Here is a 57671-nt window from a genome sequence, read left to right as displayed (position 1 = left end):
GTTTGAGAAAATATATTGGATTGAAAGTCAACAAGTAACTGGATATGTGGGGAACTATGATTATGCTAAGAAGAAGCTAGTTGAGAAGATGTTAAGCAGTCAAAACATTAAGAAGGAAGAGGGAGTCGAGAAGAAGAGGAGAAACGAACAATCGCCTCAAATTCCGCTGAAAAAAGAGCTCAATCAATCTCATCATTTGGAGAAAAAAATAGAAGAAATAGAAAACAAGATTTCTGAAGTAGAACAGCTGCTAGCAGAGAGTACAGAATTGGAAATGCTGCAAAAGTTATATAGCGAGAAAGAGGAGTTGGAGAAAAGGTGGGAGGAGATGTATCTGGAAATGAATGGTGGGTGAGTTGAAGCGATCATGACCGATATCAAAAACGACTAAACGGCCGTAGCTCTATGGAATATAGAGCTACGGCCGTTTAGGTCAATTTTATTATTTCCACTGTCTACTTGACAGGGTGCAGTTCAAAAAATGGGCGGTTATGATTCTAGTCTTTTTTATATCCTAAATCATTTAGTGTTATATCTTTATATGCTTCCCCAATGCGATACGAAGTGATTCTTTTGTTACCACTTGCTCCTTCGATGATACCTTTATCAAGCCAAGTTGTTGACCATTTAGTGATAGTGATTGGTTTTACTTGAAATAACTCTGCAATTTCTTTAGGTTTAGTGGGTCTATTTCGTTCAATCAGAAATCTTAAAAGAGTTTTTTCTTTTGGCTCTAAAGAAAGTATTCTAGGATCAGACGGAGTAGTGGCAAATTTAATTGAAAGATTAGCCACTTTTTCGTATGCCAACGCCATAATTCTTACAAAATATTCAATCCAAGGAGCTAAATCTTTCGGATTGTCACGTCCATTATAATAAAGCGCAGGTAGTCCCATTTGTATATGTTTATAGTATCCTTGTAAGTCTTCTGCATAGTATTCTTCCATTGAATGAAATCCTTTTACATCATAATCAGCTATTGAGAGGATGTATGAAGCCAAGCACGTGCTGTTCGACCATTACCATCTTCAAAGGGGTGAATAGTGAGTAGTTGATAAGTAGCAATAGCTGCTTTTATAGGAACAGGAATTTCTTTTTCTGTGTTAATCCATTTCACTAATGCTTTCATTAATGGTGGAACTTCAGTATGTTCAGGAGGAATATATTCTGGTTGTCTTGTTTGATTGTCATATACAGCAAATAGTACACCAGGTGGCATTGCACCTCGATAGTTGCTTTTGGACGATTTTCTACCAGCACCATGCTTCACAATAATAGAATGAAGTTGTTTAATAAAGTCTTCAGTTATAGGAGTTCGATTTTGTTTTTCTTGTGATAAATAAGAAAGAGCTTCCCAATAATTTCTTACTTCTTCTTCAACAGGAATTCTGAAATCATCTTGTTTTTGTTTAACAACTCGAGCAACTTGTTCTAAATCGAGTGTATTTCCCTCTATACGGGTAGAATAATGCGTCATTTTTAATTTTGCTTGTTCTTTTAGATCGCTTTCGATATGCGCTGGTATAGGCATTAATTCAACAATTGAACGGGAACGTTCTATTGACATCAAATCTTTTACAATTGATTGCGAGTAACTAAATTTAGGCTGGTACAAATCATTTCACCATCCTTAATATATTAACTATTAGTTCAATTATACGCTAATCATACGTTATTTAAAAATTTGAATACGTTAATTATACGCTATTAATACGCTATTAGTATGCTAATGCTACGCTATTAGTACGTTAACACTTAATAAATCACAATAAAAACCTTATTTAGATATATAAAGAATCATTTCGCATGGGTAAATTTGCTTTAAAAAAGGACAAATAGTTGGTAAGTTGTTTAGAAAAGGGTATGTAGAGGTAAACAACGGGGTAAATACTACTCATATTGGAGTAAGTACTGAAGTGAAAATTAAGGAATCATAGAAGACTTAGAAATAAACTTGTCCAAAATAGAACGAATCAAAGAATTTTTTAATCATGATGATTGGCGGGAGCAAATAGAGGAAGCAGATCTATTAAAAATGATGACACATCTTAGTGTATTTGTTCATGAGCAAGACAGTTTTCCTATTACTGAGCTGATGGAAATATCGAATAAATCAAGATATAAAATCAATCAATTAATGAGTCATTTAGACGAGCAGGGTTATGTTGAACTAGTCAGTCTAAGACCAAAAGAATATAAAGTATCAGATGAATTTTTGGAAAGAGTATTAACAATGTGAAATAATATCCAAGTCAAGTGGTAAGGTTTTTTATTTTTCCCAATATTTAATCATAAAAAACTATTAAATAATAGTAGATATTTATATGTCTAAATAATTATAATAGAGTATGTATGAATATAATTGGGACGGATAGGGTGTGTTCTGATGGTTCTTTGCCATTTATGACACCTAAGCAGAAGCGTCTACTCATGTTGCAAATATAGGGGATAAGGAAGATTATAATGAGTAACTTAAACAAAAAAACAGACATCATTTTAATTGGTGCTGGGGTCATGAGCGCGACTTTGGGTTCATTACTGCAAGAATTAGCACCTGAATGGGAAATTAAAGTGTTTGAGAAACTGGCGAACGCAGGCGAAGAAAGTTCTAATGAATGGAATAATGCAGGTACAGGGCATGCTGCATTATGTGAGCTTAACTATACAACCGAAAAAACAGACGGTTCTATAGATGTGAGCAAAGCGATAAGCATTAATGAACAGTTTCAGCTTTCAAGGCAGTTTTGGTCTTATCTTGTGAATAGCAGCTTAATTCGTAATCCGCAGGACTTTATCATGCCACTTCCTCATATGAGTTTTGTGGAAGGAGAAAAAAATGTAGATTTTTTAAAAAAGCGTTTTAAAGCGCTATCATGCAACCCTTTGTTTCAAGGAATGGAATTTTCTTCTGACCCTGAGACACTGAAGGAATGGATTCCGCTTATCATGGAAGGGCGTACCTTGAGTGAACCGATCGCAGCAACAAAAATAGACAATGGAACGGATGTTAACTTTGGTGCGTTAACACACATGTTGTTTGATTATTTAAAGAATAAAAACGTTGAGATCAACTATAAGCATAGTGTGGAGGATATTAAGCGTACCAGTGATGGATCTTGGGCAGTGAAAGTACATGATATCGAGAGAGGTAAAACCGAATATCATACAGCCAAATTCGTCTTTATCGGCGGTGGGGGAGGAAGTCTTCCTTTACTGCAAAAAACGGGTATTCCTGAATCAAAAAATATTGGAGGATTCCCAGTAAGTGGGCTATTTATGGTATGTAACAATCCAGAAGTGGTAGAGCAGCATCATGCGAAGGTATATGGTAAAGCTAAGGTCGGAGCTCCACCTATGTCTGTTCCGCATCTGGATACCAGATACATCGACAACAAAAAAATGTTGCTGTTTGGTCCTTTTGCCGGCTTCTCACCAAAGTTCTTAAAAAATGGTTCTAACTTGGATTTAATCGGTTCCGTAAAACCGAATAATCTGATCACAATGCTGGCGGCAGGTGTGAAAGAAATGGGATTGACAAAATACCTGATCCAGCAAGTGATGTTATCCAATGAAAAGCGTATGGAAGAGCTACGTGAATTTGTTCCGAATGCGAAAAGCGAGGATTGGGATATCGTTGTAGCGGGTCAACGTGTACAGGTGATCAAAGATACGGAGACCGGCGGTAAAGGGACACTTCAATTTGGTACGGAGGTTGTTAGTGCTGCTGATGGCTCGATAGCCGCATTGCTCGGTGCTTCTCCAGGTGCTTCTACAGCCGTCCATGTGATGCTTGAGGTACTAGAAAAATGCTTCCCACATCATATGAACGAGTGGGAACATAAGATCAAAGAAATGCTTCCTTCTTATGGTCTATCACTAGCAGAAAATCCAGATCTTTTTGATGAAATTCAACATTCAACAGCAGAAACGCTCGGTCTAAGAGAAAAAGAGCTGGTCCATAGTTAATCCTTTGTGAAGTAGAAAACAAAGAGATTAGATGAAAATTAAAGCATGAGCTTGAAGTGAGTGATACTTCAAGCTCATTTTTTCTATTGATAGACCATAAGAGCAAGTTTGAGGACGAAATGAATGTAGGTGACTTGATACAATAAGGGCAATATAGATCTATGAGGAATTTTACAACGTATACAAGTGGTAACTAGAAAGGAGGGAAATGAATGGTGGAAAAGAGTACGCTTTCTTTTGATGAGATGTGGGAGATTATCATTGCTTGTGACAGAACGTACGATGGATTATTTTTTACCGCAGTGAAAACTACAAAAATATATTGTCGTCCCTCCTGTAGATCAAGAAAACCGAAAAAAACCAATGTAGAATTCTACTTTGATATGAATGAAGTGGAGAAAGCGGGTTATCGAGCGTGTAAAAGATGTCAGCCGGAAGTGGAGCATTCCCCGCATATGGAGCTTGTCCAAAAAGTCATTGCTTACTTAGTCAATCATTATAAACAAAGGCTGACCTTGCAGGATATTGCGAATCATGTTGGTGTCAGTCCTTTTTATCTGGAAAGATTATTTAAGCAGGAAACTTCAGAAACTCCACGTACTTATTTAGAGAAAATTAGAATTGATAAGGCAGGACATCTACTTAGAAGCACAAATAGAACAAATCTTGAGATTTGCTATGAGGTGGGCTTCCAAAGTCCGTCTAATTTCTATAAAGCGTTTCGACGTATCACAAATTGTTCACCTAGCGAATTTCGTCATACTGGTAACAATGGTCGTGCATCAAGCACAAAGAATGAAGGGAGCTAGAAAATGAATGGAGTTGATCAGCCATCTTATCTAGAGATTTGTCCACCAGTCGAATTCGATGCTAAGGAGTGTTTAACGTTTCTAAGTAGGTCTGAATTGGAGATGTTGTATAAAATTAGCGATGGATATGTATATAAACTATTCAAAGTGAGAGATGAAATGATCTTATCTAAAATTGGCTTCACTCAAAAATCATTAAAAGTTGAATTTCCAGTCAATTCCCCATCAAAAGAGGCACGCGACACTGTTGCAGCATATATATGGGAATGGTTTGATATGGATAAGGATATAGGTCTTTTTTATAAAATGGCTAAAAAGGACGAGATACTGTCCCGTTTGGTCCATACATATCATGGATTGAGAATCATGTGTATTCCAGATTTATTCGAGGCGCTGACATGGGCCATTATAGGACAACAAATCAATTTAACTTTTGCCTATACACTAAAGCAGCGTTTTATTGAAGAGCATGGAGACTCCCTTGTTTTCGAAGGAGAAACGTATTGGTTATATCCAACCCATGAGAAAATTGCCGCTTTAGAAGTGGAAGATTTAAGAGAGCTTAAATTTTCGACTAGGAAAGCTGAATATGTTATTGGAGTAGCTAAAGCCATGGCAAATGGTGAACTAAAAAAGGAAGAGTTGCAAAAGCTACAGGATAGTCAAGACATTAGACAAGCATTAATGAATAGCAGAGGAATAGGGGCTTGGACGGCAGATTATGTAATAATGAAATGTTTTCGTCGACCTGATGCTTTCCCCATAGCTGATGTTGGGCTGCATAATGCTCTAAAACTTCAGTTAGGGCGTGAATGTAAGCCAACAATAGAAGAAATTAAAGAGTTAGGATCAAAGTGGGAAGGCTGGCAAGCCTATGCAACCTTTTATCTCTGGAGGTCTTTACTATGAATAATCTACATCAATTAGATTTAGAATCTCCCATTGGAGTGATAGAAATAGTAGGTACTGATCAAGCAATCTATTCCATTATGTTTTCTGAGCGTGAAGGATTGGAGCATCAAATACAAGACCAAACTCCAAAGGTATTGATGGAATGCGCTACCCAGCTTGAAGAATATTTTAGAGGAGAACGGAAAGGGTTTACATTTCCCTATCACTACGAGGGTACAGCATTCCAAAAGAACGTGTGGAAGGCATTATCAAGTATTCCTTATGCTAAAACAGTATCCTATAAAGCGATTGCTATGACCATAGGAAGTGAAAAATCCGTTAGAGCTGTAGGGAGTGCTAATGGGAAGAACAGATTAAGTATTGTCATTCCGTGTCATCGCATTATTGGCTCAAATGGGAATTTGACAGGCTATGCTGGTGGCTTATGGAGGAAGGAATGGTTACTTCAACATGAAAGGTTGTTTAGTATGAGTCTATAATCATTCGACAGATAATCATAACTTTTTGCATTCTTGAATATATTCTTATATAAGGCATGATAATTCATTCTCTCATTGCTAGGAAAGGTGTGATCATGCGCATGTCAACTTCCGATAATCAAAACGATCTCAGCTCTCCTTCTTTGAACTTGTCCTTTGATTTAAGAACCTCCCCCTACTTTGTGAAGGACGATCAAAATTTTATTCTTTATCAAACTGCCAAACAGTTGCCTGTTATACAAGGCTTAAGCTTGGTGGACTTATATTTAAGCAAAGGGCATGGCATAGAACCTCATTATCACCCAAACGCGAACGAGCTACTCTACTTGATACAGGGAGGGATTATCGAATACGTTCTAAATCCCTTTACCCTACAATTGCTTACTTACCGCATTGGACCCCATCAGTCGGTGTATATACCGATGGGATGGTGGCATTGGACAATTGCAGTAATGGATCACACCCGCCTCGTGGTCAGTTTTGACAATAAAGAATTTGATATTGTTTATGGATCCGATATCTTAAGGAAGACGCCTCCTGAGGTGTTCCAGATGATGTACGGCATAAATGCAACACAATGGGCTGAAGTAATCGAGCCGATCGATCAGACTGTGATCATAGGCCCTCCTTGATACACTCGAGAAATGGATAACGATTAGGTCACCTTAGGGTGGCTTTTTTACATAGGATTAGATGCATGAATCGCCTCGATGTATGGATATAATAGCTGATATATCCTAAAATTTCGTGTATGAGAGGGAGACGATGATGCCGAATATAGTCTGGTATTATGGATTAATTGTTTTTGGGGTGATAATGACCGCCTATACTGTGTATCGAAAAGGAAAGGCGGGGGACTTACTCACCTATTTTTTATTCACGACAGCTTGGGTATGGGTGGGTGAAGCCTTCGTACTTTTTGTCTTCGATGCATACGCCTATAAGCCCGGTCTTTATGCGGATCCTTTTAAAGAAAATATTCTCGGTCATATTATAGGAAATTCAGCTTATTGGGCTTCGACAGCGATTTTTGTCATGAGATTTCAAACTTCCTACCTGTGGATTGGGCTGATCTCTATCTGGTACATGCTAACCGAGGAAATCTTTCTTAAAGTAGGTGCCTATAGTCAGCATTGGTGGCCGACTTATTTGACTGGCATCCTTGCCGTTATATTTTTGATTATCTTGAGGAAATGGTATGTTTTTTTATATGAAACCAACAGTAGGTTTCCTCGAATCCTTGTTTTTTGGACAATTGCTTGGATCATTTTGCAGACTCCAACAAGCGTGCTGATGCTTTTTGACAAACTCTTTTTTCGGGTGCATTGGGTTGAGAACATTTATAGAGACAGTACATTGTTCAGTGGTTTTTTATACCATGTCATACTGGCTTTTATTGTCATCTTCTTTATCTACGTTCCCAAGAATAAATACTGGAAGATTGCCCCTTTTATTATCGTGATCATAACAGATGTTATCCTCCTGTTAATTGATATAATGGTTTTCCAACATGGCTGGAATTTGATATATTTAATCTGTATACGTGCAGGATCTCTGCTCTTCATTTACATCCTTGAAAAATTCACCTTAAATGAGGTGCGGGTTGTTCACTCGACTTAGGCTATAGAAAAGAGCGATAAAGCTTAAAAGTATAATTATATTGAAATTTTCCCTTTGTTAATAACTCTTATGAGTGCAATGATCCCTCTGCACAGTAAAAATTTTGACATAAGGCTTATGAATGAATGATACCAAGTCCAGCCCTTTTTCCAGGTGATGAGCTTGGTTTTTTTTGCTGCAATGGTTTCAATAATGGTTTGAGGAATAACGAAAGGCATAAGCTTGGCAAAAATTCCAATCGGTTTGCTGTTGAGTGTCCATTGATTATAGTAAAGTAACAATAAAGGGTAATGTATATAATCAAAAGGGAGGTGGATTTTATACTTTCGAAAAAGTTTGATTGGGTACTTTAGATACCCTTTGGATACTAAATATTTATCTGCAAAAAAATTACCAATGAAACTAACTAGGTAGACAATAACCCAATCTTTAAATGAACGCTTTACAATGGCGAACGGTAATAAAACCAATCCAATAATAGTAGTGAGGATTAAAAAGTAATATTGGCTACGATCTTTATTCAACGTGTACGCCTCCTTCCTCTTCTATTGTTGTTAGATTTAAAGTTTTTTATGCGAAAGAAGTCTTCACATATTTAATTTGCGGAAAAGGAGAACCGTTTCATGAAATTTAATAGAGTTCGTTGGGGGATTATTGGATGTGGTGCTGTGACTGAGGTGAAAAGTGGTCCTGCATTCCAAAAAGTTAAAAATTCAGAGTTGGTTGCCGTTATGCGCCGAACCGGTGAACTAGCGAAAGACTATGCCGAAAGACATCGAGTTCCAAAATGGTACGATGATGCCGATGACCTGATTAATGATCCAGATGTCGATGCTGTCTATATTGCCACACCACCGAATTCACATAAGGAATATACACTAAAGGCTGCCAAGGCAGGAAAGCCTGTCTATGTAGAGAAGCCCATGGCAATCACCTTTGCTGAATGTACAGAAATGATCGCTGCTTGTCAGGCTGCTCGTGTCCCTTTATATGTGGCTTATTACCGCAGAGCGTTGCCTCGGTTTGTTAAAATAAAAGAGCTCTTGGAAAATAAAGTGATTGGAGACCTTCGTTTCGTCATGACAACACAATATAAAAAAGCTTCAGAAGACGTGAAGGATCCACTAAATCTCCCGTGGAGGGTTCAACCCGAATTGTCTGGAGGAGGATTGTTTTTTGATTTAGCCAGTCATACGCTTGATTTATTAGATTTCTTGCTGGGCCCGATTAAGGAGGCTCAAGGCATTGCTTCCAATCAAGCAGGGTATTATCAGGCGGAAGATATCGTTACAGGAACTTATCGCTTTGAATCTGGAGTCCATGGTGTAGGAAGTTGGTGTTTTTCTGCTTATGAAGACGTCGATATCAATGAAATCATCGGTAGCAAGGGAAAAATAACTTTTTCTACTTTTGGAGATGAGCCCATTGTTTTAACAACCGCGAATGAAACAAAGCAATGGAATTTCGAAAGACCTCAGCACATTCATCAACCCCTTGTAGAAACGATTGTAGCTGAATTAACAACAAATAGTAACCAGTGCCCGAGTACGGGAGTGACAGGTGCGAGAACGAATTGGGTTATGGGAGAGCTAGCTAGGAGATAACAAACGAAAACACCATTCTATCAAACAGAATGGTGTTTTCGATCAATTCAATTTACTTACAACTTATTTTACACGATACACATTCTACTCACTTAAGATCCCTCCACAATATTCGCAAACGGCATCGTGTGTTTTGACCACGCTGTTTGCACCACAGCTTTTGCAGGTTACTGATCGTGGCTGGGGTGAAGCTTGCGCAGCTGCCTGTTGTGCTAACGATTTTGCCCAATCAGGCATTTCACCTGATGAAATAGTTTGGGTATGAACTGTTTTCGTTGTCGTATGAGTATTCCCACTGTTATGCTTCATAGATAGTGTTTGGTCAACCAATTTATTGATATCTTTGCCGAGATCCTGTGATGATTCTGGAGAACCTGAAAAAGCTTTGTCGAATACCTGGTTAAAGGCGGCGTTAAATTCGCCGTTAGGCTGTCCTTGTCCGGTATGACCTGTTCCTCTAGCGAGTTTTCCCCCGTATCTGTACAACAAAAAGCCTGGTAGACCGAAGATGATAGCAGTTAGGATGAGTCCGAATATGCTCGTCCCCATCGCTGCTTTTGATGTAAGGATATAAATGACAAAAACTAATGACATTAAAGAAAAGACACCAATCAACATAATTCCTATAAGTCGTACTATAAAACCAATAACTTTCATATTCCACCTCTATTCTCTATTCCCCCTACTTCCCATTCGAAGCTGAAGCTATTTATCCTGTTCTATTCTAACCATCAGGTAGAGTAAAAACGTAATCTGATGGAAGTCTACTTTATTCATAATACTCTTTACTTAAGTCCCGTATATGTATAGAGATTCTTTATTACAATCTAATTTATCAGCAGTTGGCAGTATATGAGGGTCGTTTTAAATTTAGTTTCTACTACCTTACTGAGAATGTCAATATGAAAAGGAAAGAGGCTTTACTACGCAAGCATAGTAAAACCTCTTACAGAATCCTAAAATATCGTTTCTTTTATCGCTTAATTTCGAATGAGGTAATCGAAGGCACCTAAGGCTGCTGTTGCTCCTGATCCCATGGAAATAATGATTTGCTTATAGGCACTATCAGTACAATCGCCTGCTGCAAATACTCCTGGGAGGTTTGTAGCACCGTGCTTATCGACCATGATTTCACCGAAACGGGTACGTTCGATCGCGTCACCTAACCAGTCGGTATTGGGTACAAGTCCGATCTGAACGAAGACACCCTGTAGTTCAACATGATGCTCCTCCCCTGTTTCACGATCGATGTAGGAAATCCCGTTTACTTTATCAGTACCTGTGATTTCTTTTGTTTGAACGTTCTTAAGGACGGTTACGTTAGGAAGGCTATGCAGGCGCTCTTGAAGAACCGCATCTGCTTTCAGCTCGGGCATGAACTCAAGAACAGTTACATGCTTGACAATACCTGCAAGGTCAATCGCCGCCTCAATACCAGAATTACCTCCGCCAATCACTGCCACATGCTTTCCTTCAAACAAGGGACCGTCACAATGGGGACAATAAGCGACCCCTTTGTTTTTGAACTCGGCTTCTCCTGGTACGCCAACATTGCGCCAGCGTGCGCCTGTTGAAAGGATGACGGTTTTACTCTTGAGTACGGCTCCATTTTCAAGTTCAACCTCGATTAGATCCTTCTTTTCTAGACGTTTTGCACGCTGTAGGTTCATGACATCTACACCGTACTCTTTGACATGCTCCTCCAAGCTCGCTACAAGCTTAGGACCTTCCGTATATTTCACACTGATAAAGTTCTCTATGCCCAAGGTGTCCATTACCTGACCGCCGAAGCGCTCGGCAACAATCCCTGTACGAATGCCTTTGCGTGCTGCATAGATGGCTGCACTTGAACCAGCGGGACCGCCACCAACAACAAGCACATCAAATGGGTCTTTCTCAGAAAGCTCAGCAGCATCTGGACCACTTCCCATCTTAGCGAGGATTTCCTCAAGTGTCATACGACCACTGCCGAAGGGTTCTCCATTAAGAAAAACAGTCGGTACAGCCATGATCTCTTTGCTTTCTACCTCTTCCTTGAAAGCAGCACCATCAATCATGGTATGAGTGATACCAGAGTTGAGAATGCTCATCAGGTTTAAGGCTTGCACTACGTCAGGGCAATTGTGACAGCTCAAGCTAATATAGGATTCAAAGCGATATTCACCACTCATATTTTTAATTTGGTCGATGACCTTCTGATCCACTTTTGGAGCTCTTCCGCTCGTTTGAAGCAGAGCTAAGACTAAGGAAGTAAACTCATGCCCTAGTGGAACACCGGCAAACGTTACTCCAGTGTCTTCGCCGATGCGATTCACACTAAAGCTCGGAGTTCTTTGTAAGGAAGTCTTTTCAACCTTAATGTTGGCTGACATAGTGGTCAGTTCATCTACCAGAGCAAGCATATCACGAGATACATCATCGGAGCCTGTGCTTACTTTAAGGAGCACATCGCCTTCCATCAGTTGAAGATATTGGGCTAATTGTGCTTTTATATCTGCATCCAGTATCATGATTGGGCTCCTTAAATTTTTCCTACAAGATCAAGGCTTGGCTTAAGTGTAGCAGCCCCTTCTTGCCATTTAGCCGGGCAGACTTCACCTGGGTTTTTGCGAACATATTGAGCTGCCTTAATCTTGCCAACAATGGTGCTTGCATCGCGGCCGATTCCGCCTGCATTAATTTCAACTGCTTGGATGATGCCGTCTGGATCAATGATGAAAGTACCGCGGTCAGCAAGACCTTCTTCCTCGTTAAGTACTTCGAAGTTGCGAGAAATCTTTTGAGAAGGGTCACCAACCATAATATATTCAATTTTGCTAATCGCTTCTGAGTGATCATGCCATGCTTTGTGAGTAAAGTGTGTATCTGTTGATACGGAGTACACTTCAACTCCAAGTTCTTTTAATGTTGCGTATTGGTTTTGCAGATCTTCTAGTTCTGTAGGGCATACAAATGTAAAATCTGCTGGATAAAAGCAAACAACACTCCACTTTCCTTTAAAATTTGCTTCTGTTACATCGATAAATTCACCGTTATGGTACGCTTTTGCTGCGAATGGTAGTACTTCTTTTCCAATTAGAGACATTTTACATCTTCCTCCTAAGTGTTATTTTTTAGAATAGTGAGTAGTCAGCCCAGAGTATAGGACAGCATCACCATCTAATTTATAATAATTATAATTCAATATTAATTATTATATAGTATTGTTTATTTTGTCAAGGGATATTCAATACTTTTTTCTTTTTTGTTGAAATATGTATATGTTTTCAGCTTTATTTGTACGATTCTTACTTCTATTGTAAAGGATTTATTTGTCTGTTTGACCATATAAAACTGAACATTTCATGGATGAAAAATATTAATGCTGGTATCTTTATCATTAAAAATTTTAAGGTTTATGTAAGATAGGGATTAAAACGGTGTAAGGTTCAAGGAGGTATAATTTCAATATCTTGAGTCAGGAGGATAATGAATGAAAACCATCTTATGTGCCAAAAGTGTTCACAAAGTTTATGGGACGAATGACCATTTATATAGAGCCTTGGAAGATATTAATCTAGAGATTAGCGAAGGGGAGTTTATAGGAATCATGGGACCTTCGGGGGCTGGAAAAACGACCTTGTTAAATATTTTTTCTACCATTGATACACCTTCGTCTGGAGAGATCATCATTGCTGATCAAAATATTATTGCAATGGAGGAAGAGCAGCTATCCGATTTTCGCCGCAATAAACTTGGTTTTATTTTTCAGGATTATAATCTGCTTGATACATTGACGGTGAAGGAAAATATTTTACTTCCCCTAGCTTTATCCAAGGTTCCGGCAAAAGAAATTGAAAAACGGGTGCAGGAAATGGCTGATACGTTTGGTATAAGGGAAATTCTTGATAAATATCCTTATCAGATCTCAGGTGGTCAGAAACAACGAACGGCAGCATCACGAGCTATTGTAACAAATCCGAGCCTCATATTGGCGGACGAACCAACAGGTGCGTTGGATTCAAAGTCTGCTACCAGCTTATTGGAAAACTTAGCTGCCCTGAATAAGCAGAATAAGTCGACGATTATGATGGTTACACATGATGCTTTTGCTGCTAGCTTCTGTCAAAGAATAGTATTGATCAAAGATGGGTGTGTTTTTTCTGAGCTTCATAAAAAGCAGCATTCTCGTGAGAGGTTTTTTCAAGAAATAATAGCTGCGCTCTCTTCATTTGGAGGTAGTGATTCATGATCTTATTTCGTCTTGCCAGAAAAAATATACAGAGAGGCTTTACAAACTATCTATTATATTTTGCTTCTATGATATTTAGTATTGTGATTTACTTTACGTTCGTCTCCTTAAAATATGATAAAACGATTCAAGCTATATCTGATTCGTCTGAAAAGATTAGTTCCATTTTTAATGTAGCCGCCGTTGTATTATTGATTTTTGTAGCTGTTTTTATCTGGTATTCTACTTCTTTTTTTATAAGGAAACGTAAAAAGGAAGTGGGTCTATATTCCTTGCTAGGTGTTCGCAAAAAACAAATAGGTCGGATGCTGTTTTATGAAAATTTTATCATGGGGACGCTCGCCATTATCATGGGCATCATTCTTGGTTCTAGTCTATCGAGGTTTTTTGTGTCGATTTTAATGAAGGTCATGGGGTATGAAATCATTCCAAGTTTATCGTTTTCACTTGAGGCGATTGTGAACACATCGATTGTCTTTACCCTAATTACCATTATTACTTCGATACATGGATACAGATTGATATACAGATTTACATTAATTGAATTATTTCAAGCGGATAAGCAAGGTGAAATAGAGCCAAAAGCTTCTTTGATTGTCGCCCTATGTTCCTTCCTATGTATTGGAATAGGATATGGGCTTGCTCTTCAAAATATCCTGGAATCGGAACTCTGGAGAAGCATCGGTTTCATGGTGACCCCTCTTGTTATTGTGGTAAGCGTTATTCTAGGTACGTATTTATTCTTTAGTGCATTAACCGTGTATGTACTGAAGGTGTCAAAAAAGAATAAACAGAACTTTTGGAGAGGAACGAGCTTCATAAGCATCTCCCAGCTCCTCTATCGTATCAAGGGAAATGCACGTACCCTAACCATAATTGCTGTCCTTAGCGCGACAACCTTAACAGCGGTTGGCACAGCATATAGCTTGTACTATAACGTCAGAAATAATGTAGATGCTCTAAATCCAAATAGCTTCATGTTGATCAATGTTGACCAGCACATAACAGAGCAAGTAAGGGAGCGGATCGAGCAGGATGAAAATCATGAGCTTCTCTATCATGAGAGTGTCCCCACAGTACAACTTCGTGCAGAGATGACGAATCTGAATAGTGCTATTTCAAGCGATGAAGTAGTCTATACAATCATTCCAAACAACATGTTCAACAAATTAGTAAGAGTTCAAGAGCGAAAGGAATCCCTTTCCTTAGAAGAAGACGAGGCCGTTGTATTAGACGCAGCCTATTACGAAGGATTATCCCCTAAATATGTCGGGGTCACAATCCCCTTGAAGGTCAATAACACACGAGAGAACATTACATTTAAGGAAGTGAAGGAATATAACGTTCTAAATCTATATACAGCTAATACAACTTTGGTGGTTAGTGATCAGCTATTTTCTAAACTTTCGAAAGCAACTGATATCGTACACATGGAAGCCTATGGAATGACCGCGGAGGATCAGGCAGATCAATTAACAAAGGAACTTCAATCCATTTTGCCAAATGAAGCTAAGCTTTCTAGCTTTTATTCGGATTATTCTGCGGGATTGGCATCCATGGGCTTATTGATTTTTATAGGTGGATTCTTAGGGTTAGTATTCCTTGGGGCGACGGGGAGCATTATTTATTTTAAACAGGTGACAGAAGCCCATGCAGACAAAGCTCGTTACGACATATTAGCCAAAATTGGGATGACAAAAAAGGAAATAAAGAAAGCAGTATCCCAGCAAATTCTTTTTGTTTTTGCCCTGCCGTTGTTCGCTGGTATTGCACATTCAGTCGTTGCCCTAACTGCTTTATCAAGATTCCTCCAATCTAGCTTAGTCCTGCCTGTCCTAGTCTGTATAGGTGTGTATGTATCGCTATATGCCGTCTATTATTTCTTAACCGTAAATTCCTATTACAAGATTGTCACGAAAACAAAATGAATAAAAAAGTCAGGAGAAATAGAAAATGAAAAAAATAATCATTGCTAGTGCTGTTATAGTCGCCATTGTTTTTGGAGCCCTAGTATTTTTGCAAAACGTAAATATAAATAGATTAGGTGCCGATGAATATTATACTCAGGTAGAAGGGCAGGGAGAGAGGCTAGAAGATATCCTTAGCAGTGGAGAGATTATGGTGAGGTATGAGTATACATTGCCAGCCTTTAATCAAGCCGGTCAACAAAAGCTGTTAACGTTTACGGCGCCAAAACAGCTTCAGGAGAAAGCGTACTTAGTCCTCTATGTAAAGAATGAAAAAGTCGTTACCTCTTATCAAGAGGTGAATGAACAGGAGATTCCTGAGAAGGCTGCTGAGAAGCTGCCATAACGGCTCTCTCAAGAAGTTGAGGCATAGCTAGGGCATGACTGGCAGCATATGAAACCCAAGGGATATTCATATACAATGAAGGATAACCTTAGGAGAGTGGAGGTAGCGATAGATGTCACTTTATAACCAAAAAGTGTTAATTATTGACGATGAAGAAGATATTTTAAGACTTATTAAGACAGTTTTAAACAAAGAAGGCATTGATCATGTAGTGACGGCTACGACTGCGAAAGAAGGATTAATTCAATTTCAACAAAAAGAACCTGCTCTTGTTTTGTTAGATATTATGCTGCCAGATGAAGAAGGCTATGATGTTTGCCGGCAAATAAGAGCCATATCGAAAGTACCTATTTTGTTTTTATCAGCCAAGACCGAAGAGGTAGATAAAATAGTTGGCTTTGCTCTAGGTGGGGACGATTATATTACAAAGCCCTTTAGTCCCAAAGAGCTGGCTTATCGAGTAAAGGCCCAGTTGCGCAGAGCAAGCTATATGCAAACAGATGATGTGAAGGATGTAATACTTGAAGCAGGACCTTTTGTCCTGAATGAACAAAAAGCAGAATTATCAAAGAATGGGAATAGTATAGACCTAAAACCAAAAGAATTAGGCTTAATGAAGTACTTTCTGCAAAATGTAAATAAAGTTATTAGTAAAGAAAAGCTTTATGACACCGTCTGGGGTGAGGACAGCATTGGTATTGATAACACAGTAATGGTTCATATAAGAAGATTAAGAGAAAAAATCGAAGAAAATCCGTCACATCCTCAATTTCTTATTACGATCAAAGGCTTGGGCTACAAGCTGACTGTTGAGGATGAATAGGGCATGAAATGGAAATTAACAGGAAGGTATATGCTGTCCATTGTGTTAGTCGTAACCTTTGTTATTTTTATCAACTTGTTTATCATGGTCGGCCTGTTAATCGCTCAATCTGCTTTTGATGCCCCTATATTTCAAAAAAACGAAACTTCTCCTGAACAATTTACAAGACAGTTCCATCATCATGTAAGCATCATGAGGGATGATGTGAGTATTACTGAACAAGGGAAGGAAGAATTACTTGAAAGGCAGGCATGGATACAGATTCTAAACGAGAATGGTCAGGAGGTATATCGCTTTCGAGCACCAGCCGAAGTACAAGAGAAATACATTCCATCGGAACTGATTCAGATGTACAAATATAAAGAAATAAATGCCCTTACCACTATTTTTGTTGGAGAAAAGAAGGGAACAGAAAGTACGTATAGCTACTTAATTGGAATAGAGGACCCCAATATTAACCGATACTTTATCACTTTCGATTATCGGTCCTTTGATTCATGGCTGAAGATAGGAGTTCTTATCTTTCTTACAGATATTTTCATAGCTTTACTGATTGGGTATTTTTTTAGCAAAAGGCTAACACAGCCACTGCATTCTTTAATTAATGGGATTAAGAAGCTGGCAAACAAAGACTATAATATAAACTATGAGCCAAAAGGGTTGTATAAAGACGTTTTTTATAATGTCAATTACTTATCGAACCAGCTGATCGCCTATGAAAAAGAAAGAAAGAAATTGAATCAAATGAGAGAAGAGTGGATTGGAAATATTTCGCACGATATTAAGACTCCTCTTGCTTCCATTCAAGGCTATGCTGAAATGATCAGGGACCCAGATTATGATTTTTCTTTGACAGAGGTAAGGGAATATGCAGAGATAATTGAGAAAAAATCAGTTTATATCAAAGAAGTGATTGAAGATTTAAATTTAACTACAAGGCTAAAGAATAAGGAATTTGTATTAAATAAAAAAACGGTCAATATTGTATCACTGCTACGCAGCATGACGATCGATATCCTGAATGATCCAAAATACGCTAAACAAAATATTGAATTCCAAGTAAGCCAAGAAAATATCCCTATCGAGGTCGATGCTGTTTTGATTCGAAGAGCGCTTACCAATCTCATTTATAATGCCATGATCCATAATGCCCCTCATGTAAAAATAGTGGTTGGTATTGAAAAGAAGGAACGTACTCTCATTACAATTAAAGATAATGGCAGAGGAATAAAGAAGGAGGAGCTGGATAAGATCTTTGAGCGCTATTATCGCGGAACCAACACAGGAGATGCACATAAAGGCTCTGGACTCGGAATGGCTATCGCTAAGGAGATTATTCAGGAGCATCATGGAGAAATTACTATTTACAGTGAGGTGGGTCAGGGAACAACAATTGAAGTTCAATTATAAATAGCCTTTTATTTCATCAGGATATAGGGAAGCCCGCTTTTTCCTTGAATGACACTTTCAAGGTTGATCAACAGCGGGCTTCCTTCATCTGTTAAAGTATAGAATTGCTTCCCGCTATTCTTGTATTCCAAAAGTAGTTGAACAAATGGGAGCCAATCCTCTTGAAGCATCGCTGGATTTAATTCAAAGACAACCGTTTTTAGCCTCCCGCTGGTGAGGAGCTTCCTCATTCCTTGAAATGCCTGAAACTCTCCTCCTTCGATATCCATTTTTAAGTAGTCAATCTGATCTATATCCTTAAAATCCTGATCCAAAACAGCCGTTGGGACGTTCATTTCTTCTATTTGGTCATGATAGTTTTTTTCGTAGGTAACATCATGCTGATAGATTGAACTATTTCCAATGAATTTTTTGCATTGAAAAAAGGGAATAGTGCCTATTTGGGAATGCACAGCCTGTTGAGATACAGTACTTCGTTCGTGTAAATAGTTGAGGGAGAGATTGTCTACGAGATAAGCATAGGCATAAGGGTTAGCCTCATAGGCAAATAGCTTTCCTGTGGGACCAATAAGGTGACCAAGGAGTACCGAGTAGTAGCCTACATTTGCGCCAACGTCAATCATGCGCTCGCCCGGCTTAACGGATTTAATAAAATAGTTGGTGAGAGGCGCCTCAATGGAACCACGCAACACGAGGTCAGGGGTCAAACTTAAATCCTCTGAGGGAACGATGAGTTTACTGCCCCAAGCTGTTAAGATCAGCATTTTTCCTTGCCCAATGTATGTTCCGTTCATAGCTTCACCCTTTTCTTAAGATTTTGGTAAAGTAACAGAGATCGAATCACACCGGATTGAGAATAGCTGGGCATTCCAATCCCTCTCGGTCGCCCTCTACTGTAGAGCAACTCTGGTAAAAGACCACAAAAAGAACTGTTCCTGTAATTATGGTGAAAGTACTTCCACGCTTCATTAAGCTCATTGTTCACTAAAAATGCCTCACCGAGCCAGAAGGTGGGTCCTGTCCACGGCTTTAAATCGCCTTCTTCTGTTGTCAAGCTTTCATGTCTCCAGATACCTCCAATGAAAGGATCTTCAAGCCGTTGCTGTATAGCTTTTAGTGTCGGTGCCAGCCACTCTTTTGGGAAGATCGGAAATTCAGAAAAGAAGAGAGTAACGGAGGCATCTAATAATTTGCTTTCCATAGAACGAACGACAACACCCTTATGAACATTATGTTTATGAATAGCTCGAATTAATTCTGTAGCTCCTTGTCTATACTGGTTCGCCTCTTCTTGTTTAGAGATAGCCTCTGCCATTTCAGCAGCTCTGAGTAACCCAAATGCTGAGATAGCCGATGTCCATGTCATGTGCTCAAATTCTTCCCCTAAATGTGGTCCAAATGTTTCCCAAATTCCAGCATCAGCAAAAATGAGTCCACTGGCATCGCGATTCTTCAAAATCCATTCGGTCGATTGGCGAATGATTGGCCATGTCTGATCGATGATCGTACGATCTCTAATTATGGACCAGACCTGCCATATCCCATATAAAATGAGTCCTGTCGTATCATTCTCGAAAGCATGTTCATTAGGTAAACGAGTGACAACATTATAGGCAAAATAATAGTTACCATCAGGTCGTTCGAGTAAATAACCAAGTGTGGCGTATAATGCTTGAACAGCCTCTTCTCTATGTCCTGCTAAGGCTAAAGTAGAGGCAATCCACAAACTATCACGAATCCACACATTGCCTTGATAGGGTCTAAATCCAATAATAATAGGCGTTCCATCTTGCTGTAGGCTCATTTTTAGTAGTGTGTTGCTAACTTTCCAAAAGTAGTCTAGGTGAGGTGGGAGGAGATCTAGTGTGATTGATTTCTTATGCCAGCCTTGCCAAAATTGATATGTTTCTTGTTCGCTCTGATTGATTTGAGCAAGGGAGCTTTTTAATTCGTAGAGGGCTTCTTCCTTGGAGGACCCAGCTGCAAACACCTGAAAGACCGGTTGGCTATACTCGAGACCAGGGATTTCTTGAGCAGGAATGCTAAAGACTAAGGGGGTAGGAAGCAAGCTGTGTTCAAAGATCGTAACCAGTCCTCCAGTGACTGCTTTGGAAATATTGCCTGCTACTCCTGGAGCGGAGGGGGAAACCATGGTTGCCAGCCATTGATTAACAGCCAACCGAGAAATAAAGATATTTTCGATTCGTTGCACAATATTTTTCATATGTACAACAGGGTAGATTCTAGCTGCGGAAGGGTTGCCGCGGAGAGTTTTTACTTCTATAGAGCGTATGATAGAGTTTCTATGTGGAGGAGCCCATGTTTTTGTTCTGACGACGGTGTTCCCTTTATGAGAAACCACTTCATATATTCCGTAGCCTTGGATATATCTCGTGCTATTAATTGATATAATCTCACCAATTTGACCTAGCTCCTCTTGAACGATTCCATATGGATCATACCACACTTTTTCATGCAGATCCTTCGCTAGTACATAGGAGCCTGGATGTTCCAAAAGTGAGCTAGACATGTCAAAATACCGAAAAAAAAGCTGGCTTATTTTATCTACTGGATGACATCCAGCATCATATTGCTGAAGCCAAGCTAAGACATTTCCATTTGAAAGAGGAGCATGATTATCTTGGTTTTTACCAATAAAGTAATTCATTTCGTCCCTCCTTTAAATAATTCTGCTTCTCTATCAGCGTATTAATGTCCTCCTATCTTTATTAATGTTTCATTTCCCCAATAAGCAAATGGACAAGGGAATTGCTCGATTAGAGCTTTATAAAAAATTAAAAATGTGTGTAGGTTTTTTTAGCAAACCGGTGTCTATTAGAGTGAGGGGATAAGAAAAGGGACGTCCACTTGGGTAAGATCTTACTACATCAGAAAGAGAGGAGAAAGAATGAATGACCAAGCGTTATTAAATGGCATCAAGCAAAAAAATGAAGATTGCTATGAACAATTAATCGATAAATATATGCGCTATGTGGCAGCAATTATTGCCAAAATAGCGGGAAAGCGCTTGAATAGCTACGATATCGAAGAAATAAGCTCTGATACGTTTATTAAGATATGGACAAAGGCAGACAGAATTGAACTGCAAGGGGATAGCTTAAAGGCTTATCTAGCCATGACAGCAAGAAACCTTACCTTGAATGTATTAAGACAACGAGGCAACCGGATTGAAGAGGAATTGAAGGAGCATGTGGCTACAGCTGATTCTACAGAAGAATACGTGTATCAGAAAGAAGAGCAGCAAGAAATTCAGAAACTGATTGGGCAGCTCCCCGAAGCGGAGCAGGAAATCATCGTCAGGCGTTATTTTTATCAGGAAAAAGTAAAAGACATTGCTCAAAAGCTAGGGATTAATGAAAAAGCCATGAGTGCGAGACTCGGAAGAAGCAAAAATAAAATGAAAATGCTAATAGGACAAAAAGATGGCACTATCAGAAAAGAATGAGAGCAAGGAGAGATGATCAGGTTCTACAGATACCAAGAAGAAAGGAGTTTTGATTGTGAAAAGAAGCATTTTCGAGGGAACAGAGATCAATGAACAGGAAATGCAGGAGCTAGATTTGACAGAAGAAGAAATCGAACAGCTTACACAGACCCTTAATTTTGACAATATAAAATCGAAGGCGCTGGAAGCCACTAGAGGGGAGAAAATGAATATGAGTATAAATACAAATGCTAAGAATAAAAAAGAGAAGGGGAAGATGAAAAAAGCACTGATCATTGCCGCCGCCGTGTTGACCATAGGAGGAACCGCTGTTGCCGCCAACTACCTAGACAACTTTAAGCTATTCTATGGTGAACAAGTCCATATTACAGAAGATGACAAAACGATGATCAATAAAGCACATATTGCTTCAGGCATTAAAATGACCGTACAAGAAGGGATTATTGGAGATAAGAGTGGGATCATTATGGTTGCCTTTGAAAAAGAGGATGGGACGCCTTTTCCTCAGGATGCAAGAATAAGTACCTTAGAAATCCATGGAGAGAAGGCACAAAGCTTCTCGTATATGGTGGACCAAAAAGTGACAGAGGATGGCATGAAGATCATTGGAAGCTTTGAAGTAGATACCGTAGATACATTAAACGGACAACTGGTGACAGTTCAAGCAGATGTGATTAACGATGATACAACACAGGAAATCATTGCCCAAGGACCGTGGAAAAGCTCGTTTCAAGTAGATGCTACAAATGGGGTACAGAATAAAGCGATCGACCTAAGAATTACACAGGGTAAGGAAGATTTAGCGCTGAAACAGCTTCATGTGTCTGCCCTTGGAGTTGAAATTCAAGGAGAGCGTCTCGATGGAAAGAGAGATCAGCTTCCAGAGTATACGCCCGTGGTCAAAGTAAGAGCTACTGATGGAAAAGTGATTGAACTTCGAGTGGGCACTACTAGTGAAATAGACCGTGGCTTTAAATGGCAATACCATCTGGATGAAAACAACCAGGTTGTCTTTCTTAATAATATAGAGGTAGAAAGTATTGAGATTGACGGAGAAATAATTAGAATCAAGGAGTAGAGAAAGAAAACCATCTAGCTGAAGAAAATCCAGTAGATGGTTTTTCTTTCTATGATTTTCTCCAATTTTTCCCTCATATACTTAAAACGATCAAATGGGGGAAATGGTGTATTCTCCCCTTCATTGCAGTGCAACCATTCATCAGATAGACCAGATAAAAGATGCTCTAATGTTTGCGGTGAATTTTTTTTAATTATTTCTTGTATATTTTGATTTACTCTTGATTTTTAACTGCTAAACTCAACTTAAATTATAAATAAGGAGAAGTGGACATGGAAAATGAATATATCTTACAAATTAAAAAGTTAACTAAGAAATATAAAAAAGATACGGTATTAAATGAACTGACTGTAAATGTGCGAAAGAACACGATCTACGGTTTATTGGGACCTAACGGAGCAGGAAAAACGACAGCTCTAAAAATTATTTCAGGTTTACTTAAGCCTACATCCGGAGAGGTTATTTTTAATGGTCATAAATGGAGTAGAACTGATTTATTTTACATTGGTTCTTTAATCGAACATGCGCCTCTGTATGGGAATTTAACAGCTGAAGAAAATTTAGACGTTATTACAACTATTTTAGGATTGCCTAAAAAACGGAACCTTGAGGTCTTAGAGGTGGTTGGACTTACTGATACAGGTAGTAAAAAAGTCATGAACTTTTCAATGGGGATGAAACAAAGATTAGGAATTGCACTAGCTATGATACATAACCCTAAGCTCCTTATTTTAGATGAGCCTACTAATGGATTAGACCCAATTGGGATACAAGAATTAAGACAACTTATCAGTTCATTCCCAAAACAAGGGATTACAGTGCTTTTATCTAGCCATATGTTAAGTGAAGTAGAGCATGTTGCTGATGATATAGGAATTATAAGTAATGGAGTATTGGGTTATGAAGGAAAAATTGATTCATCTCAAGATCTAGAAACACTATTTACTGAAATAGTAAAAAAAAATAGAAAACAATAGGAGGCGACATAAATGGAAGCTTATCTAAAATCAGAGATAATTAAGACGAAAAGAACAAATATAAGAAGAATGATATTAGCCATACCATTAATATGCTCTTTTTTAGCTCTTGAATTTAGTTTTCTTGGTGGGCCCGAAATAGTAAGACTTAGTATAGAAACAATAATTAATCATTGGGGAATCATTTGGCTTTCAGTGTTTATTGCAATAACAGCAGGACTTTTAAATAAACTTGAGAAACAATCAACTGGATTTAAAACAACTTTAGGTTTGCCAATCAATTTAGAGAAAAAGGAAATGAGTAGAGTAATATTCTTGGTTGGGTTGACATCCTTTGCCTCTATTATTCTAATATTACTTATGGTTGTTTCAAGTTTCCTCCTCCAGACAAGCCCATACCTTGTCCCATTGTCTGCTTGTATTTTAGCAGTATTCTTAACAATGATTACATCATTATGGCAAGTTCCATTTTGCTTATGGCTATCCCGAAAGACAAATCTATTTATTACCTTATTAGTAAATGCTATGCTAAATTTAAATTTAGGAACTTTTTTTGCTCCTACAGATAAATGGTGGATGGTTCCTTATAGCTGGCACTTAAGGGTACAAATGCCTATTACTAAACTTCACTCAAATGGAATTCCATTGCCGCAAGATAGTGAATTATTAAGCTACTCTATTATACCTATAGCAGTGATATTAAGTCTTTTAGTGTTTTGTCTTTTTACTTTTATTGCCGTTAGATCATTTGCGAAACAAGAGGTGAAGTAGATGAATCAAGCTATAAGATGCTTTAAGGCAGAATTTAAAAAGAGAAAACGGAGTTTATTTTTATATATACACCTCTTTGTGCCAATCACTTTATCTGGGGTTCTAGTAATGTATATATTAGCACGCAATGGTGGGATAAGTTTACAGTCAAGCTATACAATGTTTTTTGAGTTAATCGGAGTTGGAACGCCAGTGATCATCTCAATTATTTGTGGGATTGTAGCAGATACTGAGAATGAGGCAGGTAATTTCCAAAATATATTAGGGGTAATTCAAAATAAAACAATAGCGTTTTTAAGTCAAGTGAGCATGATGATTTTATCTTATTTCTTTGCTATACTTTTAACTATATTTACCTATATTATAGCTTTAAAGTATATAGTAGGCATAGGGGATGTTCAAATTTCCCTCTATTTATTAACTGGATTCATATTTGCAGTTAGTGTAAGTTTTCAATACTTCTTCTACTTAGTTATTGGTTACAATTACGGAATAGGAATGTGTAGTATCAGTGGCTTTGCTGGATTAATTATAGCCGCCTTATCTTTAACATCAATAGGAGATAAAGTTTGGGTGTATTTACCGTGGTCGTGGCCAAGTCGTTTTACAGAATTTTTTTTAGAGTCTTCGTCAATGATTCCTATAACTGATTATGATAAAGGATTGTTTAAATCGAGTATAATAGCATGTGTTATTACAATTATAGTAATCTTATTAAGTATTTATTGGTTTAATAATTGGTATGGTAGAAGGACAAATGATTAAATTATGATAGACGAAAGATTATATATTTGAAAGGTGTACAATATGGCTAAAATCTTAACGATTGATGAGATATAATGATCTTAAGATTACTAAAAAAATATTAGAAATAAAAAATCATGAAGTAACAACATTAGAAAGTATTAATGATATTACCCTCGAGGAGATAAATAAGTTTGATCTAATTATACTTGACGTAATGATGCCAGGAGAAGATGGGTTTGAAATATGTGAAAGATTAAGACCTTTAATACATACTCCCATCATATTTATGACAGCGAAGAGTGATGAGAATTCCATTATTAAAGGTTTATCTATAGGTGGAGATGATTATATTCCTAAACCATTTAGTATTCATGAAGTGAATGCTCGAATTGAGGCACATTTACGAAGGGAAAGTAGACCGAAAAAGGATCAAATTAGTCAATTTATTGATGGTGACATCTTATTTGATTTGGAAGCAAAAAGGATTGTAATCCAAGGAAAAGAAGTTAGTTTTACCAAGACACAGTATAGAATTTGTGAATTGTTAGCTCTAAACAAAGGTAAGGTTTTTTCTAAAGAATATATTTACGATTCAATCTATTCAGTAGATAGTGATTCTCAGATCTCTACAGTTATTGAGCATATTAGGGTGATAAGGAAGAAGTTTGTTAAATATAATTTAACTCCTATTAATACGGTTTGGGGAGTAGGATACATATGGGAATGAGAAATACCATATCCGTTTATTTTATTAAATGGATTTTGAAAGTCAGCTTTGCTGGTATAGTTATACTACTCTTAAACATAGTCATTATTACTTGGGGTTTACATAATAATATTTTTCTCCCAGCAAATGAGCCCATAAAAAGGGCGGAAAAAGTTAAAAATACAATTGAAGATTCTGATTATATTAATACGGAAATTCTTCCTCCACAGCTAGATTATATAATCTTTGATAAAAAAACCAAACAAATTGTTAGTAGTAACCTGAATCAGAGGGATATAGAAAGGGCAAAAAAGGTATATTTAGACACCAATAATGGAAAATCAAGTTCTTATTTAAGATACGATAGCAAATATGAAACAATATTAATTCAGTATACACTTAGAATTCAATTTGCAAGACAAGAATTAAGAAAGGTTATTCCAAGTCCTGGTGTAATACTATCAATTTTTTTCTTAGGGATCTATTGTTTTTATCTAGTTTATAATATAAGGGACTTTTCAAAAATTATTATTAAAGAGAACCAGAAACTAATCTATGTGACACGTAAAATAAAAGAAAGAGATCTAAACATTCAATTTCCAGCTGTTCATTTTAATGAGTATAAAGATGTAATGGGAGCAATGAAGAGTTTATCTGAAGCCTTAATGAAGTCCATTCAGAATGAAATAGAAAGCAATAGGTCGAAAGCAGAACAAATAAGTTATTTGGTACACGATATAAAGATACCGTTAACTGTAATAAAAGGTAATGTTGAACTTCTGCAAATGAGTATGAATAAGAATGAGAAAGAAAGTTATAGTGATATAATGAATGCAATTCAGCAAATAGAGCTTTACATTCAAGAAGTAATAGATATCAATTTAAATCAGAGGGAAATAACATTAAATAGAGAAGAAGTTTCTGTTATTGATGTCATAGGAAAGATTGAGGATAAATTAAGAAATTTTGGGAACCATCATATTATTATAGAAAATAAAGTAGACGAAGAGGCAACAATTTTTATAGATCTAAAGTTATTTATAAGAGGAATCATCAATATACTAATGAATGGAATTGAAAGAACCCCTCCTGAAGAAAAAGTGCGCTTATTAGTTAGGCAAGATAAAGAATTGATACATTTTATTATTATTGATAGAGGTCCTGGTTTTACAAAAGAAGCATTAGAAAGAGGAACTGAGCTATTCTTTACAGAGAACCATGGAAGAACCCATAATAGTCATTATGGATTAGGATTAACTTTTACAGAAAGGGTAATCAAGCAACATAATGGAAAAATTAAGCTAAGTAATAATGTATACAACTCGGGAGAAGTATTGGTAGAGATACCAATACGATAGTTCATTTTCTATTGTATTATTAGGAAAGCTCTTTTTAATTAGTGGCAGCCGTCAGATTTAAACTGCACCCCAATTGTTAGACGCAACAACTAACAATTGGAGGTGTTTTTTTATGGCTAAAAATACTTCAGAAGAAAACATAGACTGTAAGCCCGAAAGTAAGAGTAAAGACATTCCAATAATAAAAGAGTACGATAAGTGTCAAAACAGAGCAAGTATACAGAGCATAATGAAGTCGGGCGGTAATCCCTCCAGATTTTTTCCACCAAAGAAAGAGAGCCATCATCAGAATAGGGATAGATAATAGAGCAAGGGCGTATGGCAGGGCATCCAAGAATGGCGTTTCTATAGGTATATAAGCATCATTTGGCAATTGGTAGACAGGATCTGTTTCTCCATTGGCAATGAATCCTAGGAGTAGCAGGAGAAGCATCAGGCTGAAGACAAGGGCTAAGCCTTTGGAGATTTGCCAAGCTTTAATGGATGTTTTTTCACGTCGTTTTACTAGGCGTATGGCAAGACGAATGCACCAAAAGAGAAACGTTCCCATTATAAAGGCGATGCTCACTAGAAGAGTCGCAATAGTAAATAGACTGGTTGCGTACCAAGGTGCTTTAGAATAGGTCATTGGACCATCTGGGATCAGCATGATGTGTCCAAAAGGGTCAGTTTGAAAAACAAGCGTTCGAAAAGCCCCATAGTAATCCTGAGTGCGTGTTTCGCGCAAGTTGCGATATATCCCTGGTTCAATTTCGACAAAGCGATTTGTTTCCCCTACATGGGTAACTAAGAGGTAGCCTTCGTTGTCTATATTCACTTGAATGACTCCCATGATCAGGCTTAAAAATTTTTCAGCAGTTGTCAAACTTTTGCGATTAGCGTGGTATTCACCAGCCAGTGCTTTGGAGCGTTCTATGCTTTCTGTTGAAACTGTAAGACCATCTGCATCCGAGCCATGTTTCCAGCTTTCGTCCGCCGGAAAATAACGATCCATCAGTGCTTGAAATAAGGTTGTGTGTACCAGATGATTGGCTCCGCTGTAAGAGATAAAAAATCCAAATTGATGCTCAGGAAGGAAATACAGCCCTGTATCAAATAACATGGTCCCGCCACCATGGAATAAGGTTCGATACCCATTAAAGCTACTTTCTTTAAAGCCATAAGCCATCCCCCTAGATAAGGGTGGTGAGTAAACTGCTGAAGATGCATGGAGCGGAGGGTATCTTGTTTTAATACTCTTTTTTCCTCCGCTTGTTCTGGCTGTAGGTAAGCGAGCATAAATAAAGCCATATCTGTCGCCGTGGTACTCATGCCTCCAGCAGGTACAGGTGTATATTCAAATTCCCCTTTTTTAAATTCATTCTCTACATAACGATAGCCCTGAACAAGTTGTTCTGTCAGATGCTCGGGCACAGGCTGACGGAACGTACTATGATTCATTTCAAGGGGAGTAAAGATGTGTTTTTCAATATATTCTTCAAAGGATAGACCAGACACCCTCTCCACAATGTATCCAGCAAGTGCGGTACCGTAGTTGGAATAGGCGGCTACTTCACCGGGAGGAAAGATTCGGGCAGGTAGATGTTCTCGCACATAGCGATCTAGTTCTGGCATTTCTGTAGGGGAAAGGCGAAAGATTTGGTCTGGATAATCCTCAAAACCAGGTGTATGTGTCATCAAATGAGCTAATGTAATCGGAGAAGCTGTTTCATTGCTGCCATGTATTGTAGAAGGGATGTAAAAGTCGATATATTCACGAATATCTGTGTCTAGATCTAGTTTTCCCTCTTCAACCAATTGCATCACAGCGATCCAAGTAAATACTTTAGCAGTGGAGCCAATGCGAAAGAGGCTGTGGCTGGGATCGACGGGCTTTTGCTGCTCTATATCAGCCAACCCATAACCTTGACTAAAAAGGATGTCTCCATTATGGACGATGGTTACGACAGCATTGGGGATATGCTCTTCCACCATAAACTCTCGCATAGCCTGATCCAAAAAGGAAGGGATCGAATCTACTTCAGAACGAGATAAGCTGTTAGATTCAGCTCGTGCCAAAGAAGAGGAAGTTCCCAGACTTAAAGCAATGATTAAACCCCATATCAATAATTGTTTGATCAGTTTCATGTTTTGCATCCTCCTAAGTCTTCTGATTGTGGGATTGTTTAGCTAGGATGATATCGGTTGCCATCTGATCCAGTATGTTGATAAGACGTTCTTCAGTGTACTCTTCTGAAAGCAAGCCATTTGCGACCATAGCGGAAAGTCCTAGTTGAAAGACTCGCATTTTAAATAATAGATCCTGTAGTTCTTCCGTTGAAAATCCTGTTAGATTTTCATCCTTTCTCATGAGTTCGATCAATTTGTCAGTATCTTCTTGGAAATCAGGAACATATTGATTTTTCACCAATACTAAATCTCGAAAAAGGACACTATATTCTTTGGCAAATCTAAGACTGACGACACCAATGTCATGGAAGGGGTCCCCTGTATTTGTTTCTGCCAGTAATTGATGGCTTACAGCAAAGGTCTTCTTTACAACCTCCTTTTTCAACTCATCAAGATGAGTAAAATTGACATAGATGGGGGCAATGGAACTCCCCATTTTTTCTGCTACTTTGCGAATGGTAATGCTGTCAATGCCATCGTGCCGAGCAATGTCAAATGCGGCATCGATAATTTGTTCCTTGGTAAATTTGTTTTTTGGGGGCATTGTGAGATCCTCCTAGCTCAACGATTAATGCTTACTTCTCATAAAATATCAATTGATATATATCATATGATTTATTATAGCGGATTTTGTGGATTTGTAAATAATCTATAACCATCTATGTCTGTACAGTAAAATAGTTATAAATCTTGAAATCTTCTGTATGTCAAAATATATACCAAAATATTAAAAATACATTTTATAAAAAAATGTAAGCCAAAACAGCAGATAAAGGTCTAATAATCGCATACATCACTTATCACTGTTAAATAACCCCAAAAAGCGCTATATTGGAGAGGAGATCATCTTGTGTATATTTTTTAAGTCAAGAAACGATAGAGAAAGGAAGAGGTTGATGAATTCCTATATAGAATGGGTGGCAGGAAAACGAGGGAAGTGGGTGACTTTACTTGTTTGGGTTGCACTAGCCGTCGTGCTGAATATGACTTTGCCACAAGCCAACAAGCAGGTGGATGATCGTGCGAGTAACTTTGTCGATATGAAACCCTCCTCTACAGCAGCGGTTATTGTTGAACGTGAATTTCCCGAGGAGCAAGGGTTGCCTGCCCTTATAGTGTGGCATAAAAAACAAGGGCTTGAAGAGGCTGATTTACAGAGTATCACAGAACTGGCTTCTCTGCTTACCGATTCACCGTTACCGGATCAGTCTATGGATCCTCCATTGCATCAGCTTCCGTTAGATATTCTCAAACAACAAGTATCCGAGGATGGAACGACCTTGATCATGCCTGTGTTTTTTCATGCCGAGGTGGATGCTAAGGTACTAAAGCTCAACCTAGGGGAAATGGAAGAACGCATGGTATCAATCACTGGAGAGAATCCCTTCGAAGCAGAGATCGAATCGGGAAGCCTAAGTGCCCGAGTAACAGGTCCTGTGGGGATTTTAATTGATGCCACACAGTTGTTTACATCTGGAGATTTTTCTTTAACGGTAGCCACATTTCTGTTTGTGCTAATTGTGTTACTTCTCATTTATCGCTCTCCACTTCTAGCTGTTATTCCACTCATTGGTGTGGCATTTGCTTACTCTATTCTAAGCCCAGTTCTGGCTGGTTAGGTCAGGAAGGCTATGTGGTCTATGATTCGCAAGCTTTATCGATCATGACGGTTCTTTTATTTGGAGCGGGTACAGATTATTGCCTATTCTTGATCGCTAGATTTCGTCAATTTCTAAAGCTGGAAAGCAGTGTTTGGACTTCTCTCAAACTGACAGTAAGTGATAAAAGTGGTGCGATTGCCATGAGTGCTTTGACAACGATTTTTGCCTTATTCTTCTTGTTGCTGGCTGATTTTGGCTCTATTCAGCGCTTTAGCATCCCTTTTACCATGGCGATTTTCTTAGTAGCCCTATCTAGCTTAACCTTAGTTCCTGCCTTATTAGCTATTTTGGGTCGAGCCTCGTTCTTTCCTTTTATCCCGAGAACGCAGGAAATGATTGAACAGCGTGCTAAGGAGCGGGGAAAACCTCTCCCTAAACAACGTGATGGGCTGAAAATAGGCGAGAAGCTAAGCCAATTTGTTGTTGAAAAAGCACGGAGTGTTACCATTGTGACAACGCTGGTGCTGATTGGATTAGCTGGCTTTGCCTTTCAAATCAATTATACATATGATACGTTATCCTCTTTTCCAGAAGAGATGCCTTCAAGGGAAGGCTTTTCCTTAATTGAGAGTGCTTTTTCCTCTGGTCAGCTAGCACCAGTTAAGCTGATCGTTGATACTCATGGAAAGAAGGTAGACATACAAGAAAAACTAGAGTCATTGTCCTTCGTTGGGCATGTTTCGGGACCACAGGAGGGTCAGGTGAAGCCAGGTATTCTCGCTTTCGATGTGGAGCTTGTACTCAACCCGTACTCCAATGAAGCAATGGATGCTCTTCCAGAACTTCGTGAAGCAGCGATCTCGGCTCTTTCTGCTGAGGGAATAGAAGCAGCGAACCAATATGTCTGGATAGCAGGGCAAACAGCGGAGCAATTTGATATCCGGGAAACCTCCAGCCGTGACGCGAAGATCTTAATCCCATTGATTCTGGTCACCATTGCTATTCTGGTTTTGCTCTATCTACGATCTATAACAGCCATGATTTATTTAATGGTGACGGTAGTTGTTAGTTATTTTTCAGCGCTTGGCTTAGGCTGGATTGTGATTCACCATATGCTGGGAGCAGAAGCGATTCAAGGCTTTATTCCGTTATATGCCTTTATTTTCTTAGGGGCACTTGGAGTGGATTATAATCTGTTTATTAAATCGAGCATTTGGAAAAAAGCTCGTTATATGCCGCTTAAGCAAGCGATAAAAGAAGGGGCGACCGAAACGGGAGCCGTCATTAGCTCGGCAGGAATTATTCTGGCAGGAACCTTCGCCGTCTTGGCTACATTGCCTATCCAAATATTGGTTCACTTTGGCTTAATTACTGCCATCGGAGTGTTTATCGATACGTTCGTGGTACGACCTTTTCTCGTTCCGGCTATTACAGCTTGGTTAGGAGAGAAAGCTTTTTGGCCTGGGAAATATGAGCCTGTTATAAAGAATTCGACAGAGGCGAAATAATAATGAAGACATGGGGGAGATAAATGTCTACATCATTGGAGAAATTACAAAGCAAAAATATCAGTCACAAAGATTCTACAATGGATTATAGAAAATCAGCCACATTATTTCTAGAAACCCTGGCTGAAACTTCCGCAAAGTATCAGAAATCGAAAGAATGTAGTGGAAATAATGCCTATCGACCATGATTCATGATCGGAAAGATAACGGGATTTACTATACGGATATTTACCTAGCCCAGAAATTAGCTAGCCAAACGATACAAAAATATGTAGAGCTGCACGGAATGGAAAAGCTGAGCCGCGCCAAATTCTTTGAACCCTGTAATGGGATCGGAATCTTTACCTTTGCCTATTTAATAGAAAGCCAGAAGCTCTTTGAAAAAGAGTATAAAGCAAACTGGAAGGAAAAAGTAGTAGAACAGCTGAGTCATGTGTATGTTGCTGATTTTGATCAAGAGGCACTTCAGACGTATGCTGATTTACTTGCTTCGTTTTGTTCTATGTTCGATTTAGACATAGATATCAAGAAGGTAGAGAGAAATATTTGGTCACACGGTTTGATTTATAGAGTCAATGAAGCGGATGTGGAATGGATTGATTTTGAAGAGGTCAAGGAGTACTTTAAGCTGAAGGAATCCTTTGATATCATCCTCACCAATCCACCATATAAAAAATTAAAAGCCGAAAAACAGCAATTTCAGCATAGTTCTCAATTTGAAACGGCAAAACAAGTCTTTCATCAAATCACTACCAGATTGAGAACAGAGAGCCAGTTCACATACTCGATCGAAGGTACATTAAATCTGTACAAGCTATTTACGGAGTCGATTTTAGAGGAATATACAGATCAGAAAGCCCAAGCTATCGTAGGGGTACTGATTCCTTATAATATCTTAATGGACTTACAGTGCCAGAAACTAAGAAATAGAATACTTGAACGGCATAGCCTACTAGAGGTGATTACGTTTCAAGAAAATAATGATTTCTTTCAAGACAGTACACAAAGCTTATGCTATTTATTGCTTGAAGTGGTCGGTCAGACAGTAGATGTGAAGTTTTTGCATCAGGTTTCGAATATGGATGATTTTATTGATCCAGAGTATATTACAACTCCTGTTGATTTAATTACGAGATTAACCACCTCCAACTCCATTATTCCGTTGCTACCGATAGAAAAATCCATTTTAGAAAAGACTCTGCATCACCAGCATCTAGAAAAATATCAAGAGGTACAGGTGTTACGAGGAGAATTGGATCTTACCTTAGGAAAACCATTTATTGTCGACGATCAGAAAAAGAGAGAGAACAGTCTCCCATTGATTAGAGGAAATATTCTAGGGTCGGATTATACGATAAAAGGAGATACGCAGAAAGAATGGGTTCTTGTAGACGAGTTTGTGAAGAAGAGTCCGCAGAAATCGAAGCTATTTACAAGGGAAAGAATCGCTTGTCAGCAAATCGTTAATATGAAAAAGAGGAAGAGAATTAGTTTTTCCAAAGTGAAACCGAATCATATCCTAGCCAATTCGTGTAATTTTATGACCGTTGAAAAGGATACCATGGCTTTAGATGCTCTGCTAGGATATATGAATTCTTCCTTCGTTGATTGGAGATTTAAAATGACGAGCAGTAATAATCATGTGAATAACTATGAGCTGCTGGAGATTCCATTACCTGATCCGCATACCTTTCGTACCAGCTATCTTCATATACAGGAGGAGGTTGAGAGGTATGTATCAACCTTCGATGCCCCACATCTGGCGGCGATTGATGCAGAAGTGTTTAGATTATTTCGTTGTGATGTCGATGAAGTGCTTCATATTCTCACTGAACTACAGAAGCCTATAAGCTATATAAGCAGGGTCCTGTTCCTTGCTTTTCATGAACGTACGGTTCAGAAGCTTTTGGCTGAGTATATGGAGAAGCTGGAAAAGAACCCTGAGTGATTTGGATATTGAGATGATCAAAAACGTACCGCAAGGGGGGGATTGGAGAAACATTCCTGATGAAGTGGTGACAACGTATTTTAATCGCACTGGAAATGAAACCTATGTCCATCCTCAAGTTTGTTAAATTAAAAAAGATATGAACAGGATAAAAAGAATGAGTGCTAGTGAAGCACCTCATTCTTTTTTTCTGGCTCGACATTTGCTCATATTACACCAACCATTCCCCACCTAGACGTGAATCAGTTAAGGGCTGCCCACAAGCTGTTCGCTTCGTGTTTTTCCCATCACCTTTAATGAATTAGTACTCATATTGCCATATGAATCAAGAGCATGTACTTCAATTTCATACAGTGTATCAGGGTGTAGTCCTTCAATAGTCAATATTAAAGGATTGGGCATAGGGTCTTTGTAGAATTCTGAGAAGGCGAGAAGTGGCTGACTGACCGAGCCAGTCATGATGTTTTTAACACGGATTTGATATGTATGGACAAGCAGATTATCGATAGCCTGAGTAAACATGATCGCTAAGCTTGTAGTAGTAGACGACTCTGAAAGGATAGAGAGCATGGCATTCGAAGGAAAGAAAGGAGGGATGTGATCTTTATCTTCCGTATAAGTAAACAGTTTCTTGTTTGCAGGGGAGTGGATTTCGAAAGGGTCCCCCGTCCACGCGTTGGCATGAATATCTCGACGCTTAATGAGGACCTTGTTACTGTATACCTCTACTACAAGTGCTTGGTTAAGAATATCCGCTCCTTCAGGAACCTCCCCTTGTATTCTCCCATCATTTAGCCACATATAAGATCCACTAGAAGTCCCTATAGAGGTAAAATCCTTTTGATGAATAATCCTTGGATCATCTAGTGGGTAATGGGTGTGTCCAGAGAAAGAAATAACCTGAGGATATTCCTTTAAGGTATTGTAAAAAAGGTCTCGATTGGCACAAAAACCGCACTCGCTGCCATAGATGGTTCCTTTGATGGGCTGATGATGAAAGACAAAGATAGGTTTAGTCCAATCATCTTCTGTTGCCGCTCGTAATTGTTCTGCCAGCCACTCTATCTGTGTGACACTAAATCTTCCTTCCTTTAGCCGATCCTCTGTACCCAGAACAATAAAATGATAGCCCTTAATCACCGTATGATAATAGATGCCCTCCATTCCTGTTTTTTCAATAAATCGTCTTTGGGCGATGTGAGCGGTTAAACTGCTCCAGTAGTCATGGTTACCGATCGCCATAAGGGATATGGCTTGAGGCTGCTTTCTGTCTAGATAGGCAGACATCAATTGATTATATTCCCTTTCCGTGCCTAAGTCTGTTAAATCTCCGACCATGGCAAAGGCATCTTGGCTAGGAGCTACCTCATTTAGTTGATCGAGTGTCATGGTAAACTTCTCTAGATTGGCCGTATCGTTTGCTTTAATATGAATGTCGCTGATGACGGGAAAGACAAGAAGGGGAGATTGTTCGGTGGAGCTGGAATCAAAAGCACTGTATGCTGCATGTGCAGGGAAGCTATAGAAGGTGTTTCGTTTCATGCTTAAACTCCTCTCATCAATAATAATTAAAACGTGTGCAAAAATGAGTAAGATGTATGGAGCGGAGAGGTTCCTCTACAGCTAGTCTAGCAGACAAATATTAACATAAGGTTACAGGAATGTTTTTTTTAATGTAATAATATGTAATGTGGATGTAAGGGAGTTGTATCACCCTTTTGCATTTGGCTAAACTCTTCTAGAATTGTCCTTAATTAGTTGTTGTACAGAGTTGAGTCTTGCTTTATCATGGAATTAGTAAGAATTTGTCGAAAGTTCCATTTTAACTATAACTTCGGAGGGGAAATATGGGAATTGTTAAAGCGGTAACAGGTGCGATTGGGGGAGGCTTAGCCGATCAGTGGTTAGAAGTCCTTGAGCCACAATCGATGAGTGATACAACAGTTATGACACCAGGGGTGAAGGTAAGACCTAAGGATGCTCGGAATGTAAACTTCAAAGGAACAGATACAACCGTATCCAATGGTTCTGTCATTCATGTGTACCCTAATCAATGTATGCTCCTAGTAGATGGAGGAAGAATTGTCGACTATACGATGGAAGAAGGCTACTACAAGGTTGATGATTTAGCTATGCCTTCCATGTTTAATGGTGAATTTGCTGAATCCATCAAGGAAACATTTCAACGGATTAAATTTGGTGGTGTGCCATCGAAAGTACAAAAAGTGTTTTTTATCAATTTACAGGAAATCAAAGGGATTAAGTTCGGAACTCGTAATCCTATCAACTATTTTGATAACTTTTATAATGCTGAATTATTTTTAAGAGCTCATGGAACGTATTCAATTAAAATAGTAGACCCACTTAAATTTTTTGCAGAGGCGATTCCAAGAAATAAAGCCCATGTTGAAATCAGTGAAATTAATGCCCAGTACTTGGCTGAGTTTATGACGGCCTTGCAAGCGGCAATCAATCAGATGTCATTGGATGGGATTCGAATTTCTCATGTAACTTCTAAAGGGATGGAATTAGCCAAATATATGTCTACTGTTTTGGACGAGAATTGGAGCCAAACACGTGGAATGCAGGTGCAGGCTGTTGGTTTAGGAAGCATTTCCTATGACGATGAATCGCTGAAAATGATTAATCTGAGAAACCAAGGGGCCATGCTTCAGGATGCTTCACTAAGAGAAGGTTACGTCCAAGGAGCCGTAGCAAGAGGGATGGAGGCTGCTGGTTCGAATACAGGTGGTGCGATGCAGGGCTTTATGGGAATTGGTATGGGAATGCAGGGTGCTGGTAACTTCATGGGATCGGCATCCGAAACGAACCGACTCCAGATGGAACAGCAAAGAGCGCAGCAAGCAGGGCTTTCAGGAGCAGGAGCTTCAAATGCAGGAGCTCCTGCTGAAGACAGCTGGATATGTAGCTGCGGAAAGAGCAACACAGGACGCTTTTGTTCGGAATGTGGGGCACCTAAACCGCAATCAACTGAATGGACCTGCGAATGCGGTCAAGAGAATAAAGGGAATTTTTGCGGAGAATGTGGGAGCAAGAAGCCCGAGCCAGTGAACTATAAGTGCGATAAGTGTGGATTTGTTCCAAGCAAGGTGATGAAATTCTGTCCAGAGTGTGGAGATCCATTCAACGAAGACGATATCGTCAAATCTTAACATAACGGGGTGAATCAACTTGGCGGTTATCGTTTATAAGTGTGCGAATTGTGGCGGAGGACTTGAATTTAAGGCGGAATCACAAGATTTTTCCTGTGATTACTGTGGGAGTGTGTTTCTTGAAGAAGAAATTAATGCTGCCGCCAGTTCTGAAACGCAGACAAGGGAGATAGATGCGGAATTTGTCCAACAGGCGAAGATGTATAGCTGTAATAGCTGTGGAGCTGAGATTGTCACAGATGAAACGACGACAGCGACCTTCTGTTATTACTGTCATAATCCAGCGATCATTGCGGGTCGATTAGCCGACACGAATCGGCCCGCAAAGCTCATCCCCTTTCAAATAGACAAGGAAAAGGCGACGGAAAAATTCATATCCTGGTGCAAGTCCAAACCACTTCTATCCAAGACGTTTACCACACATTCTGAGCTAGAGAAGCTGACAGGAATTTATGTTCCATTCTGGTTATTCGACTGCGACATTCGTGGCTCTATGCGAGGAGAAGGGAAGAATGTTCGCTCCTACACAAGAGGAGATTATAAATATACAGAAACTAAATATTACAGAGTGGCTAGAGAGGGGAATGCTCTTTTTCGAGGACTCCCTGCGGATGGCTCCAAAAAGATGGATGATCAGCTCATGCATATTTTAGAGCCTTATGATTATAATCAGTTGATTGATTTCTCCATGTCCTACTTATCAGGCTATTATGCCGAGAAATATGATCTCGATCACAAAGAAGTATTCGGTGGGGTTTCAAACCGTATACGTGATTATTCCAAGTCGCTCTTGCGTGATACGATTGGCGGATATAGCAGTGTACACATTAAGAGCACCAAGATAGATATTAAACGGGCTAAGGCGACTTATGCCTTGCTTCCAGTATGGGTGTTTACCTATAACTACAAGGGGAAGACCTATATTTTTGCGATGAATGGTCAGACTGGCAAAATTGCGGGTCGTCTGCCGATTAGTCCGAAGCGAATGGCGACATGGTTTGGTATGATTTCGGGTGGAGCGTTTGCTTTGTTTTCGATCTGGTCTATAGGGAGTCTATATCTATGAAACTAAAACAAAAGAACATTGCCCTGTTTTTCGTTCTTATGCTGGTCCTTTCTTTGGTCCCTCTTTCTGTCATGGCCGATAATCAGAGGTCTATGATCAAGCTGATTTATTTTCACAGTCGCAAAAGGAAGAATTGCAAAATAAAATAATGGAATTAAGGGAAACATTGCAGCTAGACCTTGTTATTGTGACGATGAATAACAGTGCTGGAAAAACGTCGAGGGACTATGCCGATGATTTTTATGATGAAAATGGCTTTGGATTTGGCGAGGAATATGATGGTTTATTGCTCCTCATTAACATGCAGGATCGGGAGGTACATATTTCTACCAGTGGGAAGGCCATTGAGTACTTCACTGAGGCCAGAATTGAGGCAGTCTTAGATGAAATTTATCATCACTTACCAAGTGGGAACTATAGTGAGGGTTCCTTTGCTTTCTTGAATGAAGTGGAAAGATATGTGCAGGATGGTGTGCCTGAGGGACAACAGACAGTGCACGAAAAGGACGTGGCAGCAGAACGAGTAGCTCCCTCATCATCTGGATCACAGACTGTAACACCTGTAAAAGAAGAGGTAGACTTGCCAACGAGGCTCCAAACCTTTTTCCTTGCTTCTGTGATTATTGGTCTTATTTCTGTTGGGGTGATGGCGATGTTTAACAGAGGAATGCCTAGCGTGAATAGGGATACCTATTTACAAGGCTTTAAGCTCACTCTCTCAGAGGATAGGCACTACGATACAAGAGTGACCAAAACAAAAATTCCTAAGAACACAGGGTCAGGTGGCTCGCGCGGATCTGGCGGATCTGGCAGCTTTGGTGGATTTTCATCAGGGACTCGTTCAACGACCCATACCTCTAGCAGCGGTCGGACGCATGGTGGAGGCGGACGAAGCTTCTAGAATTTTTTTTAAAGTACAATGAGTGGAAACCAAGCAAAGGGTCGGCTATTTTTTCCTTTGTAGGATCGATTTTAATGTGCTATAATAACGAAAAATAATAGACTAGGCATAGGGGCCTCTATCTACGGGATAGGGGCTTTTATGCGTTTTTTAAGGAAACATTAAGGAAAATGAGGCTTTTATTGTGGGAGGGTTGTTAAATGGCAGAGGAGAAAAAGCGTTTTATTCAAGAGTTTGTTCCAGGAAAGCAAGTGACATTAAGTCATCTGATCGCGAACCCAGATCCTCAAATGTTTGAAAAGCTGGGGATTCAGCAGGAAGGAGCCATTGGAATATTAACTCTGACTCCAAGTGAAACCGTTATTATTGCAGGGGATTTAGCGACCAAGGCGGCGCATGTGACGATTGGTTTTCTCGACCGCTTTACGGGTAGTCTTGTTTTGGTGGGGAGTGTGGCAGAAGTAGATATGGCAATGGAGCATATTAATTATTATTTAGCGGGGCAACTGGGGTATACTCCTGCCCGCATTACGAAATCGTAAGGAGTCGCTTATGAAAACAAGAAACCGAGCAATGATCATTGGTTCCATTGGTGCGGGGAAATCGACGCTGACCCACGCCTTAGTAGGGCGTAGGCAAGAAGCAGTGAAGACACAATCTCTCAGGTATGAGGATTGGATTGTCGATACACCAGGAGAATATATCGAAAACCCCATGTATTATCGTTCGCTCATGGCGACGTCTCTGGAGGTGACCCATGTCTTATATATTCAGGATGCCACACGTACCAAGTCTAGTTTCCCTCCTGGATTCTCCACTGGTATTCCCAAACTACCTATTGCTGTTGTCACGAAAGCAGATGCTAAGGAAGCCCATATTGAACGAGCCATAGAGGAAGTAAAGAAGACGGTACCTAGAGGACCTGTTGTGGTTTCCTCGGTTTTTAGGGATCAAGGAATTGAAGAGATACGTCAGCTTGTCTTACAAAATACATTGGAGGAGATGAAGGAGTATATAGATTCGAAGAAATCAAATTTTTTATTTTTTCTATGAGAGTGTTTACATTTCTGAAAAGACATAGTATTATGAAAATTAACAAATGGATAAAACAAGGCAATGGCGCCTAACAGCAATACGAGAGTTATTGTTGAAGGGGCTTTTTTTGTTTCCTTCAACACTGAAAAAAAGAATAGAGTAAGCAATGGTGCTTGGGTGAGGATCTACTGATGATCACTCCAAGCTTTTTTTGTGTAGGAAAGACGGAGGAGTTAGGGTGAAAGCCAGGATAAGTGGGGGTTGAGCCAGATGCAAGTTCATACTCAGGGAAGAGAACAGCTACTGAGTGCGGGAATTGATATCGGAACAAGTACAACGAAGCTAATTATCAGCCGCTTTACATTAGCCAATACGGCAGGCATGACTCATGTGCCACGGATTGAAATTATCGCCAAAGAGGTGATTTACAAAAGCCCGATGTACAAGACACCCCTTCACTCCAATACATTGATTGATTTACCAGCGGTTCTGTCCATTGTTCAGCAGGAATATCAGAAGGCGGGTATCTTGCCACAGGAGATACAGACAGGAGCTATCATCATTACTGGAGAAACAGCGACGAAGCAGAATGCTGAAGAGATGGTGCACCTCTTATCTAAACAAGCAGGAGATTTTTTAGTGGCGACAGCCGGACCCGATCTTGAAGGGATCATTGCGGCAAAGGGATCGGGAGCGTATCACTATTCCAAAGAATCAGGAAAAACCGTTGCCAATATAGATATTGGTGGAGGAACAGCCAATATAGCGGTATATCAAGCTGGAGTGCTCAAAGGAACATGTACCCTTCATATTGGAGGAAGGTTAATCGAATTTGATGGTAAGGGTGACGACAGACGGCTTAAGAACATGGCTTTGTCCATAGAACCATTGGCTCTGAAGCTGGGATGTTCACTGTCTATAGGGGAGAGGATTGAAAAGACACAAGTCATGCCGCTCATTCGGTATATGACGGAAGCTATAGAGAGAGTATTGACAGGAAGTATGGAACCATTCGACCATATGCTCTTACTGGGGCAGGAGCCAAATTGGCAGAATACAGTGGATGTCATCATGTTTTCAGGAGGAGTAGGTCAATGTATCCAGCAAGCAAATGAGAACGAAGGGAAATTAGTAGGGACCTCTTTTCATGACATCGGCATGTGGTTGGCGGAAGCATTGAAAGCGCACGAGGGTTTGAAGAGATGGCAATGGGTATCCCCTTTGGAAACGGTACGTGCAACCGTTCTTGGAGCTGGAATGCAAACGACCGAAATTAGTGGAGCAACCATTCAGGTGGAAGCGGATCTATTGCCGCTTAGAAATCTACCAATCTATTCTATCCGCTTGGATTGTGGAATTGATCATGCTCAGCAACTCTTGATGGAAGCAGTGGAGCAGGCGATTTCCCTATTTGACACAGCAAGAGAGGGGAACAATTTTTCCCTATATCTTTCCGACCTTCCTGTCCTTCGCTTTCGGGAGATTCAGCAATTGTCTGCGTGGTTAGCTGAAGCCTTTGCCCAACAGCCCAACCAAGAGGAGCCCTTAGTTCTCCTGATGGACCTTGATCTAGCTCAGGTTATTGGGCAAACCCTGCGAGGCATACAGCCCCAACGACCTGTTATATGTATTGACCAGATTAAGGTCGAGAACGGGGATTATCTTGATATAGGTAAAAAACTGCATAGCGATGTTGTACCTGTGGTTGTCAAAACACTGGCGTTTCACACGTAGAAAGGAGGAGAAGATCATGATTTTAAAAACGAATTTGTTAGGAACAAGCTATCAATTCAAAGATCTAAAAGAGATTTTTGCCAAGGCAAATGAAGAAAAATCCGGAGATCGTTTGGCAGGACTAGCCGCTGAGAGTGTGCAGGAGCGAATTGCGGCAAAGCAGGTTCTTAGCTCTCTAACACTTGCTACTATTCGTGATCACCCCTTACTGCCGGCGGAGGAAGATGAAGTGTCCCGTATGATTGAGGAGCAAGTGAATGAACAAATTTATACAAAGGTAAAGAGCTGGACAGTATCAGAATTACGAGAGCGAATTTTGGATCACCGCACGACAGGAGAGGATCTGCTTCGGCTCAGTAGAGGCTTAACTAGTGAAATGATTGCGGCGGTCACCAAAATCATGTCCAATCTAGATCTCATCCATGCCGCTCATAAGTTTGAGGTAATTACCAAGTGTAATATTGCCATAGGACAGAAGGGAGTACTGGCTTCTCGCCTACAGCCTAACCATCCAACAGACAATGTAGAAGGAGTGCTTGCTTCGTTAAAAGAAGGGTTGGCCTATGGGATAGGAGATGCTGTCATAGGAATTAATCCCGTTGATGATTCTGTAGAAAGCGTCAAAAGATTGCTTCATGCTACCCATGATTTTATGCAGGTTTGGCAAATTCCCACCCAAAACTGTGTTTTGGCACATGTCACAACGCAGATGAAAGCGATTGAGCAGGGGGCACCAGCAGACATGATTTTTCAAAGCATTGCGGGAACGGAGGCAGCGAATCGTTCCTTTGGAATTACAGCCTCTCTACTGGATGAAGCGAATGATTTAATCCGTAAATGGGGAACCGGTACAGGACCTCAAAGATTGTATTTTGAAACAGGTCAAGGATCTGAGCTTTCAGCAGAATGTCATTATGGCATTGATCAACTGACGATGGAAGCCCGTAACTATGGTTTTGCTAGAAAGTATGATCCGTATATTTTGAACACTGTTGTGGGCTTTATTGGACCAGAATATTTGTACGATCATAAGCAGGTGATACGAGCAGGCTTAGAGGATCATTTTATGGGGAAAATGCATGGCATCTCTATGGGCTGTGATGTTTGCTATACCAACCATATTCGTGCGGATCAGAATGATATGGAGGATTTGGGAGTATTACTGGCAGCAGCTGGGGTTAATTTCATCATCGCTACTCCAATGGGGGATGATTGTATGCTGAACTACCAGTCCCTGAGCTATCATGATGTGGCAACCATTCGGCAGACACTTGGACGCAGACCTGCCCCATTGTTCGAGAAATGGCTAGAGCAGATGGGAATAATGGAGAATGGTCAATTGACGGATTTAGCTGGTGATCCTACAATATTTTCACGTTAGGGGGAGGAAGGATGGACACCCAATTAATAGATACAGTGACTCGAATGGTTCTGGAGAAGATGGATTCTCCAGCAAGTGGCATGGTCAAGGTCTGGGATCATGTGGTTGAAAGCTCTCAAGCGGTTGAAAGCTCTCAAGCGGAGAGTAAAAGCATCCCACTGCCACAGAAGCAAGCAAAGGAACTGGAGAGGGAACTGCCGCCATTGACAACGAGGCTGGGAGTTGAGAAGCCCATTTCTGCTGACCTGTTATCTGAACTGGTGACAAAGACTCCGGCAAGGATTGGAATTGGACGAGCAGGAGTCAGACCCAAAACAGAGACATGGCTGCGCTTTAGGTTGGATCATGCTGCTGCTGTCGATGCGGTTTATGGTGAAGTTGCCCAAGAATTACTAGACTCCCTTGGATTTTTTAGTGTAGAAACGCTGGTCAGGGATAAGGAGGAATATATTCGGCGCCCCGATTTAGGTAGACGACTTAGTGAAGAGGCGAAAAGGCTCATTCGGGAACGATGTACTTCTCAGCCCCTTGTTCAGATTATTGTTTCAGATGGGCTTAGCTCGCAGGCGATTGAGAAAAATGTAGAGGATGTGTACTTTTCCTTACAGCAGTCGCTACAGCAGCTTGGGCTTCAGCAGGGGACCCCTTTTTTTATTAATAAAGGGCGAGTGGCTGTTATGGATGAGGTTGGTGAACTCCTGGAACCGGAAGCGATTGTTCTCTTGATCGGAGAACGACCGGGCTTAATGAGTGCAGAATCATTAAGTGCTTATCTATGTTATAAGCCGAGAAAAGGAACCATTGAAGCAGAGAGAATGGTTATTTCTAATATTCACGAAGGAGGAATTCCACCTGTGGAGGCTGGGGCGTATCTTGGCAATCTTGTTCAGAAGATTCTGAAATACAAAGCCAGCGGAATTGCACTTGTACAGAAAGGAGGGTAGCAGGAGATGACTATGAAACTAAGACCCATAAAAGCGGAGATTTTGGCAGCACGCCTCATTCCTAATGCCGATACAGCCTTATTGAAACAGTGGCAAGGAAAATCCGATTATCGCAGCTTAGGATGATTACAGTCACTATTGATGATGTGGGCTATACGGCTTTGGATGAGGCGACCAAAAGAGCGGAGGTAGAAGTGGTGTACGCACGATCTTTTTATGCAGGAGCGAGTCATGCTTCAGGTCCTCTTTCGGGAGAGTTTCTTGGTATTTTAGCAGGCCCGACTCCTGATGAGGTCAGCAGTGGACTTGATGCCGCACGCCAGACGATAGAATCCGAAGCTTATTTTGAAGCACTGAATGAGGAGGGGAGTCACGCACTGTATGCCCATGTGATAGCACGTACAGGGAGCTATCTATCTCATTTAGCAGGAATCAAGGAGGGAGAGCCCTTGGCTTACTTAATTGCCCCTCCACTTGAAGCCATGTACGGACTTGATGCCGCATTAAAGAAGGCGGATGTTCAATTGGTTACTTTCTTTGGACCTCCCTCAGAAACGAATTTTGGTGGGGGTTTGCTCACAGGGAGTCAATCTGCTTGCCAATCCGCGGCAGAAGCTTTTCGTGAGCAGGTGATTGATATTGCCCAAACCCCCATCGCTTACAGATAGAAAGGAGAGTGGTACACATGCAGCTGGATCAAGATTTGCAATCTCTTCAGGAGATGAGAAGAGCCGTAGCAAGAGCCAAGGAAGCACAGCAGAAATTTGAATCCTATTCGCAGGAGCAGGTGGACAGAATTGTGCAGGCAATGGCAGAGGCTGCTTATAACAAGGCGTATGACTTGGCGCAAATGGCTGTAGAAGAATCAGGCTTGGGAGTGATCGAGCACAAAGCGATAAAGAATCAGGTTGCCTCAAGAGAGGTTTATCAATCGATTGCTGAAGAAAAGACCGTTGGGGTCATACGTGAGAGCAGAGAAGAAAACATAGTAGAGGTGGCTGCCCCCTTTGGCGTGATAGCGGGGATCGTCCCTGTAACCAACCCGACATCCACAGCTATATTCAAGAGTTTAACAGCCGTAAAAGCCCGCAATGCTATTGTGTTTAGTCCCCACCCTTCTGCCGCCAAATGCACGGTGGAAGCGGCTAGAATTTGTTTGCAGGCAGCGATCCAGGCAGGAGCTCCCGAGGGCTTGATAGGATGGGTTAGCTTACCGACGATGGAAACGACAGAAGCGTTGTTAAAGCATCGGGATGTGAATCTGATCCTTGCCACAGGGGGAAGTGGACTTGTCCGAGCAGCCTATAGTTCAGGCAAGCCTGCGTATGGCGTTGGACCAGGCAATGTTCCGGTTTACATTGAAAAAACAGCAGAGGTTTCATTGGCTGTTAAACGGATTGTGGATAGTAAAACATTTGATCATGGAACCATTTGTGCCTCTGAACAATCCATAGTCGTAGACCGCAACATTCGAGAGATTGTGGTTCGGGAATTTAAAAAACACGGGGCTCATTTCCTGACTCCCGAGGAGAAAAAGAAAGTCGAACCAGTGATCTCACCCTCCCCTGGGAAGCTAAATCCTAAAATAGTTGGACAGAGTGCGAAGGTAATTGCCCGGTTAGCTGGAATCCAAGTACCAGAAGAGACAAGCTTACTGATAGCGGATGAAACGAAAGTAGGAAAGGAAATTCCCTTTTCCATTGAAAAACTAGCACCTGTATTTGCTTTCTACACGGTGGAAGGCAGGAACGAGGCAGAGATGATTTGTCAAAGGCTATTACATTTGGGAGGGAGGGGACATTCACTTGCTCTTCATACCAAGGATGAAGAGTTGGCACGGTCATTTGCCCAAAACATGCCTGTTTCCAGAATCTTGGTCAATACCCCCTCGGCACTGGGCGCAGTTGGAGCGACAACGAAGCTAAAGCCATCTATGACGCTAGGCTGTGGTTCGTTTGGAGGCAATATAACGTCAGACAACGTAACCGCTCGTCACTTACTGAATATCAAGCGCTTGGCTTATGGGGTTAAGGATATTGACGTACCTAAGGCAGGGATGCACCACGCCCCTCCTGAACAAGAGCCTATAATGTCAGCTCTGCAAATCGAAGAGGTCGTTGAAAAAGTATTGGCAGAGGCACGAACATTGAAAAGTGTGAACAAAGAATCGATTGCTACATTGGTGAGTCAAGTAGTTTCTAAACTATAACAAGATATGAATTGAGGAGGAATGTAGAATGTCAAGAGAACTTACGGCACTAGGAATGATTGAAACAAAAGGGTTGGTTGCCTCAGTGGAAGCGGCAGATGCCATGGTGAAAGCGGCGAATGTTCATTTGGTGGGAAAGGTGCATGTTGGGGGAGGAATTGTGACGGTATTAGTCCGCGGTGATGTGGGAGCCGTTAAAGCGGCTACAGAAGCAGGAGCCGCCGCCGCGCAAAGAGTAGGGGAATTGATGTCTGTTCATGTCATCCCTCGTCCACACAGTGAGTTAGAAAGCATTTTACCTAAGCTGCCAGCTGAATAAGGATGACAGTCTGGAGCAAGGAGAGGATGAAGGTGGACACAGAAATCATTCAGACCATCATCGATAAAGTGATGCTACAGTACCAAGCGTTACAGGAAGCCTTACCCGCAATTCCGATCGGTGTGTCGGCAAGACATGTGCATCTGTCCCAGTCCCATCTTGAAGCTTTGTTTGGCAGAGGATATGAGTTGACAAGAAAGAAGGAACTATCCCAACTGGGTCAGTTTGCAGCGCAGGAAACGGTCTTGGTGGTAGGTCCCAAAGGAAGTCTAGAGAGAGTGCGAGTGCTAGGACCGGCTAGAGGCAAGACACAGGTTGAAGTAAGTCAGACGGATGCGCTTAAGCTAGGCTTGATGCCTCCGTTAAGAGAATCGGGAGATATTCATGGTTCTTCTCCCGTTACTCTTGTAGGTCCCAAGGGGAGTCTTTATTTGCCTGAAGGCTTGATTGTGGCTCAATGTCACATTCATATGAAGCCCGAAGATGCGGAGGTTTATGGGGTGAAGAATGGAGAGTATGTGCAGGTGAAGCTAGAGAGCCATCGTCCAATTGTGTTTGACCGAGTGCTTATTCGTGTGTCTGAGCGCTATAAACTGGAAATGCATATTGACACAGATGAAGCGAATGCGGCTCTGTATCGCTCTGAATTGTTCGGTCTGCTGCTCAAGAGGCATGATTCAAGGGATGAAGGAGGGTGAAAGGGATGGAGCGGCAGATGATTGAGCAAATCGTGCTTGAGGTAGCCAGACGTATGATGATCAAACCCTCCTTACTTATTTGCCATGACGGGACTCGTGATCCGAATCAGCTAAAGGAGCTGACACAAAGATTGATTCATAATTGGGAGGTATCTCTCTATGCATTCGATTCTGAATCAGATGATCCACCAGAGCTGAGTGAAAAGAGTGTTCTCTTTCTGGATGTAGATCAGGATTTACTTGTCAGAGGAGCACAAGGGCTGACAGGAACCAGCTCAAGTAGATGGCTAGCGGAAAGCCTCTTGGCAGGGAATGAAGTTTATCTACATCCCTCGCGTAGTTTCAACTGGATTCTTGAGCCAAAACAAGGGTCTTCCTTTTTAACGGAAGGAAAAAAGAGGTATCGAGAGCTTCTCTATCGTTCAAAAGAGGCGTTGTCCTCTTTTGGAGTCAAGTTTATTACAGAGTCTGAGCTGTTAGAAGGGATTGTGTTCACAAGAGAAGCTGAACCAATGATATACCAGAAGAAGCTATTGACTCAGCTAGATGTAGAACAATTGAAGGTGAAAAAAATAAGAGTTGCACCAACTACAATTGTGACTCCATTAGCACGTGATGCCCTAAGAGCTAATGGGATGGAGCTTATCTGGGAACATAAAGGGGAGTGATGTCGATGCGCTTGGGTCGTATCACGGGAAACGTGTGGGCAACGAGAAAAGAGGATGGGCTAACAGGGTTCAAATTTCTTTTTGTCCAATTAGAAGAACCTACAGGAAAAGGAACGGATACTCAAATTATTGCTGTGGATCGTATTGGTGCGGGGATAGGAGATCGTGTAATGGTCACCCTAGGGAGTGCTTCACGCTTCATCATGGTAGATAAGGATCTTCCCATTGATGCCGTAGTTATAGGAATTATAGATAGTATAGAGGAAGAAAGCAGGTGATTGAGATGTCAAAAGCGCTAGGCATGATTGAAACCAAAGGCTTGATTGGTTCAATTGAAGCGGCAGATGCGATGGTCAAAGCGGCAGATGTTCGCTTAATCACTCAAGAGAAGATAGACGGAGCCCTTGTCACAGTGCTTATCGAGGGGGATGTGGGTGCGGTGCAGGCAGCGCTGGAAGCTGGAAAGGAAGCAGCTCAGCGAGTGGGGATTCTTGTTGCTTCGCATCTGATTGCTCGTCCTGATGCCGAGGTGGATGTCATTGTGAAAAATAAAGTCGCTTCGACTCACAAGGAGAGTGGGCAGGGACAAGCAGACCCACCCAAAAATCGCAGAAAAAAACATCAAGAAACGGGAAAAGAGGATGAACAAAATCATGTGTAATTAGAGGAGGGATTTCGGATGGATCACCAAAACAGCTTGAAAAAAAGCTTAAAGCCCATCCATCTATGGGCAATTGCAGTGGGGATGGTTATTTCAGGGCAATATTTCGGCTGGAATTACGGATTCGAGCAAGGTGGCATTATTGGCATGGTCATTGCCGCAGTGATTATCACTATTTTTTATACCACCTTTATTTTTAGCTATGCCGAACTCTCTACATCGATTCCCAATGCAGGAGGCCCGTCTGCCTATGCACGCAAAGCAATGGGTCCTTTTGCAGGATATATAGCAGGTATTGCCTGCTTACTTGAGTTTGTTTTTGCTCCTCCAGCCATTGCGGTGGCGACAGGAGCGTATATTCATTTTCTGGTCCCTAGTATCAACTGTTTATGCGACCGTCGGGGTGTTTGTCTTTTTTATCCTCGTTAATTTGATTGGGGTGAAGGGAGCTGCCCTGATTGAGCTAGTAGCTACCATTCTTGCCCTAATTGGTTTGTCCATCTACTACGTAGCTGGCTTACCCCATGTTCAGTCAGCAAACATTTTTAATGAGCACTCCTTTATTGGAGGAGCCACAGGATTTATGGCAGCGATCCCGTTTGCTATTTGGCTCTTTTTAGCTATAGAAGGTGGAGCCATGGCGGCAGAGGAAGTGGAAAATCCGCGCAGAGATATTCCCAAAGGCTTTATCTCAGGGATTATCACTCTAGGGATTGCTACGGTCTTTACCCTCTTGGTCACAGCCGGTCTTGGCGGAGGAACAGGAGCTCCAGCAGATTATCCATTGCCACAAGCCTTAGCAAGCGTCTATGGAGACACCCATTATCTACCTAAACTCTTAGCTGTGATTGGTCTATTCGGTTTAATCGCTAGTCTGCATGGGATTATTATCGGATACTCTCGTCAAACCTATGCCTTGGCTCGAGCGGGGTATTTCCCTCGTTTTTTATCCCGTCTTTCCAATAGGGGGATCCCTCATTGGGGATTGATTGTCCCTGGAACGATCGGTGTAATCTGTGCAGGATCAGCTACCTTTGCCGATGCTTTGATCATCATTTCTGTTTTTGGAGCAGTGCTAATGTATTGTCTGAGCCTGCTTTCATTATTTGTCTTAAGAAGAAAAGAGCCAAATATGGATCGTCCGTTCAAAGTCATGTATCCAATTGTTCCTGGTATCGCTTTGGCTCTGGGGTTCTTCTCCCTCTTTTGCGTCATTAAGTATAGCATTCTAACAACCAATCTACCGATTTTCGGTGTTGAAATCTCGTTACTTTCTGCGATCGTTATTATTTTCACTCTATCTATTCTCTATTACTTTTTAGTCGGATCAAAGAATCTACGTCCCCTATCAGATGAATTTGAAACAAAGGATGAGAGTGCTTCAGCATAGAGGAAGGAGTCTTACCGACGGTTTGTACGTGACAAAATGTTCTAGAAGGAGGGAAGCATGGTGTTTAAGAGGAGAAAAATCGCTGTCATAGGAGCAGGGTTTACCGGTGCTACAGCGGCTTTAATGTTAGCACAGAAAGAATTAGGTGATATCGTTCTGTTAGATATTCCAGAACAAGAGAATCCGACAAAAGGAAAGGCATTGGATTTGCTAGAAGCGAGCCCGGTTCAAGGATTTGATAGTCGGATTAGGGGAACCTCTTGTTATGAAGATATTCACGAAGCGGATTTAGTCATTATTACAGCAGGAATTGCTCGTAAACCGGGTATGAGCCGAGATGATCTAGTTACCATTAATGCAGGGATTATGCGTACTGTAGCCCAAAATGTGGCCAAGTATGCCCCCAATAGCTATATTCTTGTGCTGAGTAATCCCGTAGATGCGATGACCTATGTCTGCTATAAAGAAACGGGCTTTCCCAAAAATCGTGTCATTGGTCAATCTGGGGTCTTGGATACGGCTCGTTTTGTTACTTTTGTAGCGGAAGAATTGGATGTGTCGGTTGAAGATGTTTCTGGTTTTGTGCTGGGCGGACATGGGGATGATATGGTGCCGCTTGTGCGTTACTCCTATGCAGGAGGCATTCCTCTAGAGAAGCTAATCCCTCAAGAGCGTCTTGATGCTATTGTGGAACGGACACGTAAGGGTGGTGGAGAAATTGTAAACCTGTTGGGGAATGGGAGTGCCTATTATGCACCAGCCGCTTCCCTTGTTCAGATGGCGGAAGCTATTCTGAAGGACAAAAAGAGAATTCTCCCTGCCATTGCTTTTCTGGAAGGAGAATATGGCTATGAGAATATGTATCTGGGTGTGCCAACCGTTCTTGGTGGTAAGGGGATAGAAAGGATTTTAGAACTTCAATTGACAGCAGAGGAGCGAGAGGGCTTGAATCGTTCTGCTCAATCGGTCAAAAACGTGATGACCCTGTTACAGTAAAGCAAAGATTCCGTTTACAATTGTCAGATTATTTAGTATAGTTAAGTCCAAAACTGGCTTGTCTTTTTTAGAGGAGCTAGAATTGGTGAAGGATTTGCTCTTTCATAGCGATCCTGACAAAAGGAGTCATGCCGATGGAAACTAAGCAACGGATTGAAGAACTGTGCCGCGCTTATACTTCCTTGACGAAAGAAGATATTGCTCAAATTGTTATCAAATTTGAAATGCTTCAAAACATCGCTGACCTTGCTCAAGCGAATGTGTTTATCGATTGTCCTAAGCGGAATGGGAAAACGATGATCGTCGTGGCAGAAGCTGTGCCCACCACAATTGATTCCTTGTATAAGACAAGTGTGGTAGGAAAGGAAATTTTTGAACCCTATGAGCCTGCTGTCTTTCGTGCCTACCGTTCAGGAAAGCCGACGATGGCACATCGAGCATTGACCATGAGGGAAAGCATGTGAAGCAGAATGTCACGACCATCTGCAACCAATCTGGAAAAACAATCGGTTTACTTATTCTAGAGCAAGAAATTACTTTGCAGGTTAAACGGGAGAACGAACTGGCGATTTTATCAGAAACCACGGAGGAATTTTACCGCACATTTTGGGATTTTATCACCAAGGAGCAGGCAATCCCAGACATTATCGAAGAGGCGCTTATCCTGTTGCGTGAGGATGGATGCATCCTGTATGCCAATAACTTTGCCATCGGCTTGATTGAGGGCTACGGTCAACTTAAATTGAAAAACTATATGAATAGCCGTATCCATGAGTGCCTGCCCTTTATTGATATCAGCGATTACAAACATGATGCTTTTGTCCAGAGGGAAATCCACTATTTAGAGAAAGTGTTTATTCTTCGAGCCATTTGTCTGAAGAAAAAAGGCGACAAGGGAGATCGTATCTTACTTGCTTTTCGGGATGTGACCGACCTCCGTAATAAAGAACGCCAATTGATGGTTAAGTCAGCCGTGATTAAAGAGATTCATCATCGAGTAAAAAACAACTTACAAACAGTAGGGAGCCTTCTTCGCTTACAGATGCGACGTGGAGTGAGCGAAGAAGCCAAGCAATCGTATCAGGAAAGCCTGAATCGTATTACGAGCATTGCGACAGTTCATGAGGTGCTTTCGTACAGTGGGATAGAGCGAGTCAATATGGACGAAATTATTCACAAAATAGCTAAAACGGTCATTCACAATTTACCCCACTCTGAATGTAGGATTCAGCTTGAACTGGAAACAGAACCTCTTTCACTACACTCTGACCAAGCCGTTTCCCTTGCCTTAATTTTAACGGAATTGCTACAAAACTGTTTGAAGCATGCGTTCAAGGGAAGGGCAACAGGGCAGATTTCAGTGGGACTCTATTTGCTTGATCAGCAAATTCATTTGTTTGTTCGAGATAACGGAATTGGAATGCAAGAAACGGAAAAAGCGGATCAATTAGGCTTGGAAATTGTCAAAAACCTAACACAATACGATTTATCGGGTGTATTCGAATGGAAGCTATGGGGAGGAGGGGGAACCGTAGCCTCTGTCACCTTCCCCTTTAGACAGGAGGAGATACTGTGAGTAGACCACGCATTCTTGTAGTCGATGATGAATCAATCTTACGCATGGATATTAAGGAAATGCTCAGCGAAGCTGGATATGATGTTGTGGGGGAAGCCAATACGGGAGATTTGGCTATTGAATTGGCAGCTACGCATCATCCGATCTTATCGTGATGGATATCAAGATGCCCAAAATGAATGGGATTAAAGCAAGCAAAATTATTCAGTCCTCCTTCGGAATCCCCGTTTTGCTTTTGACGGCGTACAGTGAAACAGAGCTTATTAAGGAAGCTAGGAATGCCAATATCGTAGGTACTTAGTGAAACCAATCTCTGAACGTGATTTGATACCTGCTGTCGAAATTGCTTTAGGTCAATCTGAAAGAGTGAAAGCCTTGTCTGGTAACATTAAGGATCTCCAAGCAAAAATGGAAATGAGGAAAAAAGTAGAGAAAGCAAAAGGAATTCTTATGCAATCCTATAAGATTAGTGAAGAAGAAGCCTATGAGAAACTGAGAAACTACAGTATGAAGAATAGAAAGCCAATGAAAGAGGTGGCTAACTATATTATAGAATTTGGTCGACTAGGGGTTAGAAGTTCTCATGAAGGGGCTTAAAATAGAAAAAAGAGCTAAAGAGTATAAGGGAGAGCTATGAATATATATTGTAGAAGTGCGTTAAATCAGATTAAAATAGCTTTAGCAAAGACGATAGAGATTATTGACAAATTAGAAGAGAGCGATTTGCAAAAAAAACCGTCAGCTGATAAGCGATCCATTGGCGAGCTGCTTGAGCATATTGCAATTATTTGTAAAGCGGATTTGCTAATCGCAAACGGTGCAACACAGGAAGAGATGAATATATTCTATTCATCTGTAACATATAAAACTAGAAGTGAACTAAAAAACGGTTTAATCCAGAATTTTGAACTGCTTGAAGAAAAGTATTTGAATTACACGGAGCAAGAACTCCAACAAGAAATTACTTCTTTTTGGGGTGTTACATACTCACGCTATGAATGGTTATTAGAAATTTTATCTCACATCTATCACCACAGAGGTCAACTGCATGCAATTCTTGTACACTGTTGTGCCAAAGACCCAAAAATAATGATGTTTGAATAGTTGATAAACAATGAAGTAAGGAATTGAAAGAAAAAACGTACTCGAAAGAACAACACAATAAAAAACAAGGCAAATGCCTAGTGAAGAAGAAACCTTTTTCACTAGGCTTTGTTACTGAATAAGAAAGTACTAGACGACATCTTCGAAAGGGCTTCAGTAGAAGCTTTTCTTAATTTAGGGCTTATGAAACGGTCTTTTAGTTTTGCAGGCAAAATTATTTATACTCCCTACCTCTGTGTTTTTCCGAGGAACTAGACTAATGATCTTCAATAATCGCACTCGATTATGAAATAGTCTTTTTCTATTGCATAGTATCGTTGTACTGCGCAGCAAGTGAATCTGTTGTTTTTCCTTTTCTTATTGAATATAAGCATTCGTTAGCTTAACAAGATAGATACTTAGAAAGGTAAATCGTGAAGTTTTATAGGGGTTACTAATTTGTTTTCCCAATCACTTCTAATCATTGCATAGCACATTGAGTCTGAAACACTACCATCATTATTTTCCCATGCGTATCGTAGGTATCCTTCTTTAACAAACCCACAATTAGTTAGTGTTTTCTCATAGCTAAGTTATCACTTCTAGTGTATGCCTCAATCCTTATTTTTTTATCTGGCAAACTAAAAATATATTCAACAATCCATTGCACTGCTTTTGTTCCAAAACCTTTTCCTCTTACATTGTTTCCTAAGCGAATATCAAACAAAGGAATAGTGTCATTTATGTCATGAATAATAATTAATCCAATTTTTTCATTGTGATATTCAATCCAATAAGTTTCTCTTTCTTCTTGATACCAACCATTATTAAATCCTTTAGTAATTTGCTCATATGAAGGTTTTGGGTCTGAATGATAATTCCAAGAATTATTGGTCATGAATGAGACCAAATCATTTATTTCATTTTCGAATTTTTTAATTATAAGCTCGCCCATTTCTTTCCCACCTCGAATTTTTTACCAAATTAACTTCGACAAAAAAATGCTTATACCTGTTTTTTTTTGTATTATTGATTTATCAATTTGTAAATGTTCTTCCTCAACATTCCTGCTTCGTTAGTTTAAGTGAAATCCTTCACAATCTTGTGAACCTTCATAAATAAATCATGCCAGAAAATAACAAATTTGGTGTGAGGATATTGATAAACTACTCGTATCTATGAGTAGTTTGTTAGCTAGCTTGCGCAGTATTAGTCTACTGTTTAATAGGGAAAAAGCGAAAATCTTATTCAGCTATTGTGCTTGTAAAATTAATGTAGTGATTTATTGCAAATAAAAAAACCTTACACGAAAGAATGAGTAAGGACGGAAGAGATGGTCACAATGCTGGCCATCTCTTCCTTGTTAATAATATTAATTCGTTTGTTTATCAAACTTTCGCTTCGGCTTAAATCCTTCTTCAAGTAAATATTGCTTCGCTTCATTATACGATGGAAACGTTCCGTCTAGTTGTTCACCTGCATAGACGTTCCACATGTCATCTTCAAGAATAATAGTAAGCTTATGCCCTTCTTTGTCCATCCATATTTCATCAATATTTTGAAATGTTTCCTCTACTTCACTAACTGCGTTTGATCGCAGAGAGTCAATTGAGCGTTTAATGAGCGAACGTAATTCTTCTTCTGAAAAATCACGGATATTAACCATCCCTTTAGTGTCTTTTTTCGGCACTTTAAGTGTTGCAGCATAAATAAAGCCATTTCCGTTTGGATGCAAATGGTATACGACATTTTTTTTATCACTGTCGCCTCCCACATAATGAAAATTAACACGATTTAGCGATACATCGCGGCGTTCTAATTCTGGGAAAGACTCAATAATTGCAAGTTTTTGATCAAATGTAAGCATAGTTCCTCCAAATACTTCTAATTTATTAATTCATTATATCATTAGTGGATATTAACAAAAAATACACTTGCTTGCGCAGTAAGAGTCAAATGCGAAAAGACGATCACTTTAAATGTAACCGTCTCTCTAGAAGGAATTTCTTCAACAGTATGTTTGTACTGTTCAACCAAAGAGACGGTACTTACACTTTACAAGAAGTATAAGTACCGACACCAGTTATTTCACACTACTAAAGCCGAGTTCTTTGTAGCTTTAAAAAGTTTATCCGCAATTCGAAGCATTAGCCTAATTCCTTTTTGACCATAACCCGATTGATTTAAGCTTCCGATGATATAAGCATCTGTCGCAGGGTGGTAAAACATAAACGAACCAGTAGACCTAGCATTCCCCCAAGAGTTTAAGAGGTTCGTGGGGACAGGAGCCTACTGAAACTAACTGGTATTTCTATGGAAGTGCTGTAACTCAGGACGCTATTGGAGACACTATCCGTCCGACCATTATGGCTCGTGAAAGATCTGACGAGTTTGTAACTAATTTTAATATCAGTGACCACAATTTTGCTGTAAATATTGATTCTATTCTGTTGTTTAAGGTGAATTTTGAAAAACGTTTAACTAGACTTTGATAAGTTGTATCAGTATGCAGATATTTTATTTCGCAGTATGGGTCTACTGCGCAGCAATTGATCCTATGTAGATTTAAAATAAAGTTGCACCGTTTTGAAAAAAGTGAATCGTTTATAAAAAAGTTGATAGTTTTAGAAACTGAATTTTTACATAAACATTATTATGTAAGGTAAACCCGAAATAAAAAAATCCCTCTATTCCTGTTTGGGAATAGAGGGAAGTAAAAGATTTATTTAGTATATTGTTCAAACTTTTTCTTTGAATCATCGTACTAAGCATCCTTTAATTTTTTATACCCCAAAATACAGATTAGTATAGAACTTTTTTTAAAGTAACATCAGTAGTAGTGTCTAATTCAATTTTAGTAGCTCTGACTTCTCTTGTTTCATCTAATTTATCTCTTGTACTTACAATAATTTTATCACCAACTTTGAATTTATTTAGTTTTTTATCATCTGGATCATATACGACTAAAATACATTGATCATTATTCGCTAATAATGTTTCGTAATGAATAGTTTCAACTTCTTCTTTTGTAACATCCCACATTAATAAGTAGACTCTTTCTCCATTATTAATGCTATCGGACGCTATGATATAGCCGTTGTAAGAAATCGTTTCGGGATGGGTACACCCCAAAAAAAGCAGCGCAGTCAAGAGAATCAATAGTAATGTCTTCCTCATTTTTATCCTCCTAGGCTATTACTTGAACTACTCACCACTTAACACCCTTTCGGGTTGTTTGAAGTGGGAGATTCTTGGGAATAGAGCGTACTTGTTAGCATATTTCTTCGCCAACAGAGGTTTCTCTTATTGACCAAGCTATCCCCGTAGATTCCTACGGTTCC

General features: G+C 40.1%; 62 protein-coding genes and 2 pseudogenes (1 of these 64 running past the window's edge). 49 read left to right on the top strand and 15 right to left on the bottom strand.

Annotated features, from left to right (window positions below):
* Positions 1-355 carry the final stretch of a ribosomal protection-like ABC-F family protein gene (gene abc-f / locus JCM10596_RS15265; RefSeq protein WP_025027881.1) on the top strand. 1538 nt of this gene lie to the left of the window's left edge, so only the last 355 of its 1893 coding nucleotides appear in the window; its start codon lies beyond the left edge, outside the window; the stop codon is at positions 353-355.
* A gap of 142 nt (positions 356-497) precedes the next feature.
* Here the strand turns inward: abc-f and JCM10596_RS28070 are convergent, their stop codons facing one another.
* Both JCM10596_RS28070 and JCM10596_RS28065 read right to left on the bottom strand, forming a co-directional pair.
* The gene (locus tag JCM10596_RS28070) at positions 498-947 is read right to left on the bottom strand and encodes a Fic family protein (protein ID WP_051541341.1); all 450 of its coding nucleotides are present in this window, start codon (positions 945-947) and stop codon (positions 498-500) included.
* A gap of 29 nt (positions 948-976) precedes the next feature.
* Positions 977-1615 (bottom strand): Fic family protein, encoded by a 639-nt coding sequence (locus JCM10596_RS28065; RefSeq protein ID WP_051541340.1) that lies wholly within the window; start codon positions 1613-1615, stop codon positions 977-979.
* A 339-nt stretch (positions 1616-1954) separates the two neighbouring features.
* On the opposite strand from JCM10596_RS28065, the gene JCM10596_RS15255 reads away from it, so the two are divergent.
* From JCM10596_RS15255 to JCM10596_RS15225, 7 genes are all read left to right on the top strand, one after another.
* A complete protein-coding gene (locus JCM10596_RS15255; RefSeq protein WP_025027880.1) occupies positions 1955-2239 on the top strand; it encodes a hypothetical protein in 285 nt (94 codons plus the stop codon).
* A gap of 224 nt (positions 2240-2463) precedes the next feature.
* The gene (locus tag JCM10596_RS15250; RefSeq protein ID WP_025027879.1) at positions 2464-3966 is read left to right on the top strand and encodes a malate:quinone oxidoreductase; all 1503 of its coding nucleotides are present in this window, start codon (positions 2464-2466) and stop codon (positions 3964-3966) included.
* A 212-nt stretch (positions 3967-4178) separates the two neighbouring features.
* The gene (locus tag JCM10596_RS15245) at positions 4179-4775 is read left to right on the top strand and encodes a bifunctional transcriptional activator/DNA repair enzyme AdaA (RefSeq protein ID WP_025027878.1); all 597 of its coding nucleotides are present in this window, start codon (positions 4179-4181) and stop codon (positions 4773-4775) included.
* 3 nt (positions 4776-4778) lie between these two features.
* Entirely contained in the window at positions 4779-5684 is a 906-nt protein-coding gene (locus JCM10596_RS15240) for a DNA-3-methyladenine glycosylase family protein (protein WP_025027877.1), read from the top strand.
* Positions 5681-6166 carry a methylated-DNA--[protein]-cysteine S-methyltransferase gene (locus JCM10596_RS15235; protein ID WP_025027876.1) on the top strand — a complete coding sequence of 162 codons (486 nt, stop codon included), beginning with the start codon at positions 5681-5683 and terminating at the stop codon, positions 6164-6166. The genes JCM10596_RS15240 and JCM10596_RS15235 overlap by 4 nt, the downstream gene beginning before the upstream one ends.
* A gap of 95 nt (positions 6167-6261) precedes the next feature.
* Entirely contained in the window at positions 6262-6798 is a 537-nt protein-coding gene (locus JCM10596_RS25830; protein ID WP_234410528.1) for a cupin domain-containing protein, read from the top strand.
* A 133-nt stretch (positions 6799-6931) separates the two neighbouring features.
* Positions 6932-7786: a hypothetical protein gene (locus JCM10596_RS15225; RefSeq protein ID WP_234410527.1), complete on the top strand. Its 855-nt coding sequence runs from the start codon at positions 6932-6934 to the stop codon at positions 7784-7786.
* A 35-nt stretch (positions 7787-7821) separates the two neighbouring features.
* Here the strand turns inward: JCM10596_RS15225 and JCM10596_RS15220 are convergent, their stop codons facing one another.
* Positions 7822-8310, bottom strand: coding sequence for a CBO0543 family protein (locus JCM10596_RS15220; protein ID WP_025027874.1), 489 nt, complete (start codon positions 8308-8310; stop codon positions 7822-7824).
* A gap of 99 nt (positions 8311-8409) precedes the next feature.
* Here JCM10596_RS15220 and JCM10596_RS15215 point away from each other — a divergent pair, with 99 nt between their 5' ends.
* Positions 8410-9390 (top strand): Gfo/Idh/MocA family protein, encoded by a 981-nt coding sequence (locus tag JCM10596_RS15215; RefSeq protein ID WP_025027873.1) that lies wholly within the window; start codon positions 8410-8412, stop codon positions 9388-9390.
* Positions 9391-9474: 84 nt separating this feature from the next.
* Here the strand turns inward: JCM10596_RS15215 and JCM10596_RS15210 are convergent, their stop codons facing one another.
* From JCM10596_RS15210 to ahpC, 3 genes are all read right to left on the bottom strand, one after another.
* The gene (locus tag JCM10596_RS15210) at positions 9475-10047 is read right to left on the bottom strand and encodes a hypothetical protein (RefSeq protein WP_025027872.1); all 573 of its coding nucleotides are present in this window, start codon (positions 10045-10047) and stop codon (positions 9475-9477) included.
* Positions 10048-10370: 323 nt separating this feature from the next.
* Positions 10371-11900, bottom strand: coding sequence for an alkyl hydroperoxide reductase subunit F (gene ahpF, locus JCM10596_RS15205; protein ID WP_025027871.1), 1530 nt, complete (start codon positions 11898-11900; stop codon positions 10371-10373).
* An 11-nt stretch (positions 11901-11911) separates the two neighbouring features.
* Entirely contained in the window at positions 11912-12475 is a 564-nt protein-coding gene (gene ahpC / locus JCM10596_RS15200; protein ID WP_025027870.1) for an alkyl hydroperoxide reductase subunit C, read from the bottom strand.
* Positions 12476-12862: 387 nt separating this feature from the next.
* On the opposite strand from ahpC, the gene JCM10596_RS15195 reads away from it, so the two are divergent.
* The 5 genes from JCM10596_RS15195 (at position 12863) to JCM10596_RS15175 (ending at position 18167) form a co-directional block, all read left to right on the top strand.
* Entirely contained in the window at positions 12863-13621 is a 759-nt protein-coding gene (locus JCM10596_RS15195; protein ID WP_025027869.1) for an ABC transporter ATP-binding protein, read from the top strand.
* Complete coding sequence (locus tag JCM10596_RS15190) at positions 13618-15549, top strand: FtsX-like permease family protein (protein ID WP_025027868.1); 1932 nt, start codon at positions 13618-13620, stop codon at positions 15547-15549. The genes JCM10596_RS15195 and JCM10596_RS15190 overlap by 4 nt, the downstream gene beginning before the upstream one ends.
* 25 nt (positions 15550-15574) lie before the next feature.
* The gene (locus JCM10596_RS15185) at positions 15575-15934 is read left to right on the top strand and encodes a YxeA family protein (RefSeq protein ID WP_025027867.1); all 360 of its coding nucleotides are present in this window, start codon (positions 15575-15577) and stop codon (positions 15932-15934) included.
* A 112-nt stretch (positions 15935-16046) separates the two neighbouring features.
* Positions 16047-16757, top strand: coding sequence for a response regulator transcription factor (locus JCM10596_RS15180; protein ID WP_025027866.1), 711 nt, complete (start codon positions 16047-16049; stop codon positions 16755-16757).
* 3 nt (positions 16758-16760) lie between these two features.
* Positions 16761-18167, top strand: a complete 1407-nt coding sequence (locus tag JCM10596_RS15175) for a sensor histidine kinase (protein ID WP_025027865.1) — start codon at positions 16761-16763, stop codon at positions 18165-18167.
* An 8-nt stretch (positions 18168-18175) separates the two neighbouring features.
* Here the strand turns inward: JCM10596_RS15175 and JCM10596_RS15170 are convergent, their stop codons facing one another.
* A complete protein-coding gene (locus JCM10596_RS15170) occupies positions 18176-18961 on the bottom strand; it encodes an FkbM family methyltransferase (protein ID WP_025027864.1) in 786 nt (261 codons plus the stop codon).
* Positions 18958-20835 carry a glycoside hydrolase family 15 protein gene (locus JCM10596_RS15165; RefSeq protein ID WP_025027863.1) on the bottom strand — a complete coding sequence of 626 codons (1878 nt, stop codon included), beginning with the start codon at positions 20833-20835 and terminating at the stop codon, positions 18958-18960. Before JCM10596_RS15165 ends, JCM10596_RS15170 begins: the two co-directional genes overlap by 4 nt.
* Positions 20836-21075: 240 nt before the next feature.
* Between JCM10596_RS15165 and JCM10596_RS15160 the strand changes: the two genes are divergently transcribed.
* From JCM10596_RS15160 to JCM10596_RS15130, 7 genes are all read left to right on the top strand, one after another.
* Positions 21076-21633 (top strand): RNA polymerase sigma factor, encoded by a 558-nt coding sequence (locus JCM10596_RS15160; RefSeq protein ID WP_025027862.1) that lies wholly within the window; start codon positions 21076-21078, stop codon positions 21631-21633.
* 55 nt (positions 21634-21688) lie between these two features.
* Positions 21689-22711 carry a hypothetical protein gene (locus JCM10596_RS15155; protein ID WP_025027861.1) on the top strand — a complete coding sequence of 341 codons (1023 nt, stop codon included), beginning with the start codon at positions 21689-21691 and terminating at the stop codon, positions 22709-22711.
* Positions 22712-22983: 272 nt separating this feature from the next.
* Entirely contained in the window at positions 22984-23688 is a 705-nt protein-coding gene (locus JCM10596_RS15150) for a lantibiotic protection ABC transporter ATP-binding protein (protein ID WP_025027860.1), read from the top strand.
* A gap of 12 nt (positions 23689-23700) precedes the next feature.
* Positions 23701-24459: a lantibiotic immunity ABC transporter MutE/EpiE family permease subunit gene (locus JCM10596_RS15145; protein WP_025027859.1), complete on the top strand. Its 759-nt coding sequence runs from the start codon at positions 23701-23703 to the stop codon at positions 24457-24459.
* A complete protein-coding gene (locus tag JCM10596_RS15140) occupies positions 24460-25224 on the top strand; it encodes a lantibiotic immunity ABC transporter MutG family permease subunit (RefSeq protein ID WP_025027858.1) in 765 nt (254 codons plus the stop codon).
* Positions 25225-25288: 64 nt separating this feature from the next.
* Positions 25289-25933 (top strand): response regulator transcription factor, encoded by a 645-nt coding sequence (locus tag JCM10596_RS25825; RefSeq protein ID WP_199900148.1) that lies wholly within the window; start codon positions 25289-25291, stop codon positions 25931-25933.
* Positions 25924-27270, top strand: a complete 1347-nt coding sequence (locus tag JCM10596_RS15130) for a sensor histidine kinase (protein WP_025027857.1) — start codon at positions 25924-25926, stop codon at positions 27268-27270. The genes JCM10596_RS25825 and JCM10596_RS15130 overlap by 10 nt, the downstream gene beginning before the upstream one ends.
* A 127-nt stretch (positions 27271-27397) precedes the next feature.
* On the opposite strand, the gene JCM10596_RS29250 is transcribed toward JCM10596_RS15130, so the two are convergent.
* The 3 genes from JCM10596_RS29250 to JCM10596_RS15120 are packed head-to-tail and all read right to left on the bottom strand — an operon-like array spanning position 27398 to position 29983.
* Positions 27398-28372, bottom strand: a complete 975-nt coding sequence (locus tag JCM10596_RS29250; protein WP_051541339.1) for a hypothetical protein — start codon at positions 28370-28372, stop codon at positions 27398-27400.
* Positions 28264-29397 carry a serine hydrolase domain-containing protein gene (locus tag JCM10596_RS29245; RefSeq protein WP_051541338.1) on the bottom strand — a complete coding sequence of 378 codons (1134 nt, stop codon included), beginning with the start codon at positions 29395-29397 and terminating at the stop codon, positions 28264-28266. The genes JCM10596_RS29250 and JCM10596_RS29245 overlap by 109 nt, the downstream gene beginning before the upstream one ends.
* 13 nt (positions 29398-29410) lie before the next feature.
* Positions 29411-29983 (bottom strand): TetR/AcrR family transcriptional regulator, encoded by a 573-nt coding sequence (locus JCM10596_RS15120; protein ID WP_025027856.1) that lies wholly within the window; start codon positions 29981-29983, stop codon positions 29411-29413.
* Positions 29984-30335: 352 nt separating this feature from the next.
* On the opposite strand from JCM10596_RS15120, the gene JCM10596_RS31445 reads away from it, so the two are divergent.
* Genes JCM10596_RS31445 through JCM10596_RS15105 form a run of 4 tightly spaced genes read left to right on the top strand, consistent with a single transcriptional unit; the run spans position 30336 to position 34496 of the window.
* Entirely contained in the window at positions 30336-31058 is a 723-nt protein-coding gene (locus JCM10596_RS31445; RefSeq protein WP_369345653.1) for an MMPL family transporter, read from the top strand.
* 14 nt (positions 31059-31072) lie between these two features.
* On the top strand, positions 31073-32548 hold the full coding sequence (locus JCM10596_RS25815; RefSeq protein WP_369345652.1) for an MMPL family transporter: 1476 nt from the start codon (positions 31073-31075) through the stop codon (positions 32546-32548).
* A 23-nt stretch (positions 32549-32571) separates the two neighbouring features.
* Complete coding sequence (locus JCM10596_RS29580) at positions 32572-32736, top strand: hypothetical protein (protein ID WP_159102363.1); 165 nt, start codon at positions 32572-32574, stop codon at positions 32734-32736.
* Positions 32733-34496, top strand: a complete 1764-nt coding sequence (locus tag JCM10596_RS15105; RefSeq protein ID WP_025027855.1) for an Eco57I restriction-modification methylase domain-containing protein — start codon at positions 32733-32735, stop codon at positions 34494-34496. Before JCM10596_RS29580 ends, JCM10596_RS15105 begins: the two co-directional genes overlap by 4 nt.
* A 246-nt stretch (positions 34497-34742) precedes the next feature.
* On the opposite strand, the gene JCM10596_RS15095 is transcribed toward JCM10596_RS15105, so the two are convergent.
* Positions 34743-36038: a metallophosphoesterase family protein gene (locus JCM10596_RS15095; RefSeq protein WP_025027854.1), complete on the bottom strand. Its 1296-nt coding sequence runs from the start codon at positions 36036-36038 to the stop codon at positions 34743-34745.
* A 305-nt stretch (positions 36039-36343) separates the two neighbouring features.
* Between JCM10596_RS15095 and JCM10596_RS15090 the strand changes: the two genes are divergently transcribed.
* The 24 genes and pseudogenes from JCM10596_RS15090 (at position 36344) to JCM10596_RS14990 (ending at position 54351) form a co-directional block, all read left to right on the top strand.
* A complete protein-coding gene (locus JCM10596_RS15090) occupies positions 36344-37669 on the top strand; it encodes an SPFH domain-containing protein (RefSeq protein ID WP_025027853.1) in 1326 nt (441 codons plus the stop codon).
* Positions 37670-37688: 19 nt separating this feature from the next.
* Positions 37689-38735, top strand: coding sequence for a TFIIB-type zinc ribbon-containing protein (locus JCM10596_RS15085; protein WP_025027852.1), 1047 nt, complete (start codon positions 37689-37691; stop codon positions 38733-38735).
* Positions 38732-38884, top strand: a complete 153-nt coding sequence (locus JCM10596_RS29575; RefSeq protein ID WP_159102362.1) for a hypothetical protein — start codon at positions 38732-38734, stop codon at positions 38882-38884. Before JCM10596_RS15085 ends, JCM10596_RS29575 begins: the two co-directional genes overlap by 4 nt.
* Complete coding sequence (locus JCM10596_RS28050) at positions 38869-39636, top strand: TPM domain-containing protein (protein WP_081792063.1); 768 nt, start codon at positions 38869-38871, stop codon at positions 39634-39636. Before JCM10596_RS29575 ends, JCM10596_RS28050 begins: the two co-directional genes overlap by 16 nt.
* A gap of 200 nt (positions 39637-39836) precedes the next feature.
* Positions 39837-40178 (top strand): ethanolamine utilization microcompartment protein EutS, encoded by a 342-nt coding sequence (gene eutS, locus JCM10596_RS15070; protein WP_025027850.1) that lies wholly within the window; start codon positions 39837-39839, stop codon positions 40176-40178.
* A gap of 10 nt (positions 40179-40188) precedes the next feature.
* Positions 40189-40689: a EutP/PduV family microcompartment system protein gene (locus tag JCM10596_RS15065; protein WP_025027849.1), complete on the top strand. Its 501-nt coding sequence runs from the start codon at positions 40189-40191 to the stop codon at positions 40687-40689.
* A 252-nt stretch (positions 40690-40941) separates the two neighbouring features.
* Entirely contained in the window at positions 40942-42405 is a 1464-nt protein-coding gene (locus JCM10596_RS15060; RefSeq protein ID WP_025027848.1) for an ethanolamine ammonia-lyase reactivating factor EutA, read from the top strand.
* 16 nt (positions 42406-42421) lie between these two features.
* Entirely contained in the window at positions 42422-43786 is a 1365-nt protein-coding gene (locus tag JCM10596_RS15055; protein ID WP_025027847.1) for an ethanolamine ammonia-lyase subunit EutB, read from the top strand.
* Between the two features lie 11 nt (positions 43787-43797).
* The gene (gene eutC, locus JCM10596_RS15050) at positions 43798-44730 is read left to right on the top strand and encodes an ethanolamine ammonia-lyase subunit EutC (RefSeq protein WP_025027846.1); all 933 of its coding nucleotides are present in this window, start codon (positions 43798-43800) and stop codon (positions 44728-44730) included.
* Between the two features lie 12 nt (positions 44731-44742).
* Positions 44743-45398: pseudogene (gene eutL, locus JCM10596_RS25805) on the top strand (ethanolamine utilization microcompartment protein EutL).
* Positions 45399-45415: 17 nt separating this feature from the next.
* Positions 45416-46939: an acetaldehyde dehydrogenase (acetylating) gene (locus JCM10596_RS15040; protein WP_025027845.1), complete on the top strand. Its 1524-nt coding sequence runs from the start codon at positions 45416-45418 to the stop codon at positions 46937-46939.
* Between the two features lie 28 nt (positions 46940-46967).
* Complete coding sequence (locus tag JCM10596_RS15035; protein ID WP_025027844.1) at positions 46968-47258, top strand: BMC domain-containing protein; 291 nt, start codon at positions 46968-46970, stop codon at positions 47256-47258.
* A gap of 32 nt (positions 47259-47290) precedes the next feature.
* Entirely contained in the window at positions 47291-47956 is a 666-nt protein-coding gene (pduL, locus tag JCM10596_RS15030; protein ID WP_025027843.1) for a phosphate propanoyltransferase, read from the top strand.
* Positions 47957-47961: 5 nt separating this feature from the next.
* A complete protein-coding gene (locus JCM10596_RS15025; RefSeq protein ID WP_025027842.1) occupies positions 47962-48624 on the top strand; it encodes a hypothetical protein in 663 nt (220 codons plus the stop codon).
* A gap of 5 nt (positions 48625-48629) precedes the next feature.
* On the top strand, positions 48630-48902 hold the full coding sequence (locus tag JCM10596_RS15020) for a EutN/CcmL family microcompartment protein (protein WP_025027841.1): 273 nt from the start codon (positions 48630-48632) through the stop codon (positions 48900-48902).
* A 5-nt stretch (positions 48903-48907) separates the two neighbouring features.
* Positions 48908-49285, top strand: coding sequence for a BMC domain-containing protein (locus JCM10596_RS15015; RefSeq protein WP_025027840.1), 378 nt, complete (start codon positions 48908-48910; stop codon positions 49283-49285).
* Positions 49286-49303: 18 nt separating this feature from the next.
* Positions 49304-50675: pseudogene (gene eat / locus JCM10596_RS25800) on the top strand (ethanolamine permease).
* Between the two features lie 57 nt (positions 50676-50732).
* Positions 50733-51671 (top strand): malate dehydrogenase, encoded by a 939-nt coding sequence (gene mdh, locus JCM10596_RS15005; protein ID WP_025027839.1) that lies wholly within the window; start codon positions 50733-50735, stop codon positions 51669-51671.
* Positions 51672-51805: 134 nt separating this feature from the next.
* Positions 51806-52135: a histidine kinase N-terminal domain-containing protein gene (locus JCM10596_RS28045; RefSeq protein ID WP_051541337.1), complete on the top strand. Its 330-nt coding sequence runs from the start codon at positions 51806-51808 to the stop codon at positions 52133-52135.
* Entirely contained in the window at positions 52132-53247 is a 1116-nt protein-coding gene (locus JCM10596_RS25795; protein ID WP_051541336.1) for a sensor histidine kinase, read from the top strand. The genes JCM10596_RS28045 and JCM10596_RS25795 overlap by 4 nt, the downstream gene beginning before the upstream one ends.
* Positions 53244-53402, top strand: a complete 159-nt coding sequence (locus tag JCM10596_RS31440; RefSeq protein WP_369345651.1) for a response regulator — start codon at positions 53244-53246, stop codon at positions 53400-53402. Before JCM10596_RS25795 ends, JCM10596_RS31440 begins: the two co-directional genes overlap by 4 nt.
* A gap of 11 nt (positions 53403-53413) precedes the next feature.
* A complete protein-coding gene (locus JCM10596_RS31435) occupies positions 53414-53548 on the top strand; it encodes a response regulator (RefSeq protein ID WP_369345650.1) in 135 nt (44 codons plus the stop codon).
* Complete coding sequence (locus JCM10596_RS31430) at positions 53548-53844, top strand: ANTAR domain-containing response regulator (protein WP_369345649.1); 297 nt, start codon at positions 53548-53550, stop codon at positions 53842-53844. The genes JCM10596_RS31435 and JCM10596_RS31430 overlap by 1 nt, the downstream gene beginning before the upstream one ends.
* A 36-nt stretch (positions 53845-53880) precedes the next feature.
* Positions 53881-54351 (top strand): DinB family protein, encoded by a 471-nt coding sequence (locus JCM10596_RS14990; protein ID WP_025027838.1) that lies wholly within the window; start codon positions 53881-53883, stop codon positions 54349-54351.
* A 550-nt stretch (positions 54352-54901) separates the two neighbouring features.
* Here the strand turns inward: JCM10596_RS14990 and JCM10596_RS25785 are convergent.
* The 3 genes from JCM10596_RS25785 to JCM10596_RS14970 form a co-directional block, all read right to left on the bottom strand.
* Positions 54902-55285: a GNAT family N-acetyltransferase gene (locus JCM10596_RS25785; RefSeq protein WP_369345648.1), complete on the bottom strand. Its 384-nt coding sequence runs from the start codon at positions 55283-55285 to the stop codon at positions 54902-54904.
* Between the two features lie 417 nt (positions 55286-55702).
* Positions 55703-56197, bottom strand: coding sequence for a hypothetical protein (locus JCM10596_RS14980; protein WP_025027837.1), 495 nt, complete (start codon positions 56195-56197; stop codon positions 55703-55705).
* Between the two features lie 935 nt (positions 56198-57132).
* Positions 57133-57507, bottom strand: coding sequence for a hypothetical protein (locus JCM10596_RS14970; RefSeq protein ID WP_025027836.1), 375 nt, complete (start codon positions 57505-57507; stop codon positions 57133-57135).
* Between the last annotated feature and the right edge of the window lie 164 nt (positions 57508-57671).

Source organism: Caldalkalibacillus mannanilyticus JCM 10596, from assembly GCF_000615945.1.
In the GTDB taxonomy this organism is placed as follows: domain Bacteria; phylum Bacillota; class Bacilli; order Caldalkalibacillales; family JCM-10596; genus Bacillus_AT; species Bacillus_AT mannanilyticus.
The sequence above is the reverse complement of the archived record's forward strand: the minus strand, read 5'-3'. Positions and strand labels throughout refer to the sequence as shown.

Bases quoted from the DNA above. Each gene is read 5' to 3' on its own strand.
- JCM10596_RS15090 (WP_025027853.1), top strand. From the start codon at position 36,344: ATGGGAATTGTTAAAGCGGTAACAGGTGCGATTGGGGGAGGCTTAGCC.
- JCM10596_RS15250 (WP_025027879.1), top strand. From the start codon at position 2,464: ATGAGTAACTTAAACAAAAAAACAGACATCATTTTAATTGGTGCTGGG.
- JCM10596_RS29575 (WP_159102362.1), top strand. From the start codon at position 38,732: ATGAAACTAAAACAAAAGAACATTGCCCTGTTTTTCGTTCTTATGCTG.
- JCM10596_RS14980 (WP_025027837.1), bottom strand. From the start codon at position 56,197: ATGCTTACATTTGATCAAAAACTTGCAATTATTGAGTCTTTCCCAGAA.
- JCM10596_RS15065 (WP_025027849.1), top strand. From the start codon at position 40,189: ATGAAAACAAGAAACCGAGCAATGATCATTGGTTCCATTGGTGCGGGG.
- JCM10596_RS15245 (WP_025027878.1), top strand. From the start codon at position 4,179: ATGGTGGAAAAGAGTACGCTTTCTTTTGATGAGATGTGGGAGATTATC.
- JCM10596_RS15215 (WP_025027873.1), top strand. From the start codon at position 8,410: ATGAAATTTAATAGAGTTCGTTGGGGGATTATTGGATGTGGTGCTGTG.
- ahpF (WP_025027871.1), bottom strand. From the start codon at position 11,900: ATGATACTGGATGCAGATATAAAAGCACAATTAGCCCAATATCTTCAA.
- JCM10596_RS15035 (WP_025027844.1), top strand. From the start codon at position 46,968: ATGTCAAGAGAACTTACGGCACTAGGAATGATTGAAACAAAAGGGTTG.
- JCM10596_RS15210 (WP_025027872.1), bottom strand. From the start codon at position 10,047: ATGAAAGTTATTGGTTTTATAGTACGACTTATAGGAATTATGTTGATT.
- JCM10596_RS15145 (WP_025027859.1), top strand. From the start codon at position 23,701: ATGGAAGCTTATCTAAAATCAGAGATAATTAAGACGAAAAGAACAAAT.
- JCM10596_RS15240 (WP_025027877.1), top strand. From the start codon at position 4,779: ATGAATGGAGTTGATCAGCCATCTTATCTAGAGATTTGTCCACCAGTC.
- JCM10596_RS28045 (WP_051541337.1), top strand. From the start codon at position 51,806: ATGGAAACTAAGCAACGGATTGAAGAACTGTGCCGCGCTTATACTTCC.
- JCM10596_RS15190 (WP_025027868.1), top strand. From the start codon at position 13,618: ATGATCTTATTTCGTCTTGCCAGAAAAAATATACAGAGAGGCTTTACA.
- JCM10596_RS31445 (WP_369345653.1), top strand. From the start codon at position 30,336: ATGAATTCCTATATAGAATGGGTGGCAGGAAAACGAGGGAAGTGGGTG.
- JCM10596_RS15025 (WP_025027842.1), top strand. From the start codon at position 47,962: ATGGAGCGGCAGATGATTGAGCAAATCGTGCTTGAGGTAGCCAGACGT.
- JCM10596_RS15175 (WP_025027865.1), top strand. From the start codon at position 16,761: ATGAAATGGAAATTAACAGGAAGGTATATGCTGTCCATTGTGTTAGTC.
- JCM10596_RS15195 (WP_025027869.1), top strand. From the start codon at position 12,863: ATGAAAACCATCTTATGTGCCAAAAGTGTTCACAAAGTTTATGGGACG.
- JCM10596_RS25785 (WP_369345648.1), bottom strand. From the start codon at position 55,285: ATGGGCGAGCTTATAATTAAAAAATTCGAAAATGAAATAAATGATTTG.
- JCM10596_RS15170 (WP_025027864.1), bottom strand. From the start codon at position 18,961: ATGAACGGAACATACATTGGGCAAGGAAAAATGCTGATCTTAACAGCT.
- JCM10596_RS15095 (WP_025027854.1), bottom strand. From the start codon at position 36,038: ATGAAACGAAACACCTTCTATAGCTTCCCTGCACATGCAGCATACAGT.
- JCM10596_RS15040 (WP_025027845.1), top strand. From the start codon at position 45,416: ATGCAGCTGGATCAAGATTTGCAATCTCTTCAGGAGATGAGAAGAGCC.
- JCM10596_RS15180 (WP_025027866.1), top strand. From the start codon at position 16,047: ATGTCACTTTATAACCAAAAAGTGTTAATTATTGACGATGAAGAAGAT.
- JCM10596_RS15140 (WP_025027858.1), top strand. From the start codon at position 24,460: ATGAATCAAGCTATAAGATGCTTTAAGGCAGAATTTAAAAAGAGAAAA.
- JCM10596_RS15020 (WP_025027841.1), top strand. From the start codon at position 48,630: ATGCGCTTGGGTCGTATCACGGGAAACGTGTGGGCAACGAGAAAAGAG.
- JCM10596_RS15160 (WP_025027862.1), top strand. From the start codon at position 21,076: ATGAATGACCAAGCGTTATTAAATGGCATCAAGCAAAAAAATGAAGAT.
- JCM10596_RS14990 (WP_025027838.1), top strand. From the start codon at position 53,881: ATGAATATATATTGTAGAAGTGCGTTAAATCAGATTAAAATAGCTTTA.
- JCM10596_RS31435 (WP_369345650.1), top strand. From the start codon at position 53,414: ATGCCCAAAATGAATGGGATTAAAGCAAGCAAAATTATTCAGTCCTCC.
- JCM10596_RS15015 (WP_025027840.1), top strand. From the start codon at position 48,908: ATGTCAAAAGCGCTAGGCATGATTGAAACCAAAGGCTTGATTGGTTCA.
- eutC (WP_025027846.1), top strand. From the start codon at position 43,798: ATGGACACCCAATTAATAGATACAGTGACTCGAATGGTTCTGGAGAAG.
- JCM10596_RS25830 (WP_234410528.1), top strand. From the start codon at position 6,262: ATGCGCATGTCAACTTCCGATAATCAAAACGATCTCAGCTCTCCTTCT.
- JCM10596_RS29250 (WP_051541339.1), bottom strand. From the start codon at position 28,372: ATGTTATTTGATACAGGGCTGTATTTCCTTCCTGAGCATCAATTTGGA.
- ahpC (WP_025027870.1), bottom strand. From the start codon at position 12,475: ATGTCTCTAATTGGAAAAGAAGTACTACCATTCGCAGCAAAAGCGTAC.
- mdh (WP_025027839.1), top strand. From the start codon at position 50,733: ATGGTGTTTAAGAGGAGAAAAATCGCTGTCATAGGAGCAGGGTTTACC.
- JCM10596_RS15055 (WP_025027847.1), top strand. From the start codon at position 42,422: ATGATTTTAAAAACGAATTTGTTAGGAACAAGCTATCAATTCAAAGAT.
- JCM10596_RS15105 (WP_025027855.1), top strand. From the start codon at position 32,733: ATGATTCATGATCGGAAAGATAACGGGATTTACTATACGGATATTTAC.
- JCM10596_RS28070 (WP_051541341.1), bottom strand. From the start codon at position 947: ATGGAAGAATACTATGCAGAAGACTTACAAGGATACTATAAACATATA.
- JCM10596_RS25825 (WP_199900148.1), top strand. From the start codon at position 25,289: ATGAGATATAATGATCTTAAGATTACTAAAAAAATATTAGAAATAAAA.
- JCM10596_RS29245 (WP_051541338.1), bottom strand. From the start codon at position 29,397: ATGAAACTGATCAAACAATTATTGATATGGGGTTTAATCATTGCTTTA.
- eutS (WP_025027850.1), top strand. From the start codon at position 39,837: ATGGCAGAGGAGAAAAAGCGTTTTATTCAAGAGTTTGTTCCAGGAAAG.
- JCM10596_RS15130 (WP_025027857.1), top strand. From the start codon at position 25,924: ATGGGAATGAGAAATACCATATCCGTTTATTTTATTAAATGGATTTTG.
- JCM10596_RS15225 (WP_234410527.1), top strand. From the start codon at position 6,932: ATGATGCCGAATATAGTCTGGTATTATGGATTAATTGTTTTTGGGGTG.
- JCM10596_RS15060 (WP_025027848.1), top strand. From the start codon at position 40,942: ATGCAAGTTCATACTCAGGGAAGAGAACAGCTACTGAGTGCGGGAATT.
- JCM10596_RS15165 (WP_025027863.1), bottom strand. From the start codon at position 20,835: ATGAATTACTTTATTGGTAAAAACCAAGATAATCATGCTCCTCTTTCA.
- JCM10596_RS15185 (WP_025027867.1), top strand. From the start codon at position 15,575: ATGAAAAAAATAATCATTGCTAGTGCTGTTATAGTCGCCATTGTTTTT.
- JCM10596_RS15150 (WP_025027860.1), top strand. From the start codon at position 22,984: ATGGAAAATGAATATATCTTACAAATTAAAAAGTTAACTAAGAAATAT.
- JCM10596_RS15120 (WP_025027856.1), bottom strand. From the start codon at position 29,983: ATGCCCCCAAAAAACAAATTTACCAAGGAACAAATTATCGATGCCGCA.
- JCM10596_RS29580 (WP_159102363.1), top strand. From the start codon at position 32,572: ATGTCTACATCATTGGAGAAATTACAAAGCAAAAATATCAGTCACAAA.
- JCM10596_RS15235 (WP_025027876.1), top strand. From the start codon at position 5,681: ATGAATAATCTACATCAATTAGATTTAGAATCTCCCATTGGAGTGATA.
- JCM10596_RS14970 (WP_025027836.1), bottom strand. From the start codon at position 57,507: ATGAGGAAGACATTACTATTGATTCTCTTGACTGCGCTGCTTTTTTTG.